Genomic DNA, 47,870 nt, shown 5'->3' with positions numbered 1-47,870 from the left:
TTGATTATTTTAAAAATGTGCAGTCTTTATATGAAATATCATTAAATAGTTCTGCTTCATTATCAATACTTTCTTATCCTCCTAATATAGATTTTTTAAATTCAATGTGTGGACAAGATTTTTTTATGGTAAAAAAAATAAATATTTTTAGAATTATTCCTTCCATATTAAATGATTTTCCATCTGTATTTATAAGTAAAACTCTTTTGTTAAATGAAATTAAGAAAAAAATTATAGATTTTTCTGATTTGTTTCAGTCTGTAAAGAGTAAAAAAGATGGGGAGTTGTTTTTTAAAAATATTTTGAAAGGAGATATATTAAATCAGCATTATAAATATGAAAATAAGAAAAAGAAAAAATATAATGGTTTTTTAATATTATCTTCAATAGAGAGATTTTATAATCTTAGTTCAAAAGAAGATACTAAATTTTTACTTTGGTTAGTTTATTTAGCTATAATGGATCACGAGTTTTTAAATAGAATTGAAGAAGAAAATGAAAAATCTTCTTCAATATTATTTTCAAGCATTCCTGTGTGAATCATCTTTTCTGCGCATAAAAGCAGGTGTTTCAAAGTCAGAATCATCAATTTCAATATCAGATAATTCTTTTGCAAGTTTTAGAGCTGTTTCAGCTGCATCTTCTTGAGCATGATCTTCATTTTTAATAGCAGTAGAAGCACCCATTACTTTTGGGTCATTTGCTTTATTTGAATTTTGTTGCTGATTTGCCATATCAAAAGTCCATTTTGTAAGCTCTTCTAAATCAGAAGTCGGCTCATTTTTGGAGTTTTGTGGTTGATTGGGCCAAGCAGACGGAGCTTGGTTTTCATGAGATTTAATTGGATTATGATGTTGGTTGTTTAGAGAATTTCTATGATCAACTTGAGGACTTGATCTAAATAAATTTCCAGAATTTAAATTAGTGTGAGAATTATTTAAATCTTGGTTTGGATTATTTGATCTAGGGCTCTGTTGATTTGGAATTCCTTGATTATAGTTTTGTTGAACATCTCTTCCAAATTGTTGAGGTCTAGCAAAATGATTTGGTTGATTATTAGGTTGAGCAAACTGATTTTGTTGATGAAGTTGTTGATTGGACATTTGATTTGGATTTCTAACGTCATAAGGATTTACAGCAGGGATATTTTGCGCAAAACCTGTTTGTGAACGTTGTGAATTCATTCCTGCAAATGCTTGTTGTGGCATTTGTTGTTGTGGTGGTTGATTTGTTACGTTAGGAGGAATGAATTGACCTTGTTGCTGAATATTTGAAAATCCGTGAGCTGTATCTGGAAAAGAAACACGTGCTTGATCAAATCCAGTAGCAATAACTGTCACTCGAATGGTTTCACCCATCGTTTCATCAATTACGGCACCAAATATAATATTAGCTTCTTCATGAGCTGCTTCTTGAATTAAAGTTGAAGCTTCACTTATTTCATGAAGTGTCATGGAACTTGTTCCTGTAATATTAATTAGGATTCCAGTAGCACCTTCGATATCAATATCTTCTAATAATGGAGAATTAATAGCAGAACGTGCAGCTTCAGCAGCTCTATTAGGGCCAGTAGCAGTTCCTATACCCATAAGTGCCATACCCATTTCAGACATAATTGTTTTTACGTCTGCAAAGTCCACATTTACTCGGCCAGGAATATTAATAATATCTGAAATACCCTTAACTGCATTTAATAAAACTTCGTCTGCAAGTTTAAATCCTTCAAGCATAGACATTTCTGGTGGAGCAATGCTTAAAAGTCTTTGGTTTGGAATTGTAATTAAGGTATCTACGGATTGTCTTAAGGATTGAATACCATGTTCAGATTGTTGTTTTCTTCTTTTGCCTTCAAACGTAAAAGGTTTTGTTACAACACCAACTGTTAATGCTCCTAGTTCACGAGCAACTTGTGCAATAATAGGAGCAGCTCCTGTCCCAGTACCGCCGCCCATACCACCAGTTACGAAAACCATATCAGCGCCACTTAAAACTTCTTGTAAAATTGCTTTGTCTTCAAGAGCTGCATTTCTTCCCATTTCTGGGTTTGCGCCTGCTCCAAGTCCTTTAGTCAATTCTCGTCCAAGTTGGATTTTAATGGGAGCAAGATTAGATTGAAGTGCTTGAACATCAGTATTTGCTGCAATAAATTCAACGCCGCTGAGTCCAGATTCAATCATTGTATTCAGAGCGTTTCCTCCGCCTCCACCCACACCAATCACTTTAATGATCGCGTTTGAAGAGTATTTATTATTTTTATCCGCTCTTTCACTCATTTTTAAAATCCTCCGTGTTTCTTATCATTTTAGTATTAATAATTATCTAGAAGCAAATGGTTCTTTCAGTTTATGCCATATTTTTGTTGCGAAAGATCCAATTCTTTTAGATTCTTCTGTTTGGAATGCTGAGTTTTCACCATGAATTGTTGCAAAAAGTGTTGATAACGTACCAACACTAGAAGCCCAAATTGGTGATTTAAGTCCCTCAGTGGCACCGGTAATATTTATGGGCATTCCAACACGCGCATGCAAAGAAAAAATCTCTTCAGTAGCTAAAGCCATACCACTAAGAAGTGCACCGCCTCCGGATAAAACAATTCCTTTTGAAGTTTTAGTTATTAGTTTTGATCTTCTTAAATCAGTATAAATCGTATTTAATATTTCTCTTACTCGTGGTTCAATTATTTGATTAATTTCTTTTCTAGTTACGTAGCGAGATGTGTTTCCATCAATACTGCAAATTTCTATTTTTTCATTTGCATCTTTTGTAGAAAATTCAATAGCTTTTCCTAATTCTTTTTTTACTCTTTCAGCTTCGGCTTGTGTTGTTCTTAAACCAATTGAAAGATCTTTTGTAATGTGGTGCGATCCAATTGGATATTCTTTAGAATATACAGGAATATTTCCTAAATATACCGCTGCATGTGTTAAATGAGCTCCAATGGATAATGAAATGCAACCAAATTCTTTTTCATCTTTTGTTAAAACACCTTCTGCGGCTGCCAATGGTTCAAATGCAAAACTTTGAACTCTTATGCCAGCATTGTTACAAGCTCTTACAATATTATGAAGGTCAGCTTGAGGATAAAAAACGCGGTGGTGCATTATTGATAAAGACGTTCCTTGCATGCCAATTGGGTTTTGAATACCGTGTTTTCCATCTACGGAATAAGAACTTGGTATCATATGAATAAAATCATAACCCATTGGAGGTTTTTGATTTCGAACAGCTGTAGAAACTCTTTCGAGATCAGATGCCCTAATTTCTTCACCTTTGATTGAACAAGTTTCAACGTGATTATCGAATTGAGCTGCCGTTCCTGCAATACATGCGCGTATGGAATCAATTTCAACACCAGATTGGCGTTCAACTTCATCAATTGTTTCAAGAATGGAAGCAGTTACAGCGTCAATACTTGAAACAACTCCTTTTTTAATAGAGCCATTATTATTTATTCTTGCGGCCCCTAAAATTTGAATTCGGGAAGAATCTTTGTCATTTTGAAAATGATCTTCGTGCTGAGCTAATGGAGGTTTATTTTCATAGCTTGCTGCAATTAGGCTTGTATGAGTTGAGCCTAGTGAAAGGGAAATACAAATATTTTTATTTAGAGATGTTTTCATGTCAATTTAACTTTGCATGCAAAATGTTTAAAAAGCATTTTGTGAACGCGCTCTCTTTAAACTTACACAATCAAAAAATAAAAGTCATTAGCAAGATTTAAAAATCCCTATTGAGATAATTTTGAAGTAGCGCCTTGAATCTTAAAGCTTGCCTTATCTGTAAAGTCAAGATCAACTTTATTTGGCAAAATATTTTTATTCCCTAATTCTTTTAGAATTATTTTTAGTCTTTCTAACTTATCTTTAATATTATTTTCACCAACAAGAGCAATTAAATAATCACTATCTTGCTTTTCTAAAGTTGAATTATTTTGTGAATCTGTTTTTGGCTTTTCTGTGTTTTTATCTGGAATTTTATTAATTAATAAAGAGTTGTTTCGATTTATTTTAAGTGTAAATCCTGAATTTGAGTCCCAAGATATTTTTGATAAGGAGTATACTTTTCCAAGTTTCAGCATTTCAGAATTAATGAACTTTGTTTGAGTTAAAAGCCATATAAAATTTACAGGTGTATTGGTTTCATTTAAATTATTATTTTCTAACTTTTTATTTTTTTTAATTTTAACATTTGTATTTTTTGATTTCCAATTAATTTTTAATTCAGGAGCATCTAATTTAAGCAAAGATGCATACTCATTCGGCAGAGGATTTTTTGCTATAATTTTCATATTATTGCTAATTACATAACGTTCTCCATTTTTTGCTTCAATGAGCAAAATTGGAATTTGCATTATTGCATTAATTTGTAATTTTCCATCTAATCCCAATCGAATCCAATATTGATCAATTAAATCTGTAGAGGATAATATGGAATTTATTTTAGCGATAAAATCGGAACGTTTTTCTTTATTTAGTCGAGATTTCTCAATTTCTTTACTTATTTCAAAATAAAGTTCATTTGTAATTGTTTTATTATCCGTTTCAATTTGTACTTGAGTGGGTAATATTTTTTCACTATAAATTTCAACGAAATATACTCCTGATTTAATACAAATCAATGAGATAGTGAGAAGTGATAGAATATAAGTAAATTTAGGTTTGCTTTTAAAAAAAAGATATCCAACTTGAATTATTTTTTTTATAGAAATATAGAAGTGATGCAAAACAATAATATACCATTTTGTAGAAGTCGTTTTTTTTGTTTTTTTTGTCCCTTTGCGGCTCCTTAAGTCTAGCTTTTGGGAGGCCAGCAAATTTACTTTTCTTTGCTTCTTACTTACATTCAAGTTTTAATTTCTCCAATAGCATATTTCCAGCTTGTCTAACGTCTCCGGCACCTAGGGTTAAAACAACAGCGCCTTTATTTGGATCTATCGATTTTATTATATTATGAGCTTTAATAACAGCTTCATTTAAATTTTCTGATATATGAGTAGAATTAGAAGCATTATTGAAGCTATTTAATTTTATTTGATGAGCAATTGTAGAGGTATTTATTCCTGAAATTTCATGTTCACCCGCAGAATAAATTGGTGTAATAACAACATTATCAGCATCTTGAAAACATTTTGCAAACTCATCCATTTGGTGTTTCATTCTTGAATAACGATGAGGTTGAAAAATAGCTATGATCTCTCTTTCGGGGAAACTTTCTTTTGTCCCCTTTAATACAGTCTCAATTTTTTTCGGGTTATGTGCATAGTCATCAACAATTAAAATTTTATTTATTTCACCTAAAATAGTATAGCGATGCTGAACGCCCTCAAATTTTGAGATAGATTCACCTATTTTTTCAATATCAAGTTCTAGAAGTGAAGCAACAGCAAATGTGGCAAGAGAATTTGATAGATTATAAGAGCCGGGCATTTTTAATTTAACTTTTGAATAGGTTTTTCCATAAATTCGAGGAGTAAAGGTGGTTGTCATTCCATCTGTTACTTTATCTGAAATAGTGATATCAGCGTCTTGTCTTAATCCATATGTTACAAGTTTTCTTCTTATTTTAGGTAAAATAAGTTGTACAATAGGATCGTCAATGCAAGCACAAACAGCACCATAAAATGGGACTTTATCTAAAAAAGTTTCAAAAGCTTTAACTATGTCTTCAAGGTTATCATAGTGATCAAGATGATCTCTATCTATATTTGTTATAATTGCAATTGTAGGAGTTAATCTTACAAAGCTACCATCACTTTCATCTGCTTCAGCTACAAAAAGTTCACCTTTTCCAAGTTTTGCATTGCTTTCAAATGAATTTATTTTTCCACCAATAACTACTGTAGGATCAAGACCTACATCATTTAATGCAGAAGCTAAGATGCTTGTTGTTGTTGTTTTCCCATGAGTTCCAGCAACAATGACTCCGTATTTCATTCGCATCAATTCACTTAGCATTTCACTTCTGTGTATGATTGGAATTCTCGAGTTTTGAGCTTCTATTATTTCTGGATTATGTTTATTTATTGCACTACTAACAACAAGAACTTGGGTGTTTTTTATATTTTCAGAATTGTGTCCAATATATATTTTTGCACCTAGTTGTTCAAGTTTATCTGTGATTTGAGATTTTTTTATATCACTTCCTGAAATATGATAACCTGAATTTAGAAGAACCTCAGCTATACCCGACATTCCGCTTCCACCAATTCCTACAAAATGAATTCTTTTAATTGCATTAAACATATTTTTTATACCTTAAAATTAATTATTATTTTGAGTATATATTCTTCTAGATATCTGAGATAAAAGACCTATAATAAAAAAGTTAGCAACTAAAGCAGTTCCTCCATTTGAAATAAATGGAAGTGGTAAACCTTTATTTGGAAGAGCCCCAGCAACAACACCCATGTTAATTATTGTAGTTGTTACTAACATTGCAAATGCACCAGTAGCTAGAAGTCTATCTCTATGCGAACTTCCATAAATAACTAAACGAAGAATAGCATAATAAAGAACTGAGTATAATATAGTTAAAACAAGTATTCCTATAAATCCCATTTCTTCAGTAATAACTGCTAAAATAAAATCAGTGTGCGCCTCAGGTAAGAAAAATAATTTTTGTTGACTTTCACCTATACCTCTTCCAAATAATCCGCCATTAGCAACAGCAACAAAGCTTTGAATTACTTGAAAGCCAGAACCAAGAGGGTCTTTAAAAGGATCTAAAAAAGTCATAATTCTTGAAATTCGGTATGGTTCAATTAGAATTGCCGTTGTTAAACCTGATATAATAATTCCAAAAATACCAGCAAAATATCTTTTAGGTAGTCCATTCATAAATAAAATAGCGACAGCGCCAGAAATAACAACAACAGTAGATCCAAAATCTTTTTGAGAAATAATAGCAATTGGAGCTAAAAATAAAGTTAAAAATTCTAATGCATTTGATAATCTTTTGGGTTCATTTTTTATGAATTCGCCTGACTTTGACGTTAATATCCAAGTCATAAACATAATAGTAAAAATTTTGAGAAATTCAGATGGCTGAATTGCGGGAAGCGGGCCAATTGATATCCACCTTGAAGCACCTGAAACTGTTTTACCAATATGCGGAACATGTGTTGCAAAAGTTAAAATAACAAAAGCAAAAAATAAATATTTAATATATTTATAAAAATTATCAAAAGAAATTTTAGCTCCAATTATAGCAGCTAAAATAGCTGGAATTAAGTATATTGTTTGTCTTTTTGCATAATAAAACTCAGTACCAAAGTGTTGTGATGAATATACAGAAGAAGAACTATAAACAAATAAAATTCCAAAGCCTGTTAAAGCAATTACGGGAACCCATAATACATTTCCGCCATATGTTATCCAAGTACTTGGTTTAGGAGTATCAAGAATAGTTTCCAAATTTTCATCATTTAGTTTGTTTTTATCAAGTATTTCTTTTTCTGATAATTTCACTTTTAGTTATCCTTTAAATGAGATAAAGCCCATTCACGAAATACATCGCCACGGTGTTCAAAATTTTTAAATTCATCAAAACTACTGCATGCTGGAGATAATAAAATAATTTCATTATCTGTAGCATCATTTAAAGCTAAGTTAGCAGCAGCTAACATATTTGGAGAGGATTCAGCAATTTTATTATTATAATTTTTTAAATGATCTTGAATTATATTTGATGCTTTTCCAAAAGGATAAATTTTTATTAAATGGTGATTCATGAATTCACCAATTGGTGAATAATCATCACCTTTGGGTTCTCCACCAATTAATAATCGAATAGGGCTTTGAAAAGAATGTAAAGCAACTAAAGTGCTTTCTACATTCGTTGCTTTTGAGTCATTTATAATTAAAATATTTTTATTTTTTAAATTATTATCAATATATAAACCCCATTTTGAAGATATTTTTTCTAGTCTATGTGGTAAATGTTTATATGAAGATGATTTTTCTTCCCACTGATTGAGAATATGAAGATCAGAAATTCCTAAATGATTTGCTATTATGCTGGCACATAATATATTCATCATGTTGTGTTTTCCTGGTAAACATGGATTTTCAATTGCCCAGTTTTTAGTTGAATTTTTAAGATTTAACAAGATATTAATTGAGCCATTTTTGTTATATTTTGCATAAGCATATTCAAATTGACTAGGCAACATGATTTGTTCAAAATTTAAATTATTCATTTCTTGATAAATTGAATTTGGTAATGTTTTTCCAGATTCAATTTTTTCATAAATAAATTCGATATTTTTTTTCAAATTTATATTTTTATTGTATTCAAGATTATCTTTGTGTTCATCTATTAAAATAATTCTTGATTTTGGTAAACTTAATCCAAGTTTGATAACTTGATTCATTATATTTTTATCAATAATTGCTAATCCATGATCATCTGTTAGTAATATAAGTCTCCATTTTGCTTTTAAATATTCATCCATGTTTCCATAACGACCTAAATGATCATTTTGTAAATTTAATAATGAAGTACAAATTGGTCTTATAGAATAGGTCGTTTCTAGTTGATAACTACTAAATTCAATAGAAAACAAGTTTGTATTTGGATGTTCTAATAAAGTTTGTGAGACAGAGATACCAATATTACCACATGCTTTAGAATGATATTTTGTATTTGAAAATAATTGAGATAAATAATTTACAGTTGTACTTTTTCCATTTGTACCAGTAATTCCAACTGAAATTGATTTTGTATTCATAAACCAAGAGGCAAATTCAATTTCACTTACTATTGGAATTAAATTTATTTTACAAAATAATGAAATTTCTTTATTTAATGGTATACCTGGAGACAAAATTAATATATCGCATTGAGATTTTATTTTTTCAAATGAATGGCCGTTTTCTTCGTAAGGAATATTTAAATTGTTTAACTCTGTTTTTATATTTTCAGATATTTTGTTTTCTTCGGTAATAAAAACATGGGCACCATTTTTTTTTAATATTTTAGCAGCTGAAATCCCACTTTTTGCTGCTCCTGCAATAAAAAAATGAATTTCTTTCATATTTTGGCCTAAATTCATATTATATTACCTATTATCTTAATTTAAGAGTTAATATACTCAAAAGAGCAAGAATAAAACTTATAATCCAAATTCTTACTGTTATTTTTTGTTCTGGCCATCCTTTTTTTTGATAATGGTGATGAACTGGCGCCATTCTAAAAACCCTTTTGCCTCGTGTTTTAAATGAAGCAACTTGAATAATCACACTTAATGCTTCAGCAACAAAAATACCACCCATTAAAACAAGTAAAATTTCATGTCCCGTAATAATGGCAACAGTTCCAAGAATTCCACCTAAAGCAAGAGCGCCTGAATCACCCATAAAAATTTGTGCTGGAAATGTATTGTACCAAAGGAATCCTATAGATGCTCCAATGAGTGCGGAAAGAAATACGCTAATTTCTCCAGAGCCAGGAATGGAATGGTATAAAAGATATTTTGATACAATCACATTTCCTGTTACGTAACTTAAAATTGTTAAAGTTAATGCACAGGTAATAACAGGACCAATTGCGAGACCATCTAAACCATCTGTTAAGTTAACAGCATTACTTGAACCTACAATAACTAATATTGCAAAAGGGGCGTAAAAAATCCCTAAGTTTATAATAAGATTTTTAAAAAAAGGAATATTTACTGAAGTTGGATTTAACGTATATGCATTTGGATTTAGGACATGAAATGATGACCATAAATGCCAAATAACAGCTAAAGTTCCAAAAAATAAAAGCCCTAACATTTTCTTTTTGCTTGATAAACCATCAGTATTTTTTTTAGATATTTTTAAATAGTCATCTAAAAATCCAATAAAACCATATCCAACTGTTATAATTAATAGTGTAAAAAAATGTCTATTTGTAACATCCATCCATAAAATGACACTAAATAAAGTTGCAAATATAATCACAACTCCACCCATTGTTGGAGTTCCTTTTTTTAGCATTTGTTCTTCTAATCCAAGTTCTCGGATGGGTTGTCCCGCTTTCAAAGATCTTAATAATCGGATTGCTTTTGGATATAGTATCATGGAAACAATTATACTAGTTATTAATGCTAATATGGCGCGGCTAGATAAGTAAGAGAATGCTTTTAGACCAGAAAGCTTAGGATTGATCATTATGAGTTTCATGATAAGTAAATAAAGCATTCTTTTTAATTCTCCTTACTTAATATAGATAAAGCAATTTGTGAATCCGAAAATGGGTATTTTGTTTCACCAATAATTTGATAATCCTCATGACCTTTTCCTGCAACAAGAATAAGATCAAATTGTTCAGCAGAATTGATTGCAAACTCAATTGCTTTTTTGCGGTCACTTTCTCTAAAGCAATTATAATTGGAATTGATACCTGTAAAAATATCGTCAATAATTTTACCAGGGTCTTCATTTCTTGGATTATCAGAAGTAACAATAACTTTATCTGATAAGGTAGAAGCAATCTTACCCATGATAGCTCTTTTCGTTTTATCTCTGTCTCCACCACAACCAAATACTGTAATTAGTTTTCCTTTTCCTTCTAAGGAAAGTATATTTTTACAAACTACAATCGCTTTTTCTAAAGCATCTGGAGAATGGGCGTAGTCAACAAGAACTGTAGGAAATTTATTATCAAATTCGGTTTTATGTTTAACGATTTCAAGTCTTCCAGGTATGTTTTTTATATTTACAAGCTTTTTAGAAATTTCACTAATTTTAAAGCCATCATTAAACATGGTAGCTATAGAGCACATAATGTTGTCGAATTGAAAATTTCCTATAATAGGAGCACTAAAATATTCTGATTCTAAGGTTTTATGAGAATCTTTAAGTATTAAAGTTCCAGAAATGCCTTTTAATGAAGATTTTTGATCTATTATAGATAAATAAAATACAGATTTAAATAAATTTTTAAATGTAGAAAAAAAAGAATTTGAAATATTTTCGTTTCCTACTCCAATTAATGTTCTTTTATTTCCAACAGCACGTTTAGCAAAAAACTCCCAATCAAAATTATTTGTACAAATAATAGCACAGCCGTTTTCGTTTAAATATTCATCAAATAATTTTAACTTAGCATTTCGGTAATTATCCATAGTTCCATGATAGTCTAAGTGATCTTGAGTTAAATTTGTAAATATAGCGGTATTTACTTTCCAATTACCTAGTCTTTTTTCTAACAATCCATGCGAAGTGGCTTCCATAACTATTTTATCAATATTATTTTTTTGGCATAAATTTATTATACTTAATAAAGCTGGATAGTCAGGAGTTGTAACATGCGAAGATTCCATGTTATATTCACCAATTTGCAAGCCTAAAGTGCCTATGCGTAGGCATTTTTTTGCAGTTAAAAATTCAAATATTTGAGAACATATTTGAACGACCGAAGTTTTTCCATTTGTTCCAGTAACAGCAATTGTATTAAAATATTCTTTATTTATTTGGTAACACTTTTCAAATAATAAATGAATTGTTTTTTCTGTGTCTATTACTTTAATAAAATAAGGATTATTAATTATTTTTGAAAGCCAATCGTCAGAATAATTATTTTTTTTTGCTATATCAATCACATTTTCTTCATTGCCAATAAAATAGTTCTTAGAACTTAATATTTTCTCTATTAACGTATGACCATCAAATTTTTTACCTACTCTAGCAATGTAAATAAAAGAATCTTCCTTTAATAAATCATCATTATCTTTGAATTTTTTAAGTTCATTAGAATTTATTATTAAGTCTAAAGGTGATTTTGATTTATTATGAATAGGAAGATTATTTACAACTAAATTATCAGTTTTTAAAATATGAATTGCGTTTTCTATAGAGCACTTAGGTATTTCTATTTTATAATTAAAAGACATTTTAAATCATTGTTCCTTTTTAATCTCTGTTTCATTATGATTATTTGTCATAGCAGAGCTTTGTGGTTTATTAATATTATTATTTATATTTGGTTTATTTCTTTTTAAATAAGCATTTTCATATGGCTTGACATCAAAAATTCCTTGAGAATTTAAATATTGTACTGTTTTTTTTCCGATATCAGCAAAAACAGGGCCAGCAAGAGGGCCTCCATAAGCGGGTCTTATTCCAGCTTCATCAATAACAACTACAATAGCTAATTTAGGATCGTCAGAAGGAATAACACCCTCAAAAACAGCAGTTCTGCCAGAATAAGAGTGTTCTTTTAATGACCAAATTTGAGCAGTTCCTGTTTTACCAGAAACAAGCACACCTGGAATTCGTGCCGGAGAACCCGTTCCTCCTTCTTCTTCAACAACGGATTCCATCATTTTAGAGATGAGTAGGCTTGTATTTGAAGAAATATATTTTAATGGAGGGCCTACAAAATCTTTTTGTTTTTTTTCATCTATCGCAATTAAATTAACTCCGTGATCAATTCCACCACCAACAATAATAGATAATCCATGTACTAATTGCAGAGGAGAAATTGCAAAACCTTGCCCAAAAGCCATATTTGCAAAATTCATTTCTCTCCAGGTATTTAATGCTTTTATTCGACCAGTCCATTCTCCTGGAAGTCCCGTTCCCGGTTGCCTTCCAAAACCTATTTTCATTAATGAGTCATAAAAATTTTCACGACCTATTTTTTGAACAACTTTATAAGCACCAATATTACTACTTACTTTTAATATTTCTTCAGGAGTAATCCATCCATGTTCATGAGTGTCATGTATGATTCCGCCAGGTAAAGACATTTGACCATTTTCTGCATAAACTTTTGTCTCAGGTGTTACAACTCCAAGATCAAGCGCTTTAGAAATCCACATTGGTTTAACAACAGAACCAAGTTCAATTGCATCCATTACAGGGCGTAAGCGCCTAGATGCTGGGTCATTTTCAGGAGGATTATTTAAGTCATAAGAAGGATAACTTGCCATAGATAGTATTTCACCTGTTTTTACATCCATAACAATAGCGCTTCCGCCTTTTGCTTTTGCTCTAATAACTCCATCTTTAAGTGCGTTTTGAGTGAATTCTTGAATAGATAAATCAATTGAAAGAGTTAAATTTGGAGCTTTTTGATCTGGTTTAGAAGCGTCATTTGGTGTAACCATTACAAGTCTGCCTCTAGCATCTTTCATTACTTCTGATTTAATTGGTTTTATATTCAGTCTTGAATTATATATTTTTTCAATTCCTTCAAGACCGTTACCTTCAGAACCAACAAATCCTATTAATTGTGCTGCAAGATCTTTTTCTGGATATACTCTTTTAGGTTCATCAACAACACCAATAAATTCTTGCCATTTTTTTAGACTTCCAATTTTAATAAATTCACTTTGACTCATTTGTCGTTTCAGCCAAATAAAATTTCTTTTATCATCTCTATAAGAAATTAATGTTTCTAATGGAACATGAATTTGATCAGAAACTTTTTTTAAAATGCTAATTTCTTCAGGCATTTTATGTGTTAAAAGATAAATGCTTGGTCTAGATATACTGACGGCTAAAACTCTTCCTTTTCTATCCGTTATTGTTGCTCTTGGCTGAGCTAAAGTTAAATTTTTTTCAAATTGTCTTGTCCCAGTTGCAATTAATTTTGTTCTTAGTGGAGTAGGAAAAAAAGTTATCCATGCGTATCTAACAAGAATAATACTTAAAAAAATGCAATAAAAAATACCCATTGTTTGGGCTCGAAACTTATAATTAGGTAATTTTTTGTTTTGCTTTGGGTTAAAATAATTTTTAAATTTAACTAAGAAATTAACTTGTAAATTTATTTTATTTCCCACTTTTGTTACCTTTTTATTTAATGTAACCCTTTTTCTGCTCTTAAAACACGTTTTGGATCTGGTAATACATACTTATTAAGCTTGCCTGAAGGATCTTTCTGGGCAAGCAAATTGTCTCTAACATTTCTTTCTGTTGCAGCTAATTCAGATTGCAGCTCGACTTGTCTTTGTCTAAGAATTTTTTCCTTAGATTTTAAAGCAGCAATTTCATAACCTACAGAATAAGTTTTAGATCTCATTGTAATAACTATTATACCAACAATAATCGTTAAAAAAATAATTGCAATGATTGCATCAAATCCTTTTAAAAATTTTAGCACTTTACCCCCCCCCTGTTTCTCTTGAAAACTCAAAACAACGAAGTCTTGCGGATCGAGAGCGATTATTCATTTGGCATTCCTCATCGGAAGCTGTTATGCCTCCACGCGGTATTTCTTTGCCAAAACCTTTATTATGATTTTCTTCTAAATGAAGTTGAAGATGCAAGGGGATATTAATTTCTTTTTTTTCGCTTTGTTTTTCGTGAGCTTTCTTCCCTTTTTGCCAATTTCGCATCGCATGTTTGATTAGTCTATCTTCCAAGGAATGAAATGAAATAAAGCCTACTTTTCCGTAAGAATGAATAAGATCAGGAATTTCTTGAAGAAGATAATTTATGGATTCCAACTCTTTGTTTACTTCAATTCTTAATGCCTGGAATGTTCTTGTGGCAGGATGAACTCTGCTATTTGGATAGGCAAGCACTCTTTTGATGTATTCAGCAAGCTCTATAGTGCTATGAAGTGGTATTTTTTCTATTTTTCTATCCTGAACAATTGCTTTTGCAAGTTTTCTCGATTTAGGTTCTTCGCCATATTCAAAAAAGATACGTGTTAATTCTAATTCGGAATATTCTTCTAAAATATTTTTAGCAGTTAAATTATCATTGGGATTCATTCGCATATCAATGGGGCCATCATGAATTAATGAAAAGCCTCTTTTTCCAATATCTAACTGTGGAGAACTAACTCCAAAATCAGCATATAAACCATGAATTTTTTCACCAGGAAATTTTGTTTGCCAAATTTGTGCCAAATTTTTAAAATTTTCATTTTCGAAATGTAAATGAATGTTTTTATGTTTTAATTGCACCTCTTTAAATTTCTTTTCAGTAAAGTTTAGTGCATTTATATCTTGGTCAAATCCAATAAAATTCAATTCAAAATTATTAAAAATAGGATCATTAATAAATAAATGAATAAAATATTCAGCATGTCCGCCACCACCCAAAGTTGCATCTACAATATTTAATTTATATGTTTTATTTGTTTTTAATAAATTCAAAAGTTTTTCAGAAGGAAAAATATTTTGTATCGTTTCTTTCTTTAATACAGTTATATGTTTAAATTCATTATTCATTGATGTCCTCTTTGGGTTTAAAACGAAGTAATCGTAACAATAAGTCAAAAACGTGGCACAATCATATGTGCCTAAAGCATTCAACTTCACTTTATCAAGTCCGATAATGGACTTGTAAAAGAAATTTACTGTTTGAGGATGAAATTTGCCATGAAGAAAAATATTATGCAAAATATGGCGTCTATTTATAAAAAATTTAAATTTGTTCTATTATGTTCTTTCTTCTCATTATCCTTATTTGGATGTATGACGAGTGCTAAAAACGATGAAGAACAGTTGAATCAGGCTCAAAATCAAAAAGTTGAAGAGCTTGTAAACAAGGAATCAGCTGATTTTGTAGAAGGTCTCGTTCCTCCAAGTAATCAAAATATTTTATTGCCATATTATGTTCAAGCGGGTGATAATTTAGGTAAAATATCTAAAAAAATATATGGTGATCTTAAAAGCTGGAAAAAAATAGCTGAAATAAATAAAATAGTAGATTCAAATAAAATTTATGCTGGAGATGTTATTTATTATCAATTAGATGACAAAACAAAAATGTTTGCCGAAAAATATGAAAATGCCCCTAGAGCAAAAATCATAGTTAAAAAAGGAGATACACTTTCTCATATTTCAAAGGCTGTTTTTGGAAGATCTAAAGACTGGCGTGTTTTGTGGAAGGAAAACCCTCAAATAGCAAACCCAGATAGAATTAAAGAAGGAACAGCTGTTTATTTTAGGCCTAAAGCATTAACTGCTGATGCTGGTGGATATAATATCATAAATAAAGAATCAGAGACTCAGCCTGTAAAAAATTTAAATTTAAATGAGGATACAAAAGTTTCTAATGAAGAACCTAATAAAAAAGATTTAAATGCTATAAACGACCAAAATAAAACGGAACTAAAATCAATTGATGTAAAACAAGAGACATCAAAAAATGAATTATCTGAAGAAGAAAAGAATGCAATTAAAAAATCTTCAGAAAGTAATTTTGTAAATCCAGATGATATTCCTAAAGACCCTAAAGATGATTAATAAATATTAAATTGAGGAATGCCCTTCTTTTTTCTAGTATCTATTTCTTTAAAATTTTTGATTTATATATTAAAATTCAAAATATCCATTTCAATGGATGTAAAATTACATTACATTTTTAAAAGAAAGAGTAAAAATTTGTTATGAAATTTTATAAAATTCAAGGCAATAAAAAAGGTTTATTAAAGCTGATTATTTCAAGTGCTTTAATAGTTCTATTCGTTAATAGTATTATTTTTATATTTAATTTTAGAAACTCAAATTCTAATTTAGAGTTAGTTAGAAGTCCGCTGTTGCCAGCTCCCTATATCATAGGAACGGTTTGGCTGTTTTTAATTTTATGCATGTCTTATTCACAATGGATCTTAATAAAAAAGAATTCGTATAAAAATAATTTATTTTTAATACCAATTTTATTTATTATTTGTATATTATATCCATTTTATACGCAAAAATTTAATAATGAATCTATTTCATTAGTTGCAAATTTAGTTGTTATTTCTTATTCTTCATTTATAAGTGGTAAAATTTATCAAATTTCGAAAACTTCGTCTTTTCTAATATTTTTGACTGCGGTATGGGTTACATTTGCAACTTATGCAACAAATATAAAATTTTAAAATAATCATTTTTACAAATTTATTCTTGTTTCATAGAACTCATTACAAGTTTTGAAATTAAGTGATAATCTGCTAAGGCTTTTAATTCATCGTTTTCATACATTGGCTCTGCTTTTGCAGAAGGGTTTATAATATGAAAATGAGTAATATGTTCATTCTCAAATTGTTTTCTTATATAATGATATTCATCTACAAATCTTACATCATCAATAACGGCAATTTCAAGTTTTAAGCTGTCTCTATTATATTTTAATAAATCTACAATTTGTTGTGCCCAATATAAATTGTTAACAGATTTTTTTTCATTTCCTTTATCATCTAGCATTTGATGAATTGTTTTTCCATTTTCTTTTAGAATAGTATTGTCTTTAAAGGAAGGTGATTTATTATACCAGTCATAATTTGGATATTGAATTGCAAGTTCTTTTCGTATTGTATTTGCTATTGAGAATATTTGGTGTTTATTGCTTGCAATTTTTTTCGCTAAATAAGTTTTACCAGCTCCATGTCCATCTCCAGAAATAAAAATGATTCTCATGGTTTCTCCATAAATTTAAAAAGGCTTGCTTTGGTGATATATCACTCTTTTTTTTCTAATTTAAGGCTTCTCACATTGAGAATTCTTTTAGATATTATTTGGAAATCAGATAATTCTTTTAATTTTTCATTCTCATAATTAGGTTCAGGTTTTGCATGAGGATTAATAATATGAATATGAGTTATTTGATCATTTTGTAAGTATCTTTTAATAAACTCAAACTCATCCAAATATCTGAGATCATCAATAATAGCAATTTTAAGGTCTAAGAATTCTTTATTATATGAAATTATTTCAACTAATTGTTTAGCCCAATATATATTATTTTTTTGTTTTTTCTCGTTACCTTTATTAATAAGCATTTGATGTACAGACAAATTTGTTTCTTTTACATTAGTATAAATTTTATATCTTGGGTCTTTATTGTACCAATCATAGTTAGGGTATTCAACTGCAAGTTCTTTTCTGATCATGTTTGCAATTGAAAATATTTGACTTTTATCACTAGCTATTTTATTTGCAAAATAGGTTTTACCAGCCCCATGCCCATCTCCTGAAATAAAAATAAGTCTCATTGATTCTCCATAAAATTCATTTCATTTAAAATATTATATAGAAATTTTCAGTATCATTATTTATTTCTTTTAAAGCCGATATTTTATTATTTTTAATTTTATCTCTAAAACTAATAAGTATTTTTTTACTATTTATTTTATTTAAATATATATCATCATTGTTTGATTCTATATATTTTTTTAAAGAATCTGGTATTATAAAACAATAATTAATTATATTTTCATTGTAAAATTCGATACTAAGTTCTTTTTTAAATTTTTTTTCAAAAAATTCTATACACTCTAAATATGTTTTTGGGGTTCCAATATCAAACCAATAACTTTCTTGAGGGTATGAATAATTTATAATATTTTTACCAAGTAATAATATTTTTTTATAATATATTTCGATGCTGGATTTTTTTTCAACTTCTACTATATTCAAAAGATCTTTAGAAATGATTTGGTGAGTAGTAAAAACTTTTGCTATTGCATTTTCGTTTGGTTTAAAATTGCCTCCAAATCCTAAAACATAATTATTATTATGGGAAACCCATGTGGCATCTTTTCTTACACAATCTGTATTATGAGTGCACATTAATGCCCAATCATTTGAATTTTTAGCTTTCCATTTTTTTATCATATCTTCTAACGGAAAATCAGCGGCGATATCTCCAGAGACAACAATAGCATCTTTGCCAATATTATTTTTTTCATTTTTTGTTATTTCGTGATATATACGAGCGATACCACCGCCAGTTTCTAAAATATCTTCTTCATGCCAAAAAACAATTTGGTTAGAATCATATCCAAAGTACTTAGCGGCTTCAATTATTTCTTGTTGAACTTCATTTGCTAAATAATGGGTATTACAATGAACTTTTTTAAATCCAGCCTTTAAAAATATTTCAATACTTAAAAAAGCAACAGGTTTATTAAGTATTGGGCAAACAACTTTGGGTATATAATTTGTTAAAGGTTTAAGTCTTGTGCCAAATCCGGCACATAATACTATCGGTATAAAATTATCAAGATCTCTTTTATCAAGCATTTAAGTTCCAAATTAAAAATAATTTTTTATTTTTTCTTCTAATTTAATAGATAATTCACCTTTATATAAATTATTTATTAAACTATATAGTTTAGGCATCATAATTTTTAAATCAGTTTCTTCATGAATTTGGGCTTCTGGAGAGGATAATATATCAAGTGTATGTTTCACATATTTTAAATAATTTGGTTTTCCTTTTTTAGTAGCAAGATAGCCAAAACTTCCGATAGCTTTTATATTACGTTGAAGTCCCATAAGAAGTAATTCTAAATTAAAACTTGTTTTTGATATTGGTTTTAAATTATTTAATTCTCTTTCATTATTCATGTTATCTAAATAATATGAAAAGAGATGTTTTCTTGTTTCCCAAGAAATATTAACATAACTATCGCGAACTAAACTAACAACATCGTAAGAATGTGGTCCCATCCGAGCATCTTGAAAATCAATCCAATATATTTTTTCATTTTTTAGCATAATATTACGGACATGATAATCTCTATGGCAAAGCACCCGTTCGCATGCATCTAGTTTTTTTGCAAGTAAATTTAAATCTTCATATAGTCCTTTATATTCAGGATTATCTTCGGTGACATTTAAATTCATAAATCCATTTAAAAAATGAGTTACAAAAAAATTAAGTTCAAAAAATAATTTTTCAAAATCAAAAAAACGATTTATAGCAGGATGATCAATTTTTCTTTTAGGATATTGGGCTTTAATAAGAAGTAACAATGATTCTTTATAATAATCAATTGATTTATGGCATTTTTGATTATTTATATCTAAAATAGGTTCTATTAAAGTAGAATTTAAAAATATATCTCCAAGATCTTCAGTCCAAATACATGCATTTGTTTCATCAATTTCAATTATTTTTGGAATAGGAAGTTCCATTTGAGTTAGTGCAGTATGCATTCCAATCCAACTTATTGGATCTCCTCCATATCCTCCTTCCCATTTTGGAAACTGCATACAAATGGCTCCAATTGGATCATTTATTAATCTAAAAAACTTTCTATCACTTGCATCTCCAGCAATTAATACCAAAACAGGTTCTTTTTCTGTTATGGATTGCTCGGAATTTAATATTTTAAAGTCTTGTATTCTAAGCATAAGTTGTTCCGATTCCAATTGAATAGAAAGAATTCCTGTCATTTTGTTTCCTTAAACAAGAACTGAGATGTATACAAAAGAAGCCATTTGCATTAGCAAGTGTTCTCTATTGATAATTGTGGTATATATACATGTATTTCGTCAACCCTTCGGAAAGGTTTCGTTGTGGCGTTTATTTCTGTACGTGGTGCTCAAGAACATAATTTAAAAAATATTGATGTTGATATCCCTAAAAACTCATTGGTTTCATTTACAGGGGTAAGTGGTTCTGGCAAAAGTAGTTTGGTTTTTGACACTATTTATTCTGAAGCTTTTAGACGCTTTGTTGATTCTAGTCAAACCCCAATTTATGTTATGGGAAGCTCTAGTTGGTCTAAAATGTCCCGACCACGCTTTCGATCCATTACAGGGCTGCCACCAGCACTAGGCCTTTCCCAAAAACAAGGCGTGGCTGGGAAGCTTTCAACTGTAGGAACAATTTCTGGAATTTCCGATTTATTCAGAGTTTATTTTGCTGCATTTGGTGATATTTTTTGTCATAAATGTGATATTCCATTAAAATCAATTTCATTTTCCGATTTATATAAAAAAATATCTGAAGATTTTCATTCAAAAAAAATAATGATTATTGCTCCTATTTGTGAAAAAAGAAAGGGAGCATTTATAGATGAAATTGAAAAATTTAAAGAATTAGGATTTTCAAAACTTCGAGTTAATGGAGATATTTTTGATCTTCAAGATGAAAATATAAAAATAAAAATTGATCCAAAAAAATTAAATACAATAGATGTCATAATAGATTATGTTTCTATTTTAATTGAAAAAAAACAAAGAATTGAAAGGGCTTTATTTCAGGCCCTTGATTATGGAAAAGGTATTGTTAAAGTAGAATATCTCTCTAAAGAATTTAAATTCAATACGAAATCAAACTGTCCGCAATGTGGCGAAAGCGCTCCTAAACTAGATCCTCGTTACTTTAGTCATTCTTCCTTAGGCAAGTGTATTAAATGCGAGGGAGAAGGCTCTTTTAAAAAAGGATATCCTGCAGATATATTTCCTTGCAAACAATGTCATGGAGGAAGATTAGATCCCTCTAATCCAATTATAAGAGTAAAAGGTAAGACCTTTATTGAAACTCATTTGTATAATATTAATGAACTCTATCAATTTATTATTTCTGATTTCAAAGAGCATGTGCAAAATGATAAATCAAAATTAAAAGTTTATTCCGAAATCTCTCGAGCTCTTTTAAGTATGAATCGTTTGGGTTTAGGACATTTAATTTTAAATCGTTCTGGAGCTAGTTTATCACCAGGAGATTTACAAAGACTCAGACTTTCAACAATGATTTCAAATAAATTAACAGGTGTTTTGTATATTATTGATGAGCCATGTCAAGGATTAACGAAACAAGAAGTCAAACAACTAGCTTCCGTTCTTCAAGAAATTGTAAAAGATGGCGCAACTGTAATTTCGGTTGAGCATCACCCCGTTTTTCTTTCTTTTTGTGAGATCTTATTTTTAATGGGCCCGGGCGCAGGTGTGCATGGTGGACAAGTTGTTGCCAAAGCCACTGCCCTGCAGGATTTGGATGAATTTGTTGAGAATCCGCAAACGAAATTAAATAAAACCAAGTTTGCGCCTCAATCGTTAATGATGGAGAAAGCGCCAAAGCTACCCAAGGCGAATTCAAAAAAGAAAAGTCCCGAGTCTTTTTCACCTAAAACCTCCATTTTATCAAAATCTTCTATGTTGTTTTCGGACTTTCAAGTGAGAAACTTGATTGGTCAAAAAATACAAATTAATCAGGGTGTTATTACGATAATTCGGGGAGCTTCGGGGGTAGGGAAGTCTTCATTTATTGAATTGTGCTTGTTACCTGCATTATATTCACTAGGAGGAAAAAATCCTGATGCAGAAGATGAAATTGAAATTCCATTTAAAGAATTTTGTAAATTTAATGTAACAAATGATTTTGAAGTGAATGTTGTTGGTTACGTTAAGCCTGGAAGTGTAACAAGAAGTTCCAGAAGAAGTGTTGCCTCTGCACTTGATGTTATTAAACCTTTAAGAGAATTATTTACAAAATTACCTACAAGCCAAGTAATGGGATTAACGGAAAGCCATTTTTCTTGGAATTCAAAATTAGGACGTTGTGATCATTGTGAAGGTAAAGGATATATAGAACTTCCTCAAAGATACTCTGAACCTGTTCGTGTGGAATGTGAAGTTTGTATCGGTGCCAAATTAAATTCAAGAAGCTTGTTACCAAGATTTAAAGGATATAATTTAGCAGATGTAATGAATTTTACTTTAGAACAATCATTAGAAATTTTTGAAAATCATAAGATAATTGCAAATCGAATTATAAGAGCCTGTCAATTTGGATTAGGTTATATTCAACTTGGTCAAGGAATGGATTCCCTAAGTGGCGGTGAATTACAACGATTAAATTTAACCATTGAATTAAAACGCTCAAATCTGGAAGGTGCTTGGTTTATTTTGACACACCCCAGTACAGGATTGCATGGGCCAGATATTTCGATATTAGGTGAACTTATGAAAGTGATGACAGAGCGTGGTGCTACTTTTATTTTAATAGAAAACCGTGAAGAGTTTTTGCCTTTTGCAGATAAAGTAATTGAATTTTAAGTGATTTAAAAAATAATTTATTCCATATTTGCAAAATTAATGTTGTCTGATGGTGTTACATTTTCGCAATAATTATAATTTTTTCTTTTTTTAGATATTAATGCATTATATGCTTTATCATGATATAAATTTTTAAATATTTTTCTAATTATAAATCCATGAAAGTTTGGTAAAGCAGATCTATTTGCAGAGTAAGCAATAGCAGTTTCAAGGCAAGGGGAGTAAATAAATCCTGATGAAAATCCAGGAATTAAGCCTGGGGTATAATAAATAATTCCAAAAGGAGAATTTATTCTAAAAATTCCATTTAAATAAGCTGTTTCTTTTATATTTAGTGTTATTTCTCCTGATTTTGTGCTGACCCATTTTTTATTATTTTGAATGAATTCATTCACTTTTTTGACGGAAGAAATAAGAACTTCTTGTGGTGTAGAAAAAATAGCACCTGCTGAACTCAACCAAGAGACGTTAATATTAGAAAATTTCTCATTCTTTTCATTTCCAAACATTAAATTTTCAATTGATTTTTCGGATTCAAAAAAAGAATATTTCATATTATTTTCTTTAAAATAATTCTTAAATACAGAGGTTAAATTATTTTTCATTTCAATTTCAATTATTTTCCCTAATAAAAGATAATTTGTATTTGAGTATTGCTAACTATTTTTTGTGATTTCCATATATTTTACAAAATTTATTAATTCATTAAAAGTAAAAATTTTGGAATAATTTTTACTTCTTTCAGTCCAAAATAATGGATTATTAGAATAATTTGGAATTAATGAATTATTGTTAAGTAATTGAAAGACTGTTTTATTATCTATTTCATTGTTTATTTTAATCCATTTGTTTATTTTATCATTTAGCTGAATTGATTTATTATATATTAATTTATTTATAATATCGGCAGTATATATTTTTGAAACACTAGCTATAGGAAAAACCGTATTTTGATCAATAAACTCATTCTTAAAATTTCTGCCATAAAAAAAATTTGATATATTTTCATTTAAAAAAGGATTATATACTGATAATGAAAAGGTATCAACTTTATAATTCATTTGAATTTCATTTATAGTGTTCTTTAAATCATTATTAAAAGTTTCTTTTGTTTTGGTAAAATTGTTGTTACAAAAAACTTTACCTTCAACTAACAAGAATAATATAGATAAGAAAATAATTTTCATTTAATCCTCTAACATATAAGAATATCAAATAAAATATCTATTTATTAGATATTTTTAGAGTTCTAAAAATTTATATGATCCTTATTCAAAAATAGGAATAATTTTCCTTGAAAAAAATTTCACCTATCAATTTTTCTCCATATATAAATTCAATTCATAAAAATAAAGACCGAACTAATTTTATCAATTTAAAATATTCCACTCTAAGGAGTAAATATGCTAAAGGGAAATTCAAATTTAACTATTATGAAGTTAGAAAATGAATCTAATTCATTTTGGAGAGAAATAAACCCTTCAGCAAAGTCATGTTCAAGCCTCATTAAGCTTTTAGAAATATATGCTGCTCAAGAAGATTGGGAACAAATTATCAATTTGTCTTCTAGAGCTGTATTACATTTAAGTAAGTTTTATGATAGAGCAGACTTTTACCATATATGGATATGTGCATTAAAAGAAACATTTGATACTGGCGCTCTTATCTCTTTAGGCAAGCATCTTTTAAAAATGAGACATTTTCATAACGTTTTTTTGTCTCTAGCTCTAATTTCTTTTAATTATGCTTCCTGTGATAAAACTTGTAATAGAATATTTAATTATTTAAATAAAAATAAAGGTGTTGAAAATAGGTTTGCTTTTGAAGGTTGCGGACTGTATTTATCAAGATTAAGAAATTCAGAATTAAAAAAGAAAGGTTTGTCATTATTAAAGAAAGTTTGTTTAGAAAAGAAGGCGAACTATTTTACTTGGAGAAATTATTTAAGAACCTTATCTGAAAATAATTTATTAGAAGAAATGAGTAAGACATATAATATGATTCATGATAGATTTCCCTTTGCGCAAGAGCCTTATTTGGTCGCTTCTTTAATTGCAATTGATACAAAAGATTGGATTGAAGCTATTCGTGTTCTTGGCCAAATTTTAAAAGATAATCCAAATAATACAAATGCAATTTTAGCGATGGCAAATTGTTATTATGAGTTAAATGACTATTTAAACGCAATCAGTTTATTAACTCTTAAAAGTAATTTATTTTTAGATAATGATTATGATTTTCATTTTATAATGGGAATAGCAATTAAAAAGATAGTTGAAAAAGAATTTGACTCTAATTTACAAAATATTTCTCTTAGTCATTTAGAGAAATGTTACTTTATAGCTAAATCATTAGAATTTCCATTAAATCCCATTCAAGTTCAAATTACACATTTAAAATCTTTAAATAATGAAATTATTGAAAATGAATCAGAGATAAATATCTTAAAAATTCATAATGAAAATCAAATTGAATCTGATATCGTTTTTGTTGAAAGAAAAGCAGGTTAATAAGAATAAATTGGACAAATGTTTTTAAGTTTTATTTGGTAAATTGAATAGGTCTTACATTTGCTTTTAATTTTGTTTTTTCAGTTTTTAAATACTCAGCCAATCTCTCATTAAATTTTATATCCTGTAGTTTCGATTTCCAATTATTAAAGCTTTTTTGAAACTCACTATCTGCATTAAAATCAGCACCTAAATATTGAAAGAAAAAGACAGAGCTCCCAATCGTGAATGGCCCAATAATTTGATTAATAGTTAAATTAGAAAGTTTATCTTTTAGCTGCGATGGCAGTTCAGAGATAGGTTTGGGGGGAAGAAGTCCTTCTGTTTTAGAAACATCAGAAGCCATAGAATATTTTTTTACTAAATTTGTAAAATTTTCACCTTCCTCTATTTTTTTAGCAACCATTTTAACTACAGGTGAATTTAAAACATCATTTTGTTCGTTTTCAGATACTTTAATTAATAAACTTCTTAATCTTATGGTGCTTATTTGTTTAATGCTGCCTGTTTGCTGAATGTAAAAGTTTTTTACATCATCATCGCTTACATTTACTAATGGACTAATAATTCTACCAATTAATAATTGTTTTAATACTTCGTTTTTAAATTCTTTTCGATAATCTTCCATAGACTTGCCAGATCTTGCTAATTGATTTTCTAAGTCAGATTCGGAATAACCTCTTTGTTTCAAAAATTCGTCTATACGTTGAGAAAGTTCCTCCTCAGATATATCAAAACCAAGTTCTATTGCTTTAATTTGCAATACTTTTTGATTAATTAATGACTCTAAAATTTGGCGAGCTTGTTCTGTATTTAGAGTACCTCCCACTAGACGGCCATTAGGAAGTAATTTGGTCTGGCCCCCTGAAGAAATAAAAATAGCTTGTTGTAAATCGCTTAATAATAAAACCTGATCTGTTACGGTGGCTAAAACTCCATCTATCGTATTGGAATCAAAAGGAGTTTTAGGAGCCAAAGAGGTAATCGTTTGAGAAGAGTTTGGATTTTGAGGTCTATTTTCAGTAGATTTACAGGCACTTAAAAGTATGAAAGAGCATATTAGAGTAGAAAAAAGTTCAATTTTTTTTATTTTCATTGATGTCTCCAAAAATGATACTCCAATTTATATGGAATAACTTATATCTTCGAGTTTTATTTAAACTATTATGTTAAGAAATGCAAAGATTCCTAAATTTACTTAATTTTTAAAATATTCATTTATTAGTATGTAATTAGTTCTATAAAAACATGAGTATAAATTCTAATTTAATTTATTAAATAAAAATCTCCGAAATATATATTGGAGGTTTTGTTTATGAGAATAAACGTTTTTTCTCCATTATCTTATACGTGGGAAAGATTTGCAGAATTACAGCATCAATATGCAATGGTGAGAAGAAGGCATGATTTAAGACATTTTGATAAATTAGATGAAGCTAGACTTGCAGAAAATATAAATGAAAATATTGTAAAAAAAGAGATAATGAAGAAAAAGTTAATGGATAAAAAATCATTAAATTTAATAGTCCATAAAGAAGTTTTAAAGAGAGCTTTAGATAAAGAATTTATAAGAATAAAATTTGAAAGAGAATATTTAGAAAATTTATTTATAATTGGTAAAAAAATTAAAGAACATATGAAATCCATTCAATATCTTCACAAGACATCAATGGACAAATATTTGTTAGAAATGAAAATAGAAAATGAATTAAGATATCAAAATGATTTATTATATAAACATGAGTTTAAAAAATTAGAAAAAAAACCTGCGAAAAAATAGTTTTATAAAATAGAAGTATTATACAAACCTTCTAAGTCAAAGAAGTCTACCCATTCGCCTTCACCTTTTCTATTATGAAGCCAGTATGAAAATAGCTCCATATCGGAACAAACATCATCTGTAAAAATTATTGGAGACAATGGTGATACAATTTCATCATAATAATTTTCAAAAAGTCTAGTAAAGTATCTCGCACTTTTTAAACGCTCAGCTTGTTCAAAGGGAAGTCTTGTTTTCTTAGCTACTCGTCCTCTTACAATAATAGCAATATCAAACTCTTTAAAATCATTATTTGATATTAAACACAACCCTGATTTAGGGGTTTGTTTCGTTATAGCTGAATTTAATGATTCTGTAGTATTTTTAATTTCTCTTAATAAATTTAGACTTCTAAGCCAACGTGAAAAGCTTTTAATTGCTTTAATTTTTTTATTTGTCTTTTCTATTCTATTTATTTCTTCATGAATATTGCCATTTAATAAAGAAATAATAACTCTTAAATGTGCAAAGCGTTCTTGCATTGTATAAGAAGTATGTTCAAAAGGAAAACATTTAATGATTTCTTGAATTTCGGCTAAAGCAACTTTTGGTTGCTGGAAAGGTCCAAAACAATAACCAATTCCTTCTTTAAGATGCCCTATTCTTACAAAAGCTTCATTATCATTATTACGTCTTCTTGATATTTTAAATTTATCTGATTTATAAATTGATGTGTTACGTCTTGTTCTTGTTATGGGAATAACAGCATCATCTTGTTCGCCAAAAGTAACATATAAATTTGTATTTTCTTTATTTTCGCTAATGTAAGTTTCATCTTCTTCATATTCTTCTATATGAAGTTCACCATGTTGAGGAATTAAAAAGGGAACTTTTTCTGGAAAAATTCTTGCATAATCTAGCATGTCATCGGGAATAAATATTTGCAAAAAGTTCTCGCTGCGACTTTGACTTTTACGAGGATCGATTGATAAAGAAATTCGTTTTAATTCTTTTTTTTCTTGAATAAGAGAGTCTAATAAACTACTGCAACGTTCAAATTTAAATCCTGAAGCGTCAACAATAATTTTATTCATTTCTCTATCAAGACCAATTTCAGTTAATTGTTGAAGAGATTTTCTTATACTAGAGCTTGCTGTTAAATATGAAATTTCATGATGTGAATTTAAAACAAATAATAATCCTGGAGTTGTAGGAATATTTTCAACTATTGCAGGATTAATACCAGGCCCTAATTTTCGAATGGTTTCAGCATCGGATTGAATTTTTAAAATATCGTCACAGGATTTGAAGCCGTGTCTTTCACATGCATCAATAAGTTTCCAAAAAACATTTGCTGTCATTTCGGCATCTGCAAGTGCATTATGCGCTTCAAGTATTGGAATTTCAAAATAATTTGCAACGCCAGTAAGAGTTTTAGAAGGAATTTCATTTAATATATTTGAAACAATTAAATGAGTACAAAAATAGAAATTTTTGAATTCCTCATTTTTAAACTCTTTCATGTGATATGCTAAATAGGCAATATCTCCTTGAGCACCATGAGCTACTATAATTGAATTGCCAATAAATTTAATAAAGTCGTCAAATATTTCTTTTATTGTTGGTGCTTTTAAAACCATTTCATTGTTTATTTTAGTAATTTTTTGAACAATGCTTGGAATATGTCTTTTAGGATTGATTAATGTTTCAAATCTTGCAACTTCTTTTCCTTGTTTATATTTAATAGCTCCAATTTCTATGATGGAACTATTATAAGGATTGCCACCTGTGGTTTCTAAATCAAAAAAAACAATATCCATTTGAGATGGTAAAAGATTTAACCATTGAGGACGGTTTGGATTGGTAATAATCTCAGTTGGAAGTGATTGTTCTTTGCGAACAGTCTTATAAGCAGGCTTAAAGGAACGGTTGTTCTTATTTTGAAATGTCATTTGGTATCATTCCAGAGAATTAAAAGAATGGGTGTTGCCTTAAAAAGAATGACGTAGCCCAAACTAATTATCTCCCATAATATCACTTATCCGTCAATAACGTATTTAGCTCACTGATGTTTATGGTTTGGAACTCCGCAGTAAGGAAGCTGTTTTTAAAAATAGATTGCGCTTCGACTAAAATTTTTGTTTCAAGGTATTCATCTGTACTTGCAGGATCGTGATGAAATATTCCATAATATTTTACACCTGAATTTTTCGCTAATGTTGCTCCAGCAGCAGCGGTTGAGTGTCCCCATCCAATATAATTTTTATAGTTACTATCAGAATAGGTTGAATCATAAATAAATAAACTTGAATTTTTAATAAATTTTTCAATCTCTAAATCTTTTCTTGTTCCATGTTCATGATCTGTAGCATAAACTACACAATTTATTTTATTAAAATCCCAAATTTTATATGCCAATGCTTCTTGAGGATGATTTAGAGGTTGGATTTCAACAAAAATATCATCAATTTGAATGTTTTTTATGCCATTTAATTCATGAAAATGGATCTTATTTAAAGCGGGTAACTGGAAAAATTCAACAGGAAAAAAAGGTGCTGAAAAAAAGCGTTGAAATATTTCTTTTAAAGAGTTCCCAAATTTTGCTTGACCATATATATGTATTTCACAATCTTCCCTAAAAAAAGGGATGAATTTTGTTAATCCTATGATATGATCATAATGCATGTGACTCATAAAAAGGTGAAAAACCCTGTCTCCGCGTAATAGTGCGTTTTCAGAGCACTTTATGATGCCCGTCCCTGCATCTAATATAATTGATTTATTTATATTATTTTTAATGGATATCACTTCAACACAAGACGTGTTTCCGCCGTATTTTAGCATATTTTCATTCGTTATTGGAATAGTGCCTCTAGTCCCCCAAAAAGTAACAAATTGTTCTGTTTGAGTAGAGTTTTCTTTCATTGAATTATTAGATTTTCTCTGATATTTGACCCTGCTATGGACTTGGGCCACAAATTCTCCTTCCGTAATCTAATATTACATGCTACGGCAGACTGTTTGAAGTTGATACCTAGGCTTTCCGTCCTTCTGTATAGATGCGATATCCGCTTTATATTTAAATACTCTAAATATAAGACTGCCTGTTTCTAGGTATTTAGGTCAAGGAGTTGGTAAAAATGTTCATGCGTCCTACGCCAAAAAATTTATCTCAAGAGATTGAACCTATAAGTCATTTTCATTTGAAAAATGAGCTTTTAGAGGGGAATCGTGTTGCTTGGAAACCGGCAAACTTGGAAAGTCCTCTTGCGCCTGCTTTACTAGATATCGATTGGCTTACCGCACAGCCGTTATTGCCTTTTATCACTCAAATTGCACCTGCTCATTTGCTTTATAGAAGTATAATGGCACATGGTATGGAAGATTCCATTGAAGTGATTGAATGGGTTCGTGGAGAACAACTTCAAAAAATACTTGATTTTGACCTGTGGGAAAACTCTTTTGAATTTCAAGAGGGTGATGTTTCTGCCAGTAAGTTTTTATCTTGGCTAAGAATTTGGATGGAAATTGGCCCTGAGTTCGCAGCAAAGCGAATTCTTGAGCTTGAAGAAGAAACAATCGTTCTTATTATATCGAAACTATTTGAAATTATTCCTGACGGAGTTTCTCAAGTAACAGAAGATATGCGAGAAAATTGGTGGCAATCTGCTGATAATAAATTCTTTTTAAGAATCCGCGATGATAGCAATGATTCTTTTGAGCTTTTAAAGCCTTTTGTAGATGCGTTATATCAATATAATGCACGAATTGCTGCTTCTGTATTTGCGCATTCCACTATGCTTGTTCGCCAAGAATCTTTAGAATTTGGATTACGCTGGAAATCCGCTCGTTTGGCTGATCAGGGTTTTGTGTCCAAAGAAGAAGCTTTAAAAATTCTTGCTCCTAAAAAACTTGAATTCATTAAACAATCTATTCATGAAGCAAAATTACTTGAGAAAAAAAGAAAAGAAACATTAGAAAAAATGTCTTCTTATTCTTTATCTAATGAAAATAAAGAGACAATCGATCCCGATTTATTTGAAAATATTGTGCTCTTTTTATCTACCTTAGAACCTGAAGAAGGTGTGCGTTATATGCAACTTGCTTTAGGTAGTGATGAACTAAAAGAAATTACAGGCTCACAAAATATTGATCCTTCTTATTTTTATGAAGATGAAGATTTTATTTCGGAGTCAACTGAAAAAATAATTCAAATTTGTAATAAAGTTTTATTGCGTTCTGAGTTTTTAAACTCTAAAGTAATACACAGTAATAGCCTTTTAATTGAAAAGGCATTTTACGAGTTTATGAAAAAAGATTCAGAGAATGCAATTTATTTAAAAGATCGTGTCGCAAGATTATCAAATATTTTTGTCTCAGGTATTATGAATTCTATTGATAATGATGCGTTAGGTCGTGCAATATCAATTGTTCGTGGAGTCTTAAATATTGGTCTTGAAAGTTGTTTAGTTAATCCAGCTGATTATGGTTTAGAGTTTGATAAAAATACAACTGAAATAGAAAATAGTATAACTTGTATCCAAGTTCTTGGGCCTGAATATTTATTTCAATTAGGTTGGAATATTATCTTATCTTTGCAAAAAGATTTAGCAAAAGAAATTACAAATATTGATTTAAATCATATTGTGTATAAAGGGAAATTAAAGACAATTCGCAAGATTCATATTAGTGATTCCTCTGTTTTAGAAATTTATTTGGATAAACTTGTTGAAAACCAAAGATATCCAGATATTCGTTTTTGGCTTTCATCAATTGAGTCCCATATTTCTGTTGAATTATTTTTGGTTCTTGAGTCTTTCTTTGGTCGTGTTCCAATGTATTCAGAGCTTCTTTCTGTAGATAAAATGATTGGGGCAAAAAAAGTGAGTCCAATTTTTAAACCTTTTGAAACTCTTCAAGAAATAAAGAGTGCGAAAGAATTTATTCATAATTTTCATCATAATATAGTGATGGAGTAATTTATACATGCAAAAATTATCTTATTTATCTAGTGAAAAATTAAATTTAATTTGGTCTGAAGAAGAAAATCAAAAAATAAAAAAACTTTTAGACAAAAAACATTTAGTTTATCTTGAAAATGAAGAATTTATCATTGACTCTGGCGCAACAAAAGATCAAGTTCAGTTAAAAGTTACTTTAATGAAAAGTGATAAAAGTCATTATTATCCTATTGAATGTGTTTTTGTTAAAGAATCTTCTAGTGATTTTAAAGAAACAGAAGTTGTGTTTAAAATGTTAGATTATCTTGATCTCTATTGGACAAACTACTTTTCTGAAGAGAGAAATGTATTTGTTCCCTTAGATTGGAGCAAACATGAATTTGAAGGAATTCATTTTTATATAAGAGGATTTGTAAGAAATCTTCAATTAGAAAACTATGCCAATGATTTTTTAACTAAACATGGGCATGGAGAATATGAAATCCATTCAATTTCTTCCGAGACTTAATAAAAATGAAAAAACGTGTACTTATAGCAATGTCTGGAGGAGTAGATAGCTCCGTTGCCGCTGCACTATTAGTTGAAAATGGTTACGATGTTATTGGTGTTACAATGCAACTTTGGGATTATTCTAAAAATGAATCTAGTTGTGATCCAAATAGCAAATTTGATACTTGCTGTAGTTTAGATGATGTTGCAGATGCAAGGTTAGTTGCACATAAATTAGGAATCCCTTTTTATGTTTTTGACTATCAAGATGATTTTAAAGAAAATGTGGTAGACTATTTTACAGATGAATATTTAAAAGGTCGTACCCCAAATCCTTGTGTAGCTTGTAATACTTTTCTTAAATTTGATCATCTTTTAGACAGAGCCCAAAGACTCGGCTGTGATTTTGTTGCAACTGGACATTATGCAAAAATTCAATATGATGAAATTTATGATGAATATAAATTATTAAAAGGTCTTGATTCTCAAAAAGATCAAAGCTATTTTTTATATTCACTTACTCAAGAAAGGCTTTCAAAAGTCCTTTTCCCAGTTGGTGGGTTATCAAAACCCGAAGTTAGAGAAATTGCTGAAAAATATGGACTAGTAAATGCAGCAAAAAAAGAAAGCATGGAAATATGCTTTATTCCTAACAACGACTATGCAAAGTTTATTTCTAATCGAGTTCAAGATTCTGATTTAATTAAAGGTGAGATTCGTCATGAAGAGGGACAACTATTAGGTACCCATGATGGTATTCATCAATTTACCGTTGGGCAAAGAAAAGGTCTTAAAATATCTTATGCTAACCCACTTTACGTGACTCGAATAGATTCAGAAACGGGGACGGTTTTTGCGGGAGAAGATAAATACCTGCTGCGTTCTGGTTTTTCCTTTAAACAGTTTCATATGGTTCGAAATTTTGGTTCAGAAATAGATTTTGAAGTTAAAATTCGCTACCGTTCTGCCCCATGCAAAGCAATTTTAGAAAAAAATGGTGATTTTGTGACTCTTCGGTTTCAAACCCCTCAAAAGTCTGTAACACCTGGACAAATAGCTGTTTTGTATAAAGATAATGAGGTTGTAGGGGGCGGGTTTATTGATAAGGTCTTTATCTGATGCTGGAAAAACGACTTACGCTTTTAAGGTCTCATTTTCGTGAGCTAAATTTTGCTAAATTAAGCCGAGTTTTTCCACAAATAGAAGCAAATATAGATAAGCTTGGAGAAATTCAAGAATATCGATATCAAGATAAAAAATTAGCTGCCATTTCTTTAGTACACCGATCCTCTTTAGTTTATTGGCCAACAGATAAATCTGGCGTCTTTTCAAATGAAAGACTTGAATTTTTAGGTGATGCTTTTTTAAGCTTTTTTATAGCTTCTGAAGCTATGATTGAGCATAAATCTTTGCAAGAAGGTGATCTTTCAAGGCTAAGAGCTGCTTTAGTGGGAACTGAAAATCTTGCTTTAAAAAGTAGGGATCTTGGTATAGGTGATTGTTTGCTTGTTGGTAAAGCTGAAATGAATTCCAATCCTCAAAGAAGAGATAACGTCTTAGCTGATGCTTTTGAAGCCGTTACAGCAGCTTTGCTTCTTGATGCTGGTGAAGACAAAGCTCATTCATGGCTTCTCAAAGTTTTTGCAGAGGATTTAAAAGCAGGCCAAGATATTCTTTTAAAGTTTGATTCTAAAAGTAAACTTCAGCAATGGACTCAAGGAATAATTGGGGTTCCTCCTGTATATAGAACAATTGGAACGGAAGGCACTCCTCAAGAAACATTTTTTATTGTAGCTGCTTTTATAGGCAATACGGAAATAGGTAGAGCAACTGCAGCCAGTAAAAGAGATGCTAGTAAAAAAGTTGCTGAATTCATTGTAGAAAAAATTGAAACAGGAAAGCTAACAAAAGAAATGATTATAAGTTTTTTTGGAAGGGAAAAATGATTAAAAAATGTGGATACGTGGCTCTTTTAGGTAGGCCAAATGCTGGAAAGAGTACCTTTCTAAACGCCTTTTTAGGAGCAAAACTTGCCGTTGTTAGTAACAAACCACAAACAACAAGAAATAAAATATTAGGCGTCAGTACAGAAGGAAATAGCCAAGCTCTCCTTTTAGACACCCCTGGGATCCATAAATCTCAAGGTCTTCCTAAAATGAATCAAGTCATGAATAAAGTTGCGTGGAGTGTCCTTAGTGATGCCGATTTAGTTTGTTATTTAATTGATGTAACGCAAGGTTGGTCGGAAGACGACGCTCTTTGGCTCGAAGGCATATTAAAAAAATTCGATAAAAAGCTTCTTGTCCTTGCAACTAAGACAGATAAGGTTAAGATAGAAGAAGTAGAGCACGGTAGGTTAAATATTGTAAATCGATTCCAAAACCTTTTTGAAGGAATTAAGGCGTCGTCTGAAATAAAATGTCAACTTATTGGAGAAGTCCCTCAATTAATCTCATCTAAGAGACCAGAGGAAATTTCATCATTAAGGCAGTTCATTTTATCGCAGATGCCTGAAGGTGAGTGGCTATTTGGAGAAGATGATCTTACAGATAGACCGCAACGTTTTGTTTGCGCAGAAATTATTCGCGAACAAATTTTCCGTCAACTTGGTCAGGAATTACCTTATAAAATAGCAGTTGTTATTGATATATTTGAGCATAAAAATAATGTAACAAATATTTCTGCAACTATTATTGTGGATCGTGATTCCCAAAAAGGAATCGTAATTGGCAAGCGTGGTTCACGTCTAAAAAGTATTGGAACTGATGCAAGAATTTCCTTGGAAAGACACCTTGAAAAAAAGGTATTTCTAGAACTTTTTGTTAAAGTAAAACCAGGTTGGACCGAAAATTTAAATATGCTTTCAGAATATGCTGATTTGCAAGATCCTAATGACGCTAATTAATTTTAAATTAGCAATATAGGAAAAATTTTCCTTTTTAGTTCCTTTTTAGCTACTTGTTTTAATGATTCATTTATGGGATTGTGTAAGAAGCGAGAAAACTTCTCCTTCTAAATGTTTCAAGTTATATTAATTGCATAGGATTTTTTTATTGAGATTCTACCTGAATTACTAATTTATTAAATAACCTTTATTTTTGTTACTTTATATTTGGAGTATCGTCGTGATTTATTTTCACTCCCGTAGGTATTTTTCTTTGTCACTTTTTGAGGAATCATCAAAAGATTCCATGATTGAAGGCTCCCCTGTTAAAAGAGGTAGGGGTAGACCTCCAAAATTAAAAGCAGTTGCATCAGATTTATCTGATAAAAATGATTTGAACAAAGAAGAATTATTAGCAACAACTTTTTCGAGTGAAATAGAATCTGATCTTGAGCCTACAAAAGAAGTGGAGAAAATCGTGGCTTTAAGCACTATTGATGAAAATGCAATTGAAGAAGTGAATTCTGCAGATGAAGTAAATACAGAAATGAATTGGGATTCAGAGCAAAATATTGCTTTTGAATTAGATGATGAAAATCAAAATTTTGATGATAATTATGAAGAAGAATATATCGATGAAAATGTTCCAGAAGTAAGAGACTTTTCTCAAAATAATGTTTCTTTAAGTTTTTCTTGGTCACTCATGAATCAATTAAGACAAATGTCCAAAATGGAAGGTATTTCTGTAGAAGATTTACTTGTTGAATTAGTTGCAGAAGGTGTTGCTAAACGAGTATTTGAAGACCAAAATCGTCCAACGCCAAGTCATTTAATGACAAGAACAGGTTATGTACATTCGGATGGAACTCAATCTGCTCCGCAGCCTCATTTAAGTCATCATATGATGAATAATAATAGACAACAGCAAAATAATTTACAAAATAGAAATAATAGATTTAGTTTTCAACAAAGAAATCCTCAGCATCAGCAACAAAATAATAATAGAAATTCTGTAAACAACAGAAATTATCAACAAAATAATAATAATAATAGACAACCTAATAATAACCAAAACGGTTTTAGAAACCAATATTCAAATAATAATAACAATCCTCAACAACAAAGATTTAATTCAAGACCGAATTATCAAAACTCGCAAAGATTTTATGATGAACAATCTTCATCAACAAATTCCCAGCAAACGGGAAATCAATATAGACAACAACGAGACAACAATAAACGTTAATCCATATGTCTAAAAAAATAGCTATTACTGGAGGCATAGGCTCAGGAAAATCATCTTTAGCAAAAATATTGGCTCAAAGAGGATATTGTGTTTGGGATGCAGATATTTTTTCTAGAGAAGTTTTATTTTTGCCCGAAGTTCAATCAAGAATAAAAACAATATTTGGTGACTCTGCTTTTATTAGCGAAGGTAATTTAAATAGAGAATTGATTCGAAATATCATTTTTGAAAATCCAAAATTAAAAAAAGATCTTGAAAAAATTTTACATCCTGCAATGTTTGATCTTTTTAATTCGAAAATGTCTATTATGAATAAAGTTTCTCCTTCTTCATGGATATTTTATGAAGCATCTTTAATCTTAGAATTGGGAAGAAAATCTTTTTTTGATTTTTGTATTGTTGTTATTGCAGATGAAAATATCAAGATTAAAAGATTAAATGATAAAAGAAACATATCTGAAGAAACTTCAAAAAAAATTATTTCTACTCAAATGTCCGATAGTGAAAAAATTACCCATGCAGATTATGTCATTGATAATTCTTTAAGTATTCAAGATCTTGAAGAATCTACTAATAAATTATTAAATTATTTAACTCATAATTTTAAATCTCAATAAAAATTGACGCTAAAATTTAATATTTCTATCTTCAATAATGAATTATATTTTTGTATTATTTTAAAAGAATATTTTTTCTTTTTTAAGAGGATTTATTAAAATGTTTGAAGTATCTTGTGCATCTTGCCAAGCTTCATTTGAATATAATCCAGATGATTATATTCATTTATGTCCATATTGTTCAGCTGGTTTTATTATAGATTCAGAAGAAGGTGCAAAAGATCTTATTGATGATCACTATATTATTCCATCAAATATTCAAAAAGAAAATATAGAAGAAATATTTAATGATTGGATTCTGAAGAGGTATCATAATCCTTCTAAAATAAAAAGTGAATTTAATATTTTAGGCTCCTATGGAGTTATGTTACCTTATTGGGTTATTTCAGTGGAGGCACATACTTTTTGGAGTGGTCATAGCGCCAAGAAAAATTTGTATCCAGGGAGAGTGCGAGACTTGGCATCTGGATATTTAAAAGAAGAAGGTCGCTTTAGCAGAAGATATCGTTGGGCAATTTTAGCAAGAAAATCGCCTAAAGAACATTGGGGTTTAGAACGTCTTCATCACCCAAGAGAAAGCGTTATGGTTGATTGGGAAGGTTTTCCTTTAGATGAAACTATGGGTGTTCAAGATGATGGGGTTAAACCAATTTATGAGTCTAAAGTACCATTTAAATATGAACAGGCAAATGAAATTGCTATAGCAAGTATTCAGACAAAAGAATTATCCGCGGTTTCTAGAGCAAAAGATCAAATTAATGAATATCATAGAAGAATGGCTAAAACAAAAATAGGTTCCTTATATGAACATCGAACAGAACTTGAAGTTGTAGGCCTTCATATCGTTCATATGCCATTTTGGTTTATTCGTTACTCCTTTTCTCCAAAAAGTTTTTTTAAATTTTTTACAACCGTAAGGGAACGGCGGATTTTAATTCAAGGTTATACAAAAGCAGTATTAGATGCCGAATTGCCATTAAATACTTCTGATAAAGTCATGACAAATATTGTTGTTTGTGGAACGTTAGGTTTTATTTGTTTGACATTATCTGTTTTTATCAGCCCATTATTTTATATTTTATTTGTTCTTTTTGTCTTAATTGTAGGATTATCCTCTTGGAAGATTATTAATAGAGAAAAAACGGATTTAGATACAGTCAAAGGAAAAGAAAATAGTGAGCCTGCAGGTTCTTAAATATATTTAGATGAATTCATAATTTTATTTATAATTTTATCTAATTCATTTTTGTTATTAAAAAAAATTCGAATTTCTCCTCCCTCACTCTGAGAGTCAAAAGTAATTCGACAATGTGCCTTCAGTTGAGAAATTATTTTGGCTTCTCCTGAAAGGGCTTCTGGAATGTTTATAATAGGATTTGTTTTAATTTCTTTCTTTTTCGAGACTATTTTTTTATTTGTTCTTTTTAAAATAGATTTTGTTTCAGCCCCATTTTGAATAAATCTCTTAACTTCTTGGCTTAGTTTTTTAAAACCATCTTTTTCGCATTGCCTTCTTTTTGCTGCGAAGGTGTCTAAAAGTAATTTTCTTGTAAAAATTTCGGGGTAGGATTTCATTTCATTTTTTAAGCTCTCTGGAATACGGGCTAGCCATATGGCTCTGCTAACAATTTGTGGGTTTTGTCCCGCATTTTTTGCAATCTCTTTTAAATTACTGCCCGAAATCCAGGCGTTTCTCCATTCTTCTCCAAGCTCAAAAAAGCGGATACCAGATTGACGTGTAACCATTGGTAAAATTCCTCCTCTAAGTCATCTTATATTCATCTTATTTTGTTTTCAATGAGTTAAAAATACTTATTTTTAAAGAAGAAGTAAAATTTTAGAAGCTTTCTTTTTGTTTTTATAAGGTCTTTTTAAAGGGTTTTTTTGAGGATATGAAAATTTTAGATTAAATTTATAGCTTAAATAAAAAATTCTTTTTCAAGATGTTACTTTAAAAATAAAAAATATTTAAAATAAATAATACTTAAAAATATTTAAAATAAAAATTCGAATATCATTTTAATTTTAATTCATTATTAAAAAGATATTAATATATTAGGATTAAATATATTAAAATTTTTAAAAAAAGATAACCATAAATTAAAATATATTAATATGGAAATAATATTTAATTTATGGTAAATAAAAAAAATTGAAATAAGTTTTATTAAATAGATCTTTCTATGGATAGAAAGGGAATAATTATGGATTATTCTGCGCCAAAACTGAAACCTGTTTTGGGGACTTTTCAACTTTGGGGAATTGCTGTTGGACTTGTTATTTCTGGTGAATATTTTGGTTGGAGTTATGCTTGGGGAACAGCAGGAACTTTAGGGTTTTTAGTAACTACAGCAATTATTTCAGTAATGTATTTTACATTTATATTTAGTTTTACTGAACTTACAACTGCTATTCCTCATGCAGGCGGTCCATTTGCTTATGCAAATAGAGCATTTGGACCTGTAGGCGGATTTATTGCAGGATTTGCAACTTTGGTTGAATTTTTATTTGCGCCACCAGCTATTGCTTTAGCTATTGGTGCTTATTTAAATGTTCAATTTCCAGATTTAAGCGCAAAATGGATAGCAACATTTTGTTATTTTGTTTTTATGATTCTTAATATTGTCGGAGTTAGCATTGCAGCTACTTTTGAACTTTTTGTAACTATTTTAGCAATAATAGAATTATTTGTATTTATGGGAATTGTTTCTACAGGATTTTCAATTACAAATTTTATTCATGCAGGTTGGGCTGGAGAGAATCATTTTAGTTTTCATACCGTAAGCGGAATTTTAGCAGCTATTCCTTTTGCTATCTGGTTTTTCTTAGCAATTGAAGGAGCTGCGATGGCAGCGGAAGAAGTCAAAAACCCTAAAAAAACAATTCCAATAGCATATATAGCAGGTATTTTTAACACTCATCTTATTAGCTATTGGAGTTATGATTTTTGCTGGTGGTGTCGGTGATTGGAGAAAATTATCAAACATAAATGATCCTCTTCCAGAAGCTATGCGTGCTGTTGTCGGGCAAAAGAGTGGTTGGTTGCATATGCTTGTTTGGCTAGGTTTATTTGGATTAGTTGCCTCGTTCCATGGAATTATTATGGGGTATTCAAGACAAATATTTGCCTTAGGTAGAGAAGGATTTCTACCAAAATTTTTAGCAAAAATTCATCCCACATTTAAAACCCCATATATAGCAATTATAGCAGGTGGTATTTTTGGTATTGGAATTATTTTTAGTGATAATTTAATTATAATTGGCGGACAATCTTTAAGCGCAAATATAGTAACAATGTCCGTATTTGGAGCAATTGTAATGTATATAACTTCAATATTATCCTTATTTAAATTAAGAGTGAAAGAGCCAAATTTAGAGCGACCTTTTTTAACTCCATTTTATCCTGTTTTTCCAATAATTGCGTTGGTTTTATCTATTTTTTGTTTGTTTTCTTTAATTTATTGTTATCTGTTATATTTTTAAGTTTGTTAATTTTAAGTGGATTATATTCTTTTTTATTTTATAAAGAGAAACCAAATGAAAAAAATAAAGCTAATATTCTAGTATAAAATAAATTATTTTTTACTAGAAGAGTGATCCTTTATTAATTTATTATAAATTTCTCTTGATTCTTTTTCAGATAATGCTGTTTTATGAGCTAAAATGAAAACAATGAAACTCGTGATAGCAACAACTAAAAATGCCATTTGCATTGTAATGAGCCCAGTTCCACCTTTGAATGTTCCAAAATATGAAACGATTCCAGATAAAATAAGATAAACAATTAACCAGCTAAAAGATTTTAAATGTAACTTTTCATTTCTTGTTTTTTTATTCAATAAATGTGAAGAAATAAAAATAAGAATACCGAGTGCAACTGCTACTTCAAGTTTCCAAACAGTTTCCCATCCCGTCCATTGAAGCATAAGGTTACAAACATAAAACGCTAAAAAAGATAAAAGTTTTGGAAAAGGAAGTTTAAAAGGGCGATCTAAATCTTTTAATTTTTCTCTGAATATAGGTAAACATATTGGCCCACAAGCAAGAGATAATACAATTGCAGCGGATAAAAAAGCTATCATTGACTGCCATCCAGAAAATGGAAGAAAAAATAGCATTCCTATGACAAAGTTTGCAACAATAGCAAGCCAAGGAATTGAAAATCGATTTACTTTTGAAAAAGCTTTTGGAGCGTCTCCCTGTAAACTCATTGAATATAAAATTCTTGATGAAGAAGCGACAAATCCAACTGCTGTTCCAAAAGGTGAAATAATCGCATCAAAATATAAAACTTTGACCATAAAAGCAAAACCTAAAGCAATACATATTCCTGCAAGAGGTCCAGAATCTCCTGAAAAACTAATTTTATCCCAACCACCAGAAATTGCAGAGGGGTCGACAGATAAAATAAAGCCTAATTGCAGAACTGCGTATAATGTCATGCTCGCTAATATGGAACCAAATAAAGCAAATGGAATTGATTTTTGTGGGTTTTTAGCTTCTCCCGCTAGGAAAATAGCTGTTTGAAATCCAAAAAAAGAAAAGCTTACTCCGCCAACAGCAATTGAAGATAAAATTCCATCAAAACCAAATGGTGCAAAACCAGCTGATGTTAAATTAGAAGGATGAATATTTGCAGTTAATAAAAGTATAGCTACGCCTATAGGAATAATTAATTTCCAAATGACAACAAATTTATTGGTTTCAGCCATAAATTTTACGCCAATTACATTTATTATGGATAAAATTGCCATTAAAAATGTTGCTAAGATTAGACCTTTTCCTGTTAATGCGTGAGATGTTCCAACTTTATGAGAAATATCTGGGATATAATTTGAAGCATATTGAAGAACGGCTTGAACTTCTATGGGAGCCACTACCATTGTCCACAACCAAGTTATCCAAGCAAAAATAGCTCCTGTCATTTTACCATGACTTATTAAAGAGTAAGCGGTAGATCCTCCGCTTAAAGGAAGCATAGTAGATAACTCTGCAAAAGTTAGGGCAATGATCCCAACGCAAATTCCACCTAATATCCAGGAAAGGATAGCAGCAGGACCAGCTGTTTGTGCAGTATAAAATGATCCAAATAGCCATCCAGAACCTACAATAGATCCTATAGATAAAAATAGGAGACTTGTTTTGGATATGTTTCGTTTAAGTTGCATACTCTCACTTGCCTTTAAAAATGTTAGTAGAGTGATCTGCCATGTTTATAGTAAGACTAAAATCACTTTGAAAGGCTTGTGTGCAATAAAAACCTTGGCTTGTCATCCAAATTTTCTGAATTTTTTATAACATGCTATTATTAAGGAATAATTATGCTGAAATCGATATGTGCCAAAATTACTGCAGAGTATAATGGTGAAAGATTTGATGTAGCTGCGGCAGCTCTATTTGAAGATCTTAGTAGAAAAAAAATTAAATCTATTATTGATGCTGGAGGAGCTTACATAAATAAAAAAAGAGTTCAAATGGCAAAATCAGTAGTAAAAAATGGAGATAAAATTGAAGTTTTTTGGGAAGAAAATCAAATTTCAAGTGAAAAAAAGAAGGAGCATAATCAATATAATTTAAAAAATACAATAGGAACATTTATTGATAATAATACACTTGTTTTTGAAAATGAAGAATTTTTTATCATAAATAAACCAGCTGGAATTGCATCTCAAGCAACACTTTCTTCAAGTAAAGATACTATTTTGCATGCTTTAGCTAATTTTGATTCTTCTAAATTTGATATTCAAAATATGTTTTTAGTTCATCGCTTAGATAAAGACACTTCTGGATTAATGATAATTGCAAAAAACCAAACAGCTCAAAAGAAATTTGAAGATCTTTTTAGAGATAAAAAAATTCAAAAAACTTATGATGCATTATGTTTCTATACTCCTAAAAAATTAGAAGGTGAAATTAATTTTCCAATTGCAAAAGATAATTCAAGAAAAAATTGTTATTTTGCTATTACAAATCCTAATTCAAAAAATAAAGATGCAAAATCTTCTGAAACAAATTATATTGTAAAAAAATCTTATAAAAATTGTGATGTCTCTTTAATTTCTTGTTTACCTAAAACAGGAAGAACTCATCAAATTAGAGTGCATTTATCTGCAACAGGTTGCCCTTTATTAGGAGATAAAACTTATTCACAAAATATTTATGGGCATAAATATGCGCAAATTGCATTAAGACATATGTTACATGCAAGCAATCTTTCTTTTGAATTGAATAATGAAAAATTTGAATTTCATTCTTCTTTGCCAGATGATTTTCAACGTATAATAAAAATTTTTGAAGATGTTAAATAATTTTATATCCGTAAAAATGTCATATCAGCTTGAAAATATTTGTAGATAGTTTTATCAAAATGTATCTTGTTTCGTTGTTTATTGGAAAGGCCAACCTTTCCAAAACACTATCTTGGTAAAAAGGGAGGATTTCCATAATGTCATATAAGCTCATTACTGTCCCACAAGGCGGTTCTCATATTAAAGCGGATTCTAATGGTAAATTAGAGGTTCCAAATAATCCTATTATTCCTTATATTGAAGGAGATGGTACGGGACCAGATATTTGGAAAGCGTCGCAAATGGTTTTTGATGCTGCCGTTGAAAAAGCATATGGCGGTAAAAAGAAAATTCATTGGATGGAAGTTCCGGCTGGAGAAAAATCTTTTAATGGAAATGGGAATTGGCTTCCTGACGAAACAATTGATGCTATTAAAGAATACCGTGTTGCTATCAAAGGACCTCTAACAACTCCAGTTGGTGGTGGTATTAGAAGTTTAAATGTTGCTCTTCGTCAAATTTTGGATCTTTATCAATGCGTTCGTCCTGTTCGTTGGTACACAAATGTGCCATCACCTGTTCGTGAGCCACAAAAAGTGAATATGTGTATTTTCCGTGAAAATACAGAAGATATTTATGCTGGTATTGAATTTAAAGCGGGCACGGAAGAGCAAAAAAAATTACGCGAATTTCTTGCAAATACACTTGGAAAAAAAGTTCGTGAAGATTCTGGCTTAGGAATTAAACCAATTAGTGAATTTGGCTCAAAGCGTCTCGTTCGTGCAGCTATTAACTATGCAATTAAAAATAAATGTAAAAGTGTTACTATCGTTCATAAAGGTAACATTATGAAATTTACAGAAGGTGCATTCCGTGATTGGGGCTACGAAGTTGCTAAAACTGAGTTTCGTGATCAATGCGTAACTTGGGATGAATGTAATGGAAATCCTCCAGCAGGAAAAATCTTAGTTAAAGATGCTATTGCTGACAATATGTTCCAACAAGCTTTGTTACGTCCTGATGAATATGAAGTTCTTGCATGTACAAATTTAAATGGTGACTATCTTTCCGATGCATTAGCTGCTCAGGTTGGTGGATTAGGAATTGCTCCTGGTGCTAACATAGGAGATGGTTACGCTTTATTTGAAGCAACTCATGGAACAGCTCCTAAATATGCTGGTCAAGATAAAGTAAATCCAGGATCTGTTATTTTAAGTGGTAACATGATGTTTGAATACCTTGGCTGGAATGAAGTTGTTTCTTTAATAGAAAAAGCATTTGAAAAAACTTTGGCTCAAAAAGTAGTAACTTATGATTTTGCTCGTCAGTTACCAGGAGCAAAAGAAGTAAAGTGTTCTGAATTTGCTAAGGCTATTATTTCAAATATGTAATAAAGGAAAGGGTGCTTGGGAGTAAATTGAAACTTTTAAGCCATTTAAAATCCTTATATAGTAAATACTCTCGCCTGTTACCATGGGCGAGTTTAATTTGGGGTATAGGTTCTAGTTTTTGGCTGACTCGTGATTATGATAAAGCATATAGACTCGGTTTTTTTACTCTTGCCTTTTTTTTACTAATTATAATTATGTCTACATGGTATAGTTATATTACAAAAATATCTTTACAAAGTCATAATAAATTAACAAGAATTCATATTAATATTCACAAACAAAAAGATTTATTGGAATTTGTTGGGTTAACTGCAACTCAATATTTTATTCAATATATATTTATGTTTTGTCTTCCGTTTTTATATTTTAAGCAAGAATGGATTTGGCTTTTCTTTTTATCCTTTTTTGTTGGAATGACTTTATGGGATCCTTTTTGGGTAAGATTATTTAAAATACAAATTTTCAGATTATTTTTAAGACTCATATCCTCTTGTATGGCTTTTGGTTTTTTATATGCGGTACTATTTCCTAAATTCATAGATTATTATTATGTATGGTTTACCGTAGTTTGTTTTTTTGTTATTTTTCCTTGGAATTCTTTTGTTATAAATCGAAAAATTAAAATACAAGAAATTGCGGCTTCTTTTATTTTAACAATTATTATTGCTATTCATTCTTTTATACCATCAGAATATCAATTTCCTGTTATCTCAATTTGGGTTGAAAATAGTAATTATTCTATTGAAAAGCCTAGCAGTAATTCTTATGAACTTATTAAAGGAAATATTAAAACAAGGAAAGAATTTTTAAAAACAATAAATTCGGGAAAACAAATTTGTGCGATATCTCCTATTATTGCTCCAACAGGATTTTATTCAAGAATATATCATGAATGGTATGTCGATGATATTTTAATAGATAGAATAACTTTACCAAATATATCTGGTTCAGATATTAAAGAAAAACATAGTACATTTTCATGTAAAAAATATTTTTTAAATATGAAACAAGCAAAAAAAATAACTACTAAAATTTATTTAAAAAATGGCATTTATGTTGGTAAACAATTTTTAATCATTTCAGATTGAGCTTGTTCTAAAGCAAGTAAATCATTTTCTCCAATATGATATCCTATACTTTTCAGCATTTCGGCATAAAGCGAAAAATCGTGGACTCCTTCGGCAAAATCTTCTTTTAATTCTTCTTCCGTCAGCGGAACCTCATTTAAAAAAGCTTCTAATCCTTCTTTTGTACAAAGTGCTGCTAATAATAAAGGAAGATGTCCTAAAGTACTTCTTCCAAAAGTTTTTCTTTCAAAATCTCTAATGGAATCTTGAGTGAATGAACCTAATCCAACTGCTTGTTCAATACTTCTATGTGATAATTTTTGTGCGCAGAGTTTTGGAGAATCGATACTATTATAGAAGCCGCAAACTAAAGGACGTAGCCCAAATATGCCACAATGCCCTGAAAACTCATTTTTCTCTTCCTTAACAAAAAAAGGACAAGGAAGTTTTTTTGTTAAAAACTTTTTTTGATCTGAATCTATAAAAGGAAGTGCACCATTTTCATTAGCGTTTTCAAAGTATTTTTCTGAATAAAGGAATAATTTTTCAGCTAATTGATTGAGGTCAATTCCTTCAGCAAGAAGCCTATTTAATAAAACAAATGCTTCCCCAGCAGTAATTGGTACTAAAGGAAAGTAACAACAAGCTCCACAGCCTTTTATACAAGCTATTTTTTCAGAGGGATTTTGTTCCAAAAAATCTTTCGTTGCATTTTCAGACTCTAATTCAAATTTTTCGTATTTTTCTAGTATAAATGGAATTAAATGGCCAATTGCTTTAGAGTAATCCATATCCACCTCCTTTTAGTTTTCATGTGGGGATAGGTTTGCTATTAGCGTGTTTTAGGAATAAATCCAAGTAGAAAAATTTAGGAAATTTTAAATTATTCTTTATTTAATTTAATTTCCCATACCTTTAATCTCATTCCTCTTGGCTGTGCTATAAAAGTTGATGAGTCAATTTTATTTGAATCATAAAAATAAACAGAATATAAATCCCATAAAGGAACTAAAATTGCACTTTCAGATAAATATGTACTTAATAATTTAGAATACTTCAATTTTTCTTTAGGGTCATTAGATAAAATAATTTTATCAAAATAGTCTTCAATATTTTCATAAAAACTCCCTTTTCTAAAATAACTAAAAACATATGATGGATCTTTATGTGAAGCTTGAATTCCAACAATATGCATTGGAGAATTTAAATTCAATTTTCAATCATCTAAATTCATGTTTTTTTTAAATCTAAATTAGCTCTTCCCTAAATACTTATAGGAATCATTTTATTGTTTTTAATAATATAATTAATATTATTTACAAGTTCACTATCATAATTAAAAAATATTCCTAGAGTTTCATAAGAAAAATTAATAACTTTTTTCTTATAAATTCCATTATTTAAATTCCACATATCTTTCCAAAATATATCAAATTCATTATTATTTGATGAAATAAATCTAACGAATTTTGGTGCTGAGTCATATTTTAAATTTTCTCTTTTTTTAATTATTGTTTCACCAGTTTCGTAATTACTTAATAAAACGTAATAATGACCTACTCCAATAGACCATTTTTTCCAGCTAAAATAATTATCTTTTAGTGTCTATATGAAAACAAGAGGAGTATCCGCATGCGTTAATTTTTTTATAAAATTCATATCAATTTTTCTTTCGTTTAAGATTTATAATTGAAGGATTGTTTTTATTTAGTTCTGCATATTCCAATAATGAAAAACTATCTTGAAAATCGGGAATATTTGATTCTGCAGAATCTATTATGAGTCCTTGATCAGCTTCTGTAAATGTTACATAACTGATCTTCCCCCAATTTTATAGACACAATTAACCGACCTTTTTCATTGGTCTAGTTATTTCAAATATAACTGGAGACAGATATCCATTCGACGAATGCTTTCTAACACGATTGTAGTAAACTTC

41 protein-coding genes and 1 pseudogene are annotated in these 47,870 nt (G+C 29.7%); 18 read left to right on the top strand and 24 right to left on the bottom strand.

Features of this window, described 5'->3' with window-relative positions; genetic code table 11:
• Positions 1–539: hypothetical protein (locus tag ACIQ56_RS00210; protein WP_397599069.1), on the top strand; the 539-nt coding region annotated here is incomplete at its 5' end.
• Here ACIQ56_RS00210 and ftsZ read toward each other — a convergent pair.
• From ftsZ to rsmH, 11 genes are all read right to left on the bottom strand, one after another.
• Complete coding sequence (ftsZ, locus tag ACIQ56_RS00205; RefSeq protein ID WP_397599068.1) at positions 522–2,273, bottom strand: cell division protein FtsZ; 1,752 nt, start codon at positions 2,271–2,273, stop codon at positions 522–524. The two genes, ACIQ56_RS00210 and ftsZ, sit on opposite strands and share 18 nt — an antisense overlap.
• Positions 2,274–2,315: 42 nt before the next feature.
• Entirely contained in the window at positions 2,316–3,620 is a 1,305-nt protein-coding gene (ftsA, locus tag ACIQ56_RS00200) for a cell division protein FtsA (RefSeq protein ID WP_397599067.1), read from the bottom strand.
• Positions 3,621–3,727: 107 nt separating this feature from the next.
• A complete protein-coding gene (locus tag ACIQ56_RS00195; protein ID WP_397599066.1) occupies positions 3,728–4,846 on the bottom strand; it encodes a hypothetical protein in 1,119 nt (372 codons plus the stop codon).
• A complete protein-coding gene (murC, locus tag ACIQ56_RS00190) occupies positions 4,833–6,242 on the bottom strand; it encodes a UDP-N-acetylmuramate--L-alanine ligase (RefSeq protein ID WP_397599065.1) in 1,410 nt (469 codons plus the stop codon). Before murC ends, ACIQ56_RS00195 begins: the two co-directional genes overlap by 14 nt.
• 18 nt (positions 6,243–6,260) lie before the next feature.
• Positions 6,261–7,466: a putative lipid II flippase FtsW gene (gene ftsW / locus ACIQ56_RS00185; protein WP_397599064.1), complete on the bottom strand. Its 1,206-nt coding sequence runs from the start codon at positions 7,464–7,466 to the stop codon at positions 6,261–6,263.
• A gap of 2 nt (positions 7,467–7,468) precedes the next feature.
• Positions 7,469–9,052, bottom strand: a complete 1,584-nt coding sequence (gene murD, locus ACIQ56_RS00180; RefSeq protein ID WP_397599063.1) for a UDP-N-acetylmuramoyl-L-alanine--D-glutamate ligase — start codon at positions 9,050–9,052, stop codon at positions 7,469–7,471.
• A gap of 13 nt (positions 9,053–9,065) precedes the next feature.
• Complete coding sequence (gene mraY / locus ACIQ56_RS00175) at positions 9,066–10,181, bottom strand: phospho-N-acetylmuramoyl-pentapeptide-transferase (RefSeq protein ID WP_153420277.1); 1,116 nt, start codon at positions 10,179–10,181, stop codon at positions 9,066–9,068.
• Positions 10,182–10,186: 5 nt separating this feature from the next.
• Positions 10,187–11,875, bottom strand: coding sequence for a UDP-N-acetylmuramoyl-L-alanyl-D-glutamate--2,6-diaminopimelate ligase (locus tag ACIQ56_RS00170; RefSeq protein ID WP_397599062.1), 1,689 nt, complete (start codon positions 11,873–11,875; stop codon positions 10,187–10,189).
• 6 nt (positions 11,876–11,881) lie between these two features.
• Entirely contained in the window at positions 11,882–13,771 is a 1,890-nt protein-coding gene (locus tag ACIQ56_RS00165) for a peptidoglycan D,D-transpeptidase FtsI family protein (protein WP_397599061.1), read from the bottom strand.
• A 17-nt stretch (positions 13,772–13,788) separates the two neighbouring features.
• On the bottom strand, positions 13,789–14,091 hold the full coding sequence (locus tag ACIQ56_RS00160; RefSeq protein WP_153420280.1) for a hypothetical protein: 303 nt from the start codon (positions 14,089–14,091) through the stop codon (positions 13,789–13,791).
• 1 nt (position 14,092) lies between these two features.
• Positions 14,093–15,169, bottom strand: coding sequence for a 16S rRNA (cytosine(1402)-N(4))-methyltransferase RsmH (gene rsmH, locus ACIQ56_RS00155; protein ID WP_397599060.1), 1,077 nt, complete (start codon positions 15,167–15,169; stop codon positions 14,093–14,095).
• A gap of 150 nt (positions 15,170–15,319) precedes the next feature.
• On the opposite strand from rsmH, the gene ACIQ56_RS00150 reads away from it, so the two are divergent.
• Entirely contained in the window at positions 15,320–16,189 is an 870-nt protein-coding gene (locus tag ACIQ56_RS00150; protein WP_397599059.1) for a LysM peptidoglycan-binding domain-containing protein, read from the top strand.
• Between the two features lie 143 nt (positions 16,190–16,332).
• Positions 16,333–16,809, top strand: coding sequence for a TspO/MBR family protein (locus ACIQ56_RS00145; RefSeq protein WP_397599058.1), 477 nt, complete (start codon positions 16,333–16,335; stop codon positions 16,807–16,809).
• A 19-nt stretch (positions 16,810–16,828) separates the two neighbouring features.
• On the opposite strand, the gene ACIQ56_RS00140 is transcribed toward ACIQ56_RS00145, so the two are convergent.
• Genes ACIQ56_RS00140 through ACIQ56_RS00125 form a run of 4 tightly spaced genes read right to left on the bottom strand, consistent with a single transcriptional unit; the run spans position 16,829 to position 20,110 of the window.
• The gene (locus tag ACIQ56_RS00140) at positions 16,829–17,347 is read right to left on the bottom strand and encodes a hypothetical protein (protein ID WP_397599057.1); all 519 of its coding nucleotides are present in this window, start codon (positions 17,345–17,347) and stop codon (positions 16,829–16,831) included.
• Positions 17,348–17,388: 41 nt separating this feature from the next.
• Complete coding sequence (locus ACIQ56_RS00135) at positions 17,389–17,922, bottom strand: hypothetical protein (RefSeq protein ID WP_397599056.1); 534 nt, start codon at positions 17,920–17,922, stop codon at positions 17,389–17,391.
• A 25-nt stretch (positions 17,923–17,947) separates the two neighbouring features.
• Positions 17,948–18,952 carry an NDP-sugar synthase gene (locus tag ACIQ56_RS00130; protein WP_397599055.1) on the bottom strand — a complete coding sequence of 335 codons (1,005 nt, stop codon included), beginning with the start codon at positions 18,950–18,952 and terminating at the stop codon, positions 17,948–17,950.
• 12 nt (positions 18,953–18,964) lie between these two features.
• A complete protein-coding gene (locus tag ACIQ56_RS00125) occupies positions 18,965–20,110 on the bottom strand; it encodes an aminoglycoside phosphotransferase family protein (RefSeq protein ID WP_397599054.1) in 1,146 nt (381 codons plus the stop codon).
• Between the two features lie 123 nt (positions 20,111–20,233).
• Between ACIQ56_RS00125 and ACIQ56_RS00120 the strand changes: the two genes are divergently transcribed.
• Positions 20,234–22,720 (top strand): hypothetical protein, encoded by a 2,487-nt coding sequence (locus ACIQ56_RS00120; protein WP_397599053.1) that lies wholly within the window; start codon positions 20,234–20,236, stop codon positions 22,718–22,720.
• A 17-nt stretch (positions 22,721–22,737) separates the two neighbouring features.
• On the opposite strand, the gene ACIQ56_RS00115 is transcribed toward ACIQ56_RS00120, so the two are convergent.
• Together ACIQ56_RS00115 and ACIQ56_RS00110 are read right to left on the bottom strand one after the other, a co-directional pair.
• Positions 22,738–23,325 (bottom strand): hypothetical protein, encoded by a 588-nt coding sequence (locus ACIQ56_RS00115; protein WP_397599052.1) that lies wholly within the window; start codon positions 23,323–23,325, stop codon positions 22,738–22,740.
• Positions 23,326–23,376: 51 nt separating this feature from the next.
• Positions 23,377–23,907 carry a serine hydrolase gene (locus ACIQ56_RS00110; RefSeq protein ID WP_397599051.1) on the bottom strand — a complete coding sequence of 177 codons (531 nt, stop codon included), beginning with the start codon at positions 23,905–23,907 and terminating at the stop codon, positions 23,377–23,379.
• 216 nt (positions 23,908–24,123) lie between these two features.
• On the opposite strand from ACIQ56_RS00110, the gene ACIQ56_RS00105 reads away from it, so the two are divergent.
• Positions 24,124–25,230, top strand: coding sequence for a tetratricopeptide repeat protein (locus tag ACIQ56_RS00105; protein WP_397599050.1), 1,107 nt, complete (start codon positions 24,124–24,126; stop codon positions 25,228–25,230).
• Positions 25,231–25,261: 31 nt separating this feature from the next.
• Here ACIQ56_RS00105 and ACIQ56_RS00100 read toward each other — a convergent pair whose 3' ends face one another.
• Entirely contained in the window at positions 25,262–26,326 is a 1,065-nt protein-coding gene (locus ACIQ56_RS00100) for a SurA N-terminal domain-containing protein (RefSeq protein ID WP_397599049.1), read from the bottom strand.
• A gap of 219 nt (positions 26,327–26,545) precedes the next feature.
• Between ACIQ56_RS00100 and ACIQ56_RS00095 the strand changes: the two genes are divergently transcribed.
• Positions 26,546–27,010 (top strand): hypothetical protein, encoded by a 465-nt coding sequence (locus ACIQ56_RS00095; RefSeq protein ID WP_397599048.1) that lies wholly within the window; start codon positions 26,546–26,548, stop codon positions 27,008–27,010.
• Positions 27,011–27,012: 2 nt separating this feature from the next.
• On the opposite strand, the gene ACIQ56_RS00090 is transcribed toward ACIQ56_RS00095, so the two are convergent.
• A complete protein-coding gene (locus tag ACIQ56_RS00090; RefSeq protein WP_397599047.1) occupies positions 27,013–28,941 on the bottom strand; it encodes a PolC-type DNA polymerase III in 1,929 nt (642 codons plus the stop codon).
• 82 nt (positions 28,942–29,023) lie between these two features.
• Positions 29,024–29,965, bottom strand: a complete 942-nt coding sequence (locus ACIQ56_RS00085; protein ID WP_397599046.1) for an MBL fold metallo-hydrolase — start codon at positions 29,963–29,965, stop codon at positions 29,024–29,026.
• A gap of 170 nt (positions 29,966–30,135) precedes the next feature.
• On the opposite strand from ACIQ56_RS00085, the gene ACIQ56_RS00080 reads away from it, so the two are divergent.
• The 8 genes from ACIQ56_RS00080 to ACIQ56_RS00045 all read left to right on the top strand — a co-directional run bounded on the left by ACIQ56_RS00080 (position 30,136) and on the right by ACIQ56_RS00045 (position 38,381).
• A complete protein-coding gene (locus ACIQ56_RS00080; protein ID WP_397599045.1) occupies positions 30,136–31,968 on the top strand; it encodes a DUF6178 family protein in 1,833 nt (610 codons plus the stop codon).
• A gap of 7 nt (positions 31,969–31,975) precedes the next feature.
• Positions 31,976–32,458, top strand: a complete 483-nt coding sequence (locus ACIQ56_RS00075) for a hypothetical protein (RefSeq protein WP_397599044.1) — start codon at positions 31,976–31,978, stop codon at positions 32,456–32,458.
• A 5-nt stretch (positions 32,459–32,463) separates the two neighbouring features.
• Positions 32,464–33,558: a tRNA 2-thiouridine(34) synthase MnmA gene (mnmA, locus tag ACIQ56_RS00070; RefSeq protein ID WP_397599043.1), complete on the top strand. Its 1,095-nt coding sequence runs from the start codon at positions 32,464–32,466 to the stop codon at positions 33,556–33,558.
• Positions 33,558–34,385, top strand: coding sequence for a ribonuclease III family protein (locus ACIQ56_RS00065; protein ID WP_397599042.1), 828 nt, complete (start codon positions 33,558–33,560; stop codon positions 34,383–34,385). Before mnmA ends, ACIQ56_RS00065 begins: the two co-directional genes overlap by 1 nt.
• Positions 34,382–35,344 carry a GTPase Era gene (gene era / locus ACIQ56_RS00060; protein ID WP_153420299.1) on the top strand — a complete coding sequence of 321 codons (963 nt, stop codon included), beginning with the start codon at positions 34,382–34,384 and terminating at the stop codon, positions 35,342–35,344. The genes ACIQ56_RS00065 and era overlap by 4 nt, the downstream gene beginning before the upstream one ends.
• Before the next feature lie 220 nt (positions 35,345–35,564).
• Positions 35,565–36,569: a hypothetical protein gene (locus ACIQ56_RS00055; RefSeq protein ID WP_397599041.1), complete on the top strand. Its 1,005-nt coding sequence runs from the start codon at positions 35,565–35,567 to the stop codon at positions 36,567–36,569.
• Between the two features lie 5 nt (positions 36,570–36,574).
• Entirely contained in the window at positions 36,575–37,186 is a 612-nt protein-coding gene (gene coaE / locus ACIQ56_RS00050) for a dephospho-CoA kinase (protein ID WP_397599040.1), read from the top strand.
• Positions 37,187–37,286: 100 nt separating this feature from the next.
• Positions 37,287–38,381 (top strand): hypothetical protein, encoded by a 1,095-nt coding sequence (locus ACIQ56_RS00045; protein WP_397599039.1) that lies wholly within the window; start codon positions 37,287–37,289, stop codon positions 38,379–38,381.
• Here the strand turns inward: ACIQ56_RS00045 and ACIQ56_RS00040 are convergent.
• Positions 38,378–38,932, bottom strand: coding sequence for a hypothetical protein (locus tag ACIQ56_RS00040; RefSeq protein ID WP_397599038.1), 555 nt, complete (start codon positions 38,930–38,932; stop codon positions 38,378–38,380). The two genes, ACIQ56_RS00045 and ACIQ56_RS00040, sit on opposite strands and share 4 nt — an antisense overlap.
• Positions 38,933–39,390: 458 nt before the next feature.
• On the opposite strand from ACIQ56_RS00040, the pseudogene eat reads away from it, so the two are divergent.
• A pseudogene (gene eat, locus ACIQ56_RS00035) lies at positions 39,391–40,648 on the top strand (ethanolamine permease); the annotation flags it as partial.
• Positions 40,649–40,761: 113 nt separating this feature from the next.
• Here the strand turns inward: eat and ACIQ56_RS00030 are convergent.
• On the bottom strand, positions 40,762–42,354 hold the full coding sequence (locus tag ACIQ56_RS00030) for an APC family permease (RefSeq protein WP_397599037.1): 1,593 nt from the start codon (positions 42,352–42,354) through the stop codon (positions 40,762–40,764).
• 153 nt (positions 42,355–42,507) lie between these two features.
• Between ACIQ56_RS00030 and ACIQ56_RS00025 the strand changes: the two genes are divergently transcribed.
• From ACIQ56_RS00025 to ACIQ56_RS00015, 3 genes are all read left to right on the top strand, one after another.
• A complete protein-coding gene (locus ACIQ56_RS00025; protein ID WP_397599036.1) occupies positions 42,508–43,494 on the top strand; it encodes an RluA family pseudouridine synthase in 987 nt (328 codons plus the stop codon).
• A 137-nt stretch (positions 43,495–43,631) separates the two neighbouring features.
• Positions 43,632–44,864 (top strand): isocitrate dehydrogenase (NADP(+)), encoded by a 1,233-nt coding sequence (icd, locus tag ACIQ56_RS00020; RefSeq protein ID WP_397599035.1) that lies wholly within the window; start codon positions 43,632–43,634, stop codon positions 44,862–44,864.
• A gap of 26 nt (positions 44,865–44,890) precedes the next feature.
• A complete protein-coding gene (locus tag ACIQ56_RS00015) occupies positions 44,891–45,952 on the top strand; it encodes a hypothetical protein (RefSeq protein ID WP_397599034.1) in 1,062 nt (353 codons plus the stop codon).
• On the opposite strand, the gene ACIQ56_RS00010 is transcribed toward ACIQ56_RS00015, so the two are convergent.
• Positions 45,916–46,722 (bottom strand): YkgJ family cysteine cluster protein, encoded by an 807-nt coding sequence (locus ACIQ56_RS00010; RefSeq protein ID WP_397599033.1) that lies wholly within the window; start codon positions 46,720–46,722, stop codon positions 45,916–45,918. The two genes, ACIQ56_RS00015 and ACIQ56_RS00010, sit on opposite strands and share 37 nt — an antisense overlap.
• Before the next feature lie 92 nt (positions 46,723–46,814).
• Positions 46,815–47,144, bottom strand: coding sequence for a hypothetical protein (locus tag ACIQ56_RS00005; protein ID WP_397599032.1), 330 nt, complete (start codon positions 47,142–47,144; stop codon positions 46,815–46,817).
• Positions 47,145–47,870: the final 726 nt, after the last annotated feature.

It is taken from the genome of Silvanigrella sp. (assembly GCF_044369315.1).
In the GTDB taxonomy this organism is placed as follows: domain Bacteria; phylum Bdellovibrionota_B; class Oligoflexia; order Silvanigrellales; family Silvanigrellaceae; genus Silvanigrella.
Note: the sequence above shows the minus strand (reverse complement) of the source record. Positions and strands in the feature narration are given on the sequence as shown.

Bases quoted from the DNA above. Each gene is read 5' to 3' on its own strand.
- ACIQ56_RS00080 (WP_397599045.1), top strand. From the start codon at position 30,136: ATGCGTCCTACGCCAAAAAATTTATCTCAAGAGATTGAACCTATAAGT.
- coaE (WP_397599040.1), top strand. From the start codon at position 36,575: ATGTCTAAAAAAATAGCTATTACTGGAGGCATAGGCTCAGGAAAATCA.
- ACIQ56_RS00045 (WP_397599039.1), top strand. From the start codon at position 37,287: ATGTTTGAAGTATCTTGTGCATCTTGCCAAGCTTCATTTGAATATAAT.
- ftsA (WP_397599067.1), bottom strand. From the start codon at position 3,620: ATGAAAACATCTCTAAATAAAAATATTTGTATTTCCCTTTCACTAGGC.
- ACIQ56_RS00140 (WP_397599057.1), bottom strand. From the start codon at position 17,347: ATGAGAATCATTTTTATTTCTGGAGATGGACATGGAGCTGGTAAAACT.
- ACIQ56_RS00100 (WP_397599049.1), bottom strand. From the start codon at position 26,326: ATGAAAATAAAAAAAATTGAACTTTTTTCTACTCTAATATGCTCTTTC.
- ACIQ56_RS00130 (WP_397599055.1), bottom strand. From the start codon at position 18,952: ATGCTTGATAAAAGAGATCTTGATAATTTTATACCGATAGTATTATGT.
- ACIQ56_RS00030 (WP_397599037.1), bottom strand. From the start codon at position 42,354: ATGCAACTTAAACGAAACATATCCAAAACAAGTCTCCTATTTTTATCT.
- mraY (WP_153420277.1), bottom strand. From the start codon at position 10,181: ATGCTTTATTTACTTATCATGAAACTCATAATGATCAATCCTAAGCTT.
- ACIQ56_RS00125 (WP_397599054.1), bottom strand. From the start codon at position 20,110: ATGACAGGAATTCTTTCTATTCAATTGGAATCGGAACAACTTATGCTT.
- icd (WP_397599035.1), top strand. From the start codon at position 43,632: ATGTCATATAAGCTCATTACTGTCCCACAAGGCGGTTCTCATATTAAA.
- rsmH (WP_397599060.1), bottom strand. From the start codon at position 15,169: ATGAATAATGAATTTAAACATATAACTGTATTAAAGAAAGAAACGATA.
- mnmA (WP_397599043.1), top strand. From the start codon at position 32,464: ATGAAAAAACGTGTACTTATAGCAATGTCTGGAGGAGTAGATAGCTCC.
- ACIQ56_RS00075 (WP_397599044.1), top strand. From the start codon at position 31,976: ATGCAAAAATTATCTTATTTATCTAGTGAAAAATTAAATTTAATTTGG.
- ACIQ56_RS00010 (WP_397599033.1), bottom strand. From the start codon at position 46,722: ATGGATTACTCTAAAGCAATTGGCCATTTAATTCCATTTATACTAGAA.
- ACIQ56_RS00145 (WP_397599058.1), top strand. From the start codon at position 16,333: ATGAAATTTTATAAAATTCAAGGCAATAAAAAAGGTTTATTAAAGCTG.
- ACIQ56_RS00090 (WP_397599047.1), bottom strand. From the start codon at position 28,941: ATGACATTTCAAAATAAGAACAACCGTTCCTTTAAGCCTGCTTATAAG.
- ACIQ56_RS00110 (WP_397599051.1), bottom strand. From the start codon at position 23,907: ATGAAAATTATTTTCTTATCTATATTATTCTTGTTAGTTGAAGGTAAA.
- ACIQ56_RS00150 (WP_397599059.1), top strand. From the start codon at position 15,320: ATGAAGAAAAATATTATGCAAAATATGGCGTCTATTTATAAAAAATTT.
- era (WP_153420299.1), top strand. From the start codon at position 34,382: ATGATTAAAAAATGTGGATACGTGGCTCTTTTAGGTAGGCCAAATGCT.
- ftsZ (WP_397599068.1), bottom strand. From the start codon at position 2,273: ATGAGTGAAAGAGCGGATAAAAATAATAAATACTCTTCAAACGCGATC.
- ACIQ56_RS00170 (WP_397599062.1), bottom strand. From the start codon at position 11,875: ATGTCTTTTAATTATAAAATAGAAATACCTAAGTGCTCTATAGAAAAC.
- ACIQ56_RS00025 (WP_397599036.1), top strand. From the start codon at position 42,508: ATGCTGAAATCGATATGTGCCAAAATTACTGCAGAGTATAATGGTGAA.
- murD (WP_397599063.1), bottom strand. From the start codon at position 9,052: ATGAATTTAGGCCAAAATATGAAAGAAATTCATTTTTTTATTGCAGGA.
- ACIQ56_RS00105 (WP_397599050.1), top strand. From the start codon at position 24,124: ATGCTAAAGGGAAATTCAAATTTAACTATTATGAAGTTAGAAAATGAA.
- ACIQ56_RS00135 (WP_397599056.1), bottom strand. From the start codon at position 17,922: ATGAGACTTATTTTTATTTCAGGAGATGGGCATGGGGCTGGTAAAACC.
- ACIQ56_RS00065 (WP_397599042.1), top strand. From the start codon at position 33,558: ATGCTGGAAAAACGACTTACGCTTTTAAGGTCTCATTTTCGTGAGCTA.
- murC (WP_397599065.1), bottom strand. From the start codon at position 6,242: ATGTTTAATGCAATTAAAAGAATTCATTTTGTAGGAATTGGTGGAAGC.
- ACIQ56_RS00115 (WP_397599052.1), bottom strand. From the start codon at position 23,325: ATGAAAAATAATTTAACCTCTGTATTTAAGAATTATTTTAAAGAAAAT.
- ACIQ56_RS00095 (WP_397599048.1), top strand. From the start codon at position 26,546: ATGAGAATAAACGTTTTTTCTCCATTATCTTATACGTGGGAAAGATTT.
- ACIQ56_RS00040 (WP_397599038.1), bottom strand. From the start codon at position 38,932: ATGGTTACACGTCAATCTGGTATCCGCTTTTTTGAGCTTGGAGAAGAA.